Source organism: Lysinibacillus sp. G1-3 (assembly GCF_056322905.1).
Genome location: NZ_JBWHYQ010000002.1, coordinates 1 through 57,671 on the forward strand (window position 1 = coordinate 1; position 57,671 = coordinate 57,671).

Sequence of the window (57,671 nt, forward strand, 5' to 3'; positions counted from 1 at the left end):
ATTCATTTTTATAATTACGATCGTTATCAGAAACGATTAAACGGCTTGAGTCCTTTAGAATTTAGGGCTCAAGCCGCTTAATACATTTTTTATTATTTCCGCTGTCTACTTGACGGGGGGCAGTTCAAACTCCACCAGGTTTAGGTCTTTTAATTTGTCCCTCAAGATTTAGTATAGAAATAATTTTAAAAATAGACTTTTATTTCATATTTTAGTAGGATGTAGTTGGGGTCACGCCATCTATTTGCCTTTATAGATGGTTTATTTTTTTGATATGAGGGCATTTTTTAGAGATGTGTTCTCTACTTTACGCCACAGAATTGTAACAATTCTGAAAAAACAAAACTGTTTAAAGGGAAATGATGGCACTTACTTTGATGAATGACGTTGATTTTAATGGAAGCTACTATAAAGTTTCCACAAAAAATGGTTCATCACAACAGGGAGGGTAGGGTAATACCATTGATATAAGTTGGAGTGGAGGCTGGGAATTCTCAGGAAGCTTTGCTCTGCGCGAAAGCGAAGCGACAACGGCAAATGTTTTAACTGCGCGAAAGCGAAGCGACAACGGCAAATGTTTTAACTGTGCGACAGCAACAAATGTTTTAACTGTGCGGCAGCAACAACAAAGCGCCCAGTAGGAACGAAAATCAACCTCACATTATGGAGATGAGCAAAAAAATATTTTGGAGGATGTTATATTGAGTAACGAAACATTATTAAGTTTAAGTAGTAATTCATTTTTCGTGGCATTTATTTTACTTCTGATTGCTATTATACCGATTGGACTTGCCGTGAAATCAAAAGGAAAGATATTTGGAAAAATCGGGCTTCTACTTACATATATTGCATTTGCTTTACAGTTAGTTTATTTCATTTTAAGGTGGATAGCTGTTGATCATGCACCTGTAAGTAATATGTATGAGTTTATGACGTTCTTTGGCATTATGCTTACTGGTAGTTATTTGATCATTCATTTTTTATATAAGCAAATCGTTGTAGGTTTGTTTACTATCCCTGTGTCATTAATTATTCTCGGTTATGGAAGCGTTTTTACAAAAACAGTGTCACCTCTTGTTCCATCACTACAAAGTAATTGGTTAACGATTCATGTTATGACTGTTGCTTTTTCAAGTGCTGTTTTATCGGTTTCATTTGCAACGGGTATTATTTATTTGTTACGAACATTAGATGTTTCTAAATTTTCGATGAGTACAGTTGCTTTGGAATTTGTTATGTATTGCTTAATTGTCGTGATTGGCTTTATTGGAGTGGCAACTTACTTTAACTTAGCAGGAGATAAAATCGAGGTTCAATTTGAAAATAAGCTAGAGAAGAAAGAAACAGCCGAATATACGATGACGCCATTGATTGTTAATAAAGGTGCAGTAACAGCTAGTGGGGATCAGGTTGGTGTTTTACAGATTACGAATAGGCTAGATGCGAAGAAATTGAATACGATTGTATGGTCATTTATCGTTGGAACGATTTTATATGGGGTGATTGTGCTCATCACGCGAAGACGATTAATTGTGTTATTAAAGCCATTAACAAACCGTGTACAGCCAGTATTAATAGATGAAATTACATATCGAGCAGTTGTCATAGGTTTCCCGTTATTTGCTCTAGGAGGCTTGTTGTTTGCTATGATTTGGGCACAGATTGCTTGGAGTAGGTATTGGGGTTGGGACCCTAAGGAAGTGTGGGCACTAATCACATTTTTATTTTATGCCGCTTTCCTTCATTTCCGCCTTTCAAAAGGCTGGGAAGGGGAAAAGACAGCTTGGTTAGCGATTATTGGATTTGGAATTATTGTGTTTAATCAAGTATTTGTAAATTTAGTTATTGCAGGTTTACATTCATACGCATAAGGATGTTGTGAATGAATTATTTTTTTAAACTGAATGTAGTGAGTATGTTAATGGGTTAATATTCTTTATTTCTCTTGAAATGCAAGTAAATTATTATCGCATAGTGAGACTCACTGGGTGCGAAGGACAATATTTCGATACCTTAGTATTAGTTATGCATGCGGTTGGTTTTGTTGTAGCAACTATTGTGCTATACATGCTTACATATAAATGGATAGCGCATCGTCGATTAGTATATTGGACAACAATTTTTTGGGTGCATTATACAGCGTTCTTTATTTTTATATGTGTAAATGTGTATCCAATCACTTATCGGGTGGATATACCAGGTCAGCTCAAGGGTTCATTCTTTTTGCGATGTTCTTGTTCTATCCGTTTTATATAGGAACTTTGAATATTATATGCTATCATTCAAAATCTGAAGCTGTACAAATTAAATAACCGTAAAAAAGAGACATCCATTAATTTGGATGTCTCTTGTATTTTGCATCTACATGTTAAAGCTATAAATTAAAGCTTTACAACATTAGTAGCCTGAGGTCCGCGGTTACCTTCTTCAACGCCGAACTCTACTTTTTGGCCTTCTTCTAAAGTTTTAAAGCCATCTGATTGAATAGCAGAGAAATGTACAAATACATCATTTCCACCTTCTACCTCGATAAATCCAAAACCTTTTTCTGCGTTAAACCATTTTACTGTACCTTGTGTCATGTGAACAACCTCCCAAAAAAATTAAACAATCATATTGCTTCGATCGCTTGCGAAAATATCACATTTTCAAAAGCTCGTATTACTTTTGAATACGTGATTTTAGCGGATAAGATGAAGTAATGTAATTATTGTTCTGATTATATAACAATTCCGAATATTTATCCAGTATATTCCGATTTTGTCATGTAAAATTTACATTTCCATTATTTTAACCATTCTTTCTCTTTAGCGACAATTACGGCTTCTGCACGAGATTCTACGTTTAGTTTGACAAAAAGCTTGGATAAATAATTTTCAACAGTGCGTTGCGTGACCCCGATGGCTGAAGCAATTGCTTTATTTGTACATCCTTGTGCGACAAGCTGTAAAATTTCTTGCTCCTTTTGACTTAATAAAACATCTTGCTGCGCGTTTGGAAGATTGGTACGTTGCTGTACAAAATCTAAAAAATCAGCTGCTAGTAAGATTTCGCCCCTAAGTGCGGCTTCAATGGTTTGAATCACTTGCTGTTTCGTAGCGAGCTTTGATAATAGTCCATCGACCTTCTTCTCAATAAGTAGTTCGTAATAATCGGAAAGTTCATATCCTGTATAGAGTAAAATAAGTGCTTCTGGTTGCTTTTTCTTAATCATTTCTGAAAGCTGGATGCCATTGATTGGCTTCATATTAATATCAATCAAAAATAATTGAAAAGATTGAGCATCCATTCTCGACAGAACAACGGAGCTATCTTGTTCCGTATCTATATGAGCATTTGCTAAATCCTGTAATAATGTTTTCGTACCATCTAAAACGACAGGATGGTCATCTATAATAAGAATATTAATCATCTGAATCCACGTCCTCTTGTATTTGAATAACTATATGCATTCCTTCATTTAAATTGGAGTTTATCGTGATGTCCCCATTAAAAGCACGGACTCGTTCTCGAATCCCATTAATGCCCATAGAATTTGAAGATTGCATTAAACTTTCAATATTACAGCCAATACCATTATCATCGTATTGGAGAATGAAACCGCTATTTATCGCTTGTAGTCTTAGTGAAACTTCGGTTGCCTCAGCATGCTTAATGGCATTATTTAAGAGCTCTTGCACAAGGCGATAGACGACTAAATGTAAAGTGGCATCTTGAAATTGTACACGTTCTATTTGTGCTTTAAACAAAAAGTCTGCTCGAATTTTCACCTTTTGAATTAATTTTTTTAAGGCGATTTGTAGCCCAAATGTGTCCAGTAAAGGAGGGCTTAAATTCTCACAATACTCGCGTAAATCCTTCGATGCATTCAGCAACTGCTCACGGATATCTAATACCTTTTCTTTATCAATAATAGGAGAGCTTGTAAGTACATCTAACTCTCTCGCTAAATGAAGTTGCTCTTGCAAAATAGTGTCATGTAATTCCTGTGCTAAAATACTTTTCTCCTTCTCAATGATATTCCATAATAATTTGTCGAGCCAAGGAAGCTGTGTATCATTGTGATCCTTCATAAGCTTTATTTCATACACTAAATCTTCAATGAGCTTTAAATTCTCAATAAACATAGAGACATAGAGGGCTAGTAACTCTAGCCAAAGAAGCTCTTCTTTTTGTAATACATGTCTAATGTGTAACACGATTTTTTCTTCACCTGTATCATGTAATAGTAGGTGATTCCCCATATTAACTTCATCACGAGTGCTTTCCGTTATTGTTGTAATTGTAAAGGCTGTAGTACCAAGCCTTTCTGTTATTTCATACTTGAATTGATCCAGTAATTCTTGCTGGTTTTTTGCTTTCCCCATTCGATTAACCGCAGCATATAAATTATGGACATAATCGCCGGTGGATGAAAATATAATCTTTCGATATTTAAAATCAAGCTGCTCTTTTATATAGAAACTAGCAATGATTACAAAGAATACCAGTGTAAAAACACCTATAATTTTAACAATCGATAATTTGTCAATAAATAGGAGGGTAATACCCGTAGATAATAGTAATGCACATAAAAAAGCAAGTGTTGAATAATAACGTAAACGAGATAATTGATATTCAATATCGAATAATCGTTCATTCACTTGAATGAAAATAAAAGAAAAAGGAATAAACAATAAAAATAATGCAGCTACCTCACTATGTAAAATAGGGTTCCGCCCTAATAATTCAGGTATGACGAAAAACAGTAAAAACGGCAAGAAAGGCGTAATAAATGCAATAGTGATTAAACGGATTTTTTCCAGTTTCGTCCGTAAATAACTCGTTAGTAAAATATAAATCGCATAGAGAACAAGTACAGCAAACATTCCTAATTTAATTAAGGTTGTGATCGTCTTAAAGTCAGAATTAACTATTGTTATGAAATCCAAGCAAGGTATAAATAGTAGTGTTAGATAAAGCCATTTTGTATTGAGGTATGGCCATTCTATACATAGGTAACGGTAATAAAATTGTAAGAAGTGAATAAAAAGCACTATGCATAAAATTATACCAATACTTATTACAAATCCGCCAATTAGATTTCCTCTAGCTGAGGCTCCTGTACTTATATAAGCCAAGGAACAGGTTAATAAAAATAAAGTTAGTAGAATAGTTAGTAGATTATCAGTATTTCTTCGCCATAAATAGATAGCAACACCAAATGATAGAACGAAATAAAAAAGTGGAAAAATTATTTGCAAATAAAATTCTTCCGGGATATCTTTATGCTTAATTGAAACAGCATGAACATCCCCATTAGGCTTCATAATTGTCAGTTTTTTTGCACAACGTACAAAAGCATCGAGTTGATTAGAACGAACGGGTTTGTCATCAATTGTCAGAAGTAGATCGCCTTTTTCAATATTATTTTGCTGTGCCCAATTTGGATAATAGAACTCGGTCATGACTGGTTGTTTGCTAGTTGTGTCTAGTAAAATACCAATAAAAGGAGTTTGTGATGCAACTACAAGTACATAAATACCGAGGAGTAAGTAGGTTATGAAAATACTATATGTCCATTTACTCATTGTTTTTTCTCATTTATTTGCATGATAATAATGCCCCATTTCAATCTTAAGTACCATTATATTATCCATAATTTTTGGTAATTTTGGAATACCGAAAAAGTTGTTTCGGAAAACCACCATTGCTTTTTCGGAATAACGAAGTAGTTTTTTCGGTGTAGCCTATGATAGTGTAAAACTATCATGTGTGACGAAAAGGGGGAGCGTTGCATGACAAAGAAAGGATTGTTAATAGTCCTTTTTCTAGTCGTCATAATGTCGTACCCGATGACAACAATCGCTAAAAACGTTGAAAATGATGCGGTGAAAGTAGATATTTGCATTATTGGGAGTGATAATCGTTTTGTCTATAAGATTCCAAAGAGTTTACATAATGATACGCCGTATGTTGAAATGAAGAATAACATAGAATCCTCCTTAGCAAGTCATTGGAAGGTCGAGGATCCTCGTTATGAAATCCTCCAGACAGATGTAGCGTATACTTTTTCAATTAAAGATTTAATTCATGAAAAACAAGACGGGAAAATAAAGATAGCGATTCCATATTCTTATTTAATAGGAATGCTTGGTGAAAATGATCCCATTCAATTAAAAATTTTGGCTAGCAAACTAATCGACTGGCAAACGAACTCAAACGATTTGGCAACTCTCGGCTTTGTAGAACCGCTTACTTATTTTAGTGAACAGGAATATGTTTTTGAGGGAGAGGTTAACGAGCTACTACATCAGCGGGTAGGACATTTTAATGGCTCTGTTATGAAAGGGCAAATGCTACTACATATTGTTATATATTTTAGTTTTATTTTGGCGCAGCTTATTGCCTGTTTCATTTTATCGAGGCGCTTAAAAAAGAGAATTATTAAAGATCCTGAAAATATGCATCAGTTCCGAAAGCTAAATTATTTGTATCAAATCATACCGATAATAATTATTGGTATGCAAATTGTTTTTCTAATCAGTTCAGGCTTATTGACCGCGTTTGGTATTTATTTTGACCCAGGGGTTGACCTTTTGTTTGTTATCGTCCCAGTTTTATTTAATATTATTTTGATGCCAATGTTTTTTGTCACGATGGAGAGTGAAATAGCAAGGGAGCTAGAATACGATTCCTTTGGCTCAGACAGGTAAATATTGTTTTTATTTTTGGGCATTCACATGTAGTTATTAGATGATATAATGGTCAACAGCATACTTGAAGGAGCTGTTGATGAACATGGCGCATCCAGAAATCGCGTACTTAAATTTACTACAACATATATTAGAGAATGGTGTTAAAAAGGAAGATCGTACAGGGACTGGTACATATAGTGTGTTTGGCTATCAAATGCGATTTGATTTAAGCAAAGGTTTTCCTCTATTAACGACGAAGCGTGTACCATTCAAACTTGTAGCAAGTGAGCTACTTTGGTTTATTAAAGGGGATACAAATATTCGCTATCTACTGCAAAACAACAATCATATTTGGGATGAATGGGCTTTTAAAAAATGGGTTGAGTCTGATGAATATTCAGGTCCCGATATGACAGATTTTGGTCGTCGCTGCTTAGTGGACGAATCATTCAACGCTGATTATCAAAAAGAGTTAGCCTCATTTTGTGAGCGCATATTAACAGATGATGAATTTGCAAATAAATACGGCGAGCTTGGAAATGTTTACGGTAAGCAATGGCGTAATTGGACAACATCAACAGGGGAAAGTATTGATCAATTACAAGATGTCATTCATCAAATCAAGCACAATCCAGATTCACGACGCATTATTGTCAATGCTTGGAATCCTGAAGACGTTATCAATGCAGGAGCAAAGGGCAGTAAAGCTGCACTACCTCCATGTCACGTAATGTTCCAATTTTATGTTGCAAATGGAAAATTGAGCTGCCAGCTAATGCAAAGAAGCCTCGATACATTACTCGGCTGTCCATTTAACATTGCCTCATATGCATTACTGACACATTTAATTGCACACGAATGCGGTTTAGAAGTAGGCGAATTTATTCACAGCATTGGGGATGCTCATATATATTCAAATCACGTGGAACAAGTAAAAGAACAACTTTCACGTGAGCCTAAAGACCTACCATCCTTAAAAATCAATCCAAATAAAACGTCAATTTTTGACATCGAGCTCGAAGATCTTTCAATTGAAGGCTACGATCCACACCCAACAATTAAAGCACCAATTGCCGTTTAACCTAAAGCAGCAGCCGTATTGGCTGCTGTTTTTTTATGGAAACAAACATTGAAGCGGGTGATATATAGATCGGAGCGACGGATAGAAGAGTCGAAGCGACGGAAAGAAGAGGCAGAGCGACGGAAAGAAGGCAAAATAATGGATAGAACCATCAAAAGCGTGGATAGAATGGTCAAAATGATGGATAGAACCGGCAAAGCGTGGATAGAATGGTCAAAATGATGGATTGAACCGCCAAAGCGACGGAAAGAACAGGCAGAGCGACGGATGAAACAGCCAAAGTGACGGAAAGAAGTCAAAATAATGGATAGAACCATCAAAAGCGTGGATAGAGTGGTCAAAATGATGGATAGAACCGCCAAAGCGACGGAAAGAAGGCAAAATAATGGATAGAACCATCAAAAGCGTGGATAGAATGGTCAAAATGATGGATAGAACCGGCAAAGCGTGGATAGAATGGTCAAAATGAAGGATAGAACCGTCAAAACGTGGATAGAGTGGCCAAAATGATGGCTAGAACCGGCAAAGCGACGGAAAGAACAGGCAGAGCGACGGATGAAACAGCCAAAGTGACGGAAAGAAGTCAAAATAATGGATAGAACCGTCAAAGCGTGGATAGAGTGGTCAAAATAATGGATAGAACCGTCAAAACGTGGATAGAATGGTCAAAATGATGGATAGAACCGTCAAAACGTGGATAGAGTGGTCAAAATGATGGATAGAACCGCCAATGTCGTGGATAGAGTGGCAAAATGATGGATAGAACCGTCAAAACGTGGATAGAGTGGTCAAAATAATGGATAGAACCGCCAAAACGTGGATAGAATGGTCAAAATGATGGATAGAACCGTCAAAACGTGGATAGAGTGGTCAAAATGATGGATAGAACCGCCAAAGTCGTGGATAGAGTGGCCAAAATAATGGATAGAACCACCAAAATCATGGAAAGTCCTTCCAAATAGACAACAAGAACTACCCAACCGACGAATAAAACACCATAAGAGAGAAACCCTTTAGTACATATAAAAGAACCAAAACTTTCTAAAAAATATAAAGGACATTTAATTTTTTGAAATTTTTTCCGATATAAGTTTTAATATGGAAGTTAAAATAACAATTTAGAGGTGAGTGGTGTGAGGAGATCATTGGTTTTTCAAATAGATGGAAGAGAGCGTGAGCAGCGTTTAAGGACAAAATTGCTGACGAATACTCCTCATGGAACAGTGGAATCTGAGCTACCACACATCTCTACAAAATTAACATTGGAGCAAATACAAATAATGATGGAAGTCGTTGAGGAAATTCGCTTGAAACGTTATAAAGAAAGACTGTAATTGTAAGCGCCTTCTAAGCTATAATAGCTGAGGAGGTGTTTTATTATGAACGTGGTATTTGTAGATTCAGTTTTAGGTACAGAGCTTTTGCATATGGTGTCACATGATGTGGCGGGGACATTAGCTGCGGCACAGGGGGAAAGTGTGACGTTTCCAGTTGGCCATTTTAAGTATGAATTTCATAACTTAGATTTTTATGAGGAAGATGGAGAAATACGACAAGAATTAGTCATTTACGTTAAGAAAGTATAATACTCCGTAATATGAAAAAAATAAATGCAGGTACAATTAAAGCAATTTAATTGCTTTTATTCAATCCTGTAACTATAATAGTTACAACAGGTGGTGATACATATGGTGAACAGTCGGTTTTCGGTAGCGATCCATATTCTTTCGCTTATTGCTACAACATCTGATAAAAGTCAGTTGACGTCTGAGTACATTGCTGGAAGTGTGAATACAAATCCAGTTGTTGTGCGACGTATGATTGGTGTGCTAAAGAAAGCGGGTTTGCTTACCTCGCAATCAGGTATTGCAGGCTATGACCTTTTAGTAGAGCCAAAAGATTTAACGCTTTTAGCTATTTACCATGCGATTGATGGGCCAGAGCAGCTATTTGCGATTCATGATGAGCCAAATCCAGCATGTTCAGTTGGTCAAAAAATCCAACGGACATTGGAAGGTGTTTATACATCTGTTTGGCATGCAATGGAAGAACAACTACAAGCACAAACTTTACAGGATGTGCTAGATCAACTTCGTAAATAAACGAAGTCGATCTTTTGTATCTAACCTGTAACTAAAAAGGTTACAATCAAAACATAGGAGGAATTATAATGATGAAAATCGCAGTAATTGGTGCAACAGGGAAAGCAGGACAAAAGATAGTAGAGGAGGGACTGCAACGTGGACATGATGTAACTGCGATTGTACGTTCAGCTTCCAAAGTAACAGGAAATATTTCGGTAATTGAAAAGGATGTTTTTGCATTATCTCAAGAAGATGTGAAAGGGTTTGACGTAGTCGTAAATGCGTTTGGTGCACCTGCTGGTCAGGAAGAATTGCATGTGAAAGCTGGTCGTCATTTAATAGATATATTCAAGGATATTGATACAAAATTATTTGTTGTCGGTGGAGCAGGTAGTCTGTTTGTAGACCCAGAGAAAAACGTACGCGTAATGGATACACCTGATTTTCCAGAAATGTTTTATGCAACAGCTAAAAATCAAGGTGAAAATCTACACGACTTACAACAATCTACTATTACTTGGACATTTTTAAGTCCATCTGCTTTCTTTGATCCAGAAGGGCCACGTACAGGTAGCTATACTGCTGGAGAAGATCATTTATTAGTGAATGCTTCTGGCGAAAGTTATGTTAGCTATGCAGATTATGCCGTTGCGGTGTTGGATGAAATTGAAAATCCAAAGCATGTAAACAGTCGTTTTACAGTGACTTCTAATAAATAATGATAAACCGAGCGTAAAAAAATGCGCTCGGTTTTTATCTTTGTGCGAAAGCGAAGCGGCTAAAGGTGATGGAATGAATGAAAATAAAGCCTCTGGAAACAATAACGTAAAGCTAAAAATGATTATTTTTCACTTTACAGACAATTGGCTGTTTACAATACGACAGTTATTAGCTACTATCAAGTGTGAGGATTACATAAAAGGAGACGACAATTATGTCCACACAACGTATAGAAAAAGACTTTTTAGGTGAACGCGCCTTACCAAGCAATGCTTATTACGGAATCCAAACGCTTCGTGCAACTGAAAATTTCCCGATTACAGGGTATACAATTCATTCTGCACTTATTAAAGCAATGGGTATTGTTAAAAAAGCAGCTGCTTTGAGTAATATGGAGGTACACCTACTTTCAAAAGAAATCGGAGATGCAATTGTCGAAGCTTCACAAGAAGTTATTGATGGTGAGTGGGATGCTGAGTTTATCGTAGACCCAATCCAAGGTGGCGCTGGCACATCGATTAATATGAATGCCAACGAAGTTATTGCTAACCGTGCTTTAGAGATTTTAGGCAAAGAAAAAGGGGACTATCATACAATTAGCCCTAACAGCCATGTAAATATGTCTCAATCAACAAATGATGCTTTCCCTACAGCTATTCATATTGCTGTGTTGAATTTGATAGATGAACTACTTCTTACAATGGAAAACATGCAAGCAGTGTTCCACCAAAAAGCGGAGCAATTTGCACATGTAATTAAAATGGGTCGTACGCATTTACAAGACGCTGTACCGATTCGATTAGGGCAAGAATTTGAAGCATATTGCCGTGTAATCACCCGTGATATTGCGCGCATTCGCCAAACTCGCCCAAATTTATATGATGTAAATATGGGAGCAACAGCTGTTGGAACAGGCTTAAATGCATTCCCTGACTATATTCAAGCAGTTGATCTTCACCTTGCTGAAATTTCAGGATTACCGCTTAAAGGCGCTACACATTTAGTAGATGCAACACAAAATACGGATGCTTATACAGAAGTATCAGGCGCATTAAAAATCTGTATGATTAATATGTCGAAAATTGCTAATGACCTTCGTTTAATGGCTTCTGGTCCACGTGCTGGATTAGGGGAAATCATTTTACCAGCGCGTCAACCTGGATCGTCTATTATGCCAGGTAAAGTAAATCCTGTTATGCCAGAGGTACTTAACCAAGTAGCATTCCAAGTAATTGGTAATGACCATACGATTTCTTTAGCATCTGAAGCAGGACAATTAGAATTAAACGTAATGGAGCCTGTACTTGTCTTTAACTTAATTCAATCTATTAGTATTATGAATAACGTGTTCCGAGCATTTACACAAAATTGCTTGAAGGATATTGAAGCAAACGAAGACCGCATGAAAGAATATGTGGAGAAAAGTGTTGGCGTATTAACAGCAGTGAACCCTCATATTGGCTATGAAGTAGCTGCACGTCTTGCACGCGAAGCAATTCTATCTGGTCGTTCAATTCGTGAGCTTTGCCTTGAAGAGGGTGTACTAACGAAAGAACAATTAGATTTAATCTTAGATCCATATGAGATGACTCATCCAGGTATTGCCGGATCAAGTATTATGAAATTAAAATAATTTATGTTTGAAAGCACTTTGCCTAGCGCAAAGTGCTTTTTTAGTAGTTCAAAACTCAAATGGTCAAGAGAAATCTTTATGAATGTTGTGCGGGTTAATAGTGATGATTACCGTTTCGTTTACATGCCTGTGTGCGAGTGTTTGTTGGCGCTTCACTTTCGCGCATAATACATTTTTCGCCCGACACCCCCTCTAGAAAACGCCCAATCTTTACGGAATCACCCTAAACGAAGAGTCGAACTTTTATATCACAACTTCGACACAAAAGTTTCGAACAATACGAAAAAATTTCCTGTTTTATAATTCTATTTTCTTACAAAAGTTGGTGTTTTTTTCTATCAATTTTAGGGATTTTAAACTATAATTGTTTATGGGAATAATATTATAGTTAGGGGAAATTTGTATGAGCTTACGACAAAAAAGTATTATTGGCTTTTCTTTTTTAAATGTAATCATGGGTCTTATTTTGATTATTGACTTAGCAAATTTAAAGTCATTAGAGGGGATGTCCACTTTATTAACGATATTAGGATTTACTACGACTATATCGTGTATTTTCTATGTGAAATACAAAATTATTAATCCAATTAAACAATTAGCAGTATCCGCTCAAGCTATAGCTGAAGGAAATTTGAACACTTCTCCTATCGAGATAAAATCCAATGATGAGGTTGCGGCGTTAGGTAAAGCGTTTATTGAGATGAAAGAACAATTACATATGATGACACAAAAAATTGCTAGTAGTTCTACCGATTTATCTGCGAGTATAGAGGAGCTATCAGCAAGTACAAATGAAATTGCAGATGCAGTAAACGAAGTAGATTCACAAATGGAGAATACGACTGAGGGTCTTAAAAAAGCAGCACAGTCTGCAAATGAAAGCGCTATAGCAATGCAAGAAACTGCTGATGGCATTGAACGTATTACCGTGGCTACACAAGATGTATTTGATCATGCGAAAGAAGCAAATGACATTGCAGGCAATGGTGCGGAAATTTTACATGTAGCTAAAAATCAAATGGAATTCATTTCAGATTCTACTGAAAAAACAAGTAACTTAATGCAACAATTATCAAGCAAAATGACAGATATAAAATCTATGACAGACATGATTACGGCCATTACAGATCAAACGAATTTACTTGCATTAAATGCAGCGATAGAAGCGGCGCGTGCAGGAGAGCATGGAAAAGGCTTTGCAGTAGTAGCGGAAGAAGTTCGAAAATTAGCGGAGCAATCCAAGCATTCGGCTATTCAAATTGTCGATCTAGTAGTTGGCATTGAAAGCGATACAAAACAAGTAGCAACCTCTGTAGAAGAAGACTTGAAAAACGTTCAGCAGGGTGTTCACGTCATTGATGAGGCTACAAAGTCATTTGGTACGATCTCTCAGCATGTTAGCAAAATGACGAATCAGCTAGAGGATATTTCCGCAACAGCTGAAGAGCTTTCAAGTAGTGCGAATGAAGTTACAAAATTAGTTTCGACAATCGCAAATGGAATGGATAGTTTAACTAATTCCACAGAAGTTATTTTACACTCCGTTGATGAACAAAGTGCCTCAATGCAAGCAATCAACACAGTAGTGTCACAAGACCTATGTGTACAAGCAGAAGATTTACAAAAGCTTACACAGAGATTTAGTAACTAAAGAAAAAAGGCTATTTTGCAGGGATAGATTATCTGCGAAATAGCCTTTTTATTTAACCAACGATGTTTTCAATTTCTTCCGAATCAACTATTAAATAAGCCAAAAAAATCCGTCTGTATCGTCAAAAATACTATGCTAATCATAAACATCATTTCTGCAATAGTAGCAACAGCAACTTTTTTATTTTCCGCGTATTTCCACTCCATAAATGCCCGTAACATTTCAGAGGTTACTAAAAAGACAATTATGATAAACCATATCTCAAAATACCAATAAATTCCAACTCTATCATTGTTAAATTGATAATTCGAATAAATTATTACTAGACTCAAATAAATGATTCGTATTGATAAATCTAGCTTTTTATGTCTTTCGTTAACGTAATAAAAATAAAACCATTTCTTTCTCTCGACACCTAGCAACTTTCTAATGACAAATCCAAAAATACTAATAATTAAAAGTAGAACAAATAGAAAAAGTATTAATGCTCCTAGTTCGGAATTATTATTATACATTTCGTTCACCTCTTAAGCCTGCTTTTTATTTCTATAAGAATAAGATGATAGCTAATCTTGTTATACAGGCATGTGTGGAACGATAGCATTACTAATGTTGCTTATTAGATCCAGATTTTTTAAACGTTTTTCTTGCTTGGATAATTAATGAAATTCCTATAATACATAGACTGCCTGATAAAAAATGAAGGGTAATATTCCATCCTTCACTTAGTTTTTGAAAATATTTGAAATATAAAGACACACCATATATACACATTAAGACACCCCAAATACATCTAAGCATCTTCTATGATCCCCATCCCGTCCTATTATAAAATAACTGAAAATTGTATCTGTATACAGAGTGTAGCACAGTAAATAATTATTTGGTAGTTAATTGGATAATAGGGAACAAATGGACCTACTTATTATTAGTTAAATGCGAACAGATGAGAGGATAATGTTGAAAATACTAAAGTAGGAAAAATATTTTGAGGATAATTTGATTTTATTGGTATAATTTTGAAAGAAAGGGTGGGGAATTTAAATGGGGATGAAGTTTAATAGTTTTCTTAGAGAAGAATTGTCAGTAATTGATATTCAGATAGCAATGGAACATGGTGAAATCACATCAAAAGAATTAACTATGTATTATTTACACAGAATTGCTAAGTATGATCAAGATGGACAGAGGATTAATTCCATGCTTGAAATTAATCCTGAAGCGATATTTATTGCTGAAGCATTAGATGAAGAAAGACAAGTAAAAGGGGCTAGAGGGCCTCTACATGGAATTCCAGTTGTTTTAAAAGACAATATCGAAACGAAAGATTTTATGCATACTAGTGCAGGCGTAATAGCATTAGAAAACTATGTAGCTGAGCAGGATGCATTTTTAGTAAAAAAACTCCGTGAAGCGGGGGCTGTTATTTTAGGGAAAGCAAATATGACTGAATTAGCGAACGGTATGTCGAGTACAATGTGGGCAGGTTATAGTTCTCGAGGTGGACAAACACTTAATCCTTATGGAGATCCAGAACTTTATGTAGGAGGATCCAGTTCGGGGTCGGCAGTAGCAGTGGCATCGAATTTTGCTGTTTTATCAATTGGAACTGAAACAGACGCTTCGATTTTAAGTCCAGCTATTCAAAATTCAGTAGTCGGCATTAAACCGACTGTAGGGTTAATTAGCCGTAGAGGTCTCATCCCTTTTACATACAGTCAAGACACAGCAGGGCCAATGGCAAGAACGGTTACAGATGCAGCTATCTTATTGGGCGCATTAACAGGAGTAGATAAAGATGACGTAGCTACATATAAAAGTGAAAGAAGGATCCACCAAGACTACTCAATCCTTTTAGATGCTACAGGATTAAAGGGTGCTAGAATCGGTGTTTATACGAATGCCTCTAAAACTTTTTATGAGTCAGAGGAATATGACGAAACCCTTTTTAATAACGTAATTCAAGTTTTAAGAGAGCAAGGAGCCGTTATTATAGAAGACATCGAAATTCCTTCTTTTCATAGAGACTGGAAATGGGGAGTACCGCAATATGAATTAAAGCATAGTTTAAATAATTTCCTTGTAAATCTACCTTCTCACATGCCTGTACATTCTCTAGCTGATTTAATCCAATTTAATAAATGTTCACAAGAAAAAACGTTGAAATATGGGCAGGACAAATTGGAATTGAGAGATAAATTACCGAACACGTTAAGAGATCCTGACTATCTAAATGCAAAACTAGAGGACTTGTATTTTTCTCAAGAACAAGGAATCGATTATACATTAAAAAAATATAACTTAGATGCGATAATGTTTCCATCATATATAGGCTCGACAATTAGCGCGAAAGCCGGATATCCGTCTATTGCTGTCCCAGCAGGCTATATGAAAAATGGCAGACCGTTTGGCGTAACTTTGGCAGGCACTGCATTTAGTGAGGATGTATTAATAAAACTTGCATTTTCATATGAACAAGCAAGTAAATTACGAAAAGCGCCGGAGTTGTATTAAGATTCTCTGGGCACATATGAAACTGTCCATACCACTGATTAAATACGGGAAGGTGAAAGGGAGCTCAGGAACTAAGTTCAAAAAATGTATTATGGAAAAGACTAGAAGAAAAGAACAAGAAACTGGAATATATTGACTTTTGAAATGCGCTCATTTACAATTAATTTTAATAATCAATAAGGAATGTAGAATTTACTAGATTCCTTTTACAACTGAATAGCGTGGAATAATAGGTGTAAATTGCGTGCAATTTACTTAAAAGGGAAGTCGGTGCAAATCCGACACTGTCCCGCAACTGTAAATGTGAGCGACTTTTCATATACCACTGTTTAACGACGGGAAGGCGAAAAGTAGTGATGACCATGAGTCAGGATACCTGCCTATTATGAGTACACACCATAACCCTACGAGGAATAGGAGGTGGCATGTTGACAAAACAGAATGCTCTGTTCGTCACCGTACGTCAAACGCCCAAAATAAAAGACGGTAATCGCTTTCAAGGTAATTCTTTTATGCTTGGGTATAATTTGACTTTTTGTGATGAATGAAAAAGATAGAATGAAGGATTTCCTCTAGTTGTAGGAAATCCTTTTTTTATGTAAAAGAAGACTTCCGTTTTGAAAAATATGTACGAAAAGAGGATGCAATGATGACGAATATTCATGTAAGTACAGCACAGGAATCGCAATATGTAGAAATGAAAATTTGTAAGCAGCCACGCACTGAAGTTGCCAAGAAAGCTACAACAAGAATGGTTGTAGAATCCCTTGTCGATCAATTAATAGCTAGCAATCTTATTAGTAATGAACGATTGTTTGATCAAATTTTATATAACAAAGATATTATTTGGATTCAAAATGAAAGTTTTAATGGCCACCTTTTTGCAAAAGCAATTATTACAGATCAACTTAAAACAAAAACAAATGATTTTATGATGTATATGCCGACAAATCCAATTGTGTACGATGTTAATGGTGAACATTTTCATTTAATTACACGTATCGATTCGACGCGTGCAAAACCAAATTTAGAGCGATTTTCCCAAGCCCCTAAGCCAATACTAAGTGCCGCTCGGGTCAATGATTTATTGTGCTCGATAGTGATGCGCTTTTATGAAGTATATGTAGAGGATTTATCACGAGTAGTTTATAAAAATAAACAACTAATCAATTTTATAGAGCGAGAGTATCATCAATTTCTAAAAGCTGTGAAGGAACTAAATGATAATCATTTCAACTGGCACCCACGTGGAAAAGGTCATGAACTATTGCTTGAACTGATTGATAATTTACAACTTTTGAAAAGTCGACCTGGCAAAGTTTTAATGGATTTCTCACAATCCCAAAGCTACGTTGTGGTGGAATCTTCATATCTTATTAATAAACAGGGACAGAAAACGATACAAGCTTAGTAAATTAAAAATGTGCGGGATGAATTTCAATTCCCCGAGGTGAAGGTATATGCCTGACAAGGTAGTAGAATGGAGTTGTCAGTAGAGGGTAGATACCCGCGCGAAGCAAGAATACCCGCGGAAGGAAAGGGAATACCCGCGGAAGGAAGGGGAATACCCGCGGAGAGAAGGTAAATACCCGCGAAAGGAAGGGGAATACCTGCGGAGAGAAGGTAAATACCTGCGCGAAGCAAGAATACCCGCGGAGAGAAGGTAAATACCTGCGCGAAGCAAGAATACCCGCGGAAGGAAGGCAAATACCCGCGGAGAGAAGGTAAATACCCGCGCGAAGCAAGAATACCCGCGGAAGAAAGGCAAATACCCGCGCGAAGCAAGATTACCCACAAAAGTATAGAAACTCTCCACGAAACATAAGAAAACAGGACATTGATCTAACAAATCATGTCCTGTTTTTATGAATTTAGTCAATACAATGCATTGCTGCTTGTGCTTCGTGCCATGGAACGGAGTAGCCCTTACCTTTTGCGCAAAAAATACTAGAGGATGTATAGTAGGGATCGGCGTTCTTATCGTAGCTGATTTGCGCAATAATTTCTTCTGTATTGTGACATGTATCGTAGCCATCAAATTGTAGGGAAAGTACGCCTTTCCCATTGGTGTAGGCGGCAAAGGTTGTACTGTAGCTCATAAATGTTGAGACGGGGGCCCGGCCGGTTACAATCGCGTCATGTTCAGTTATGATTGGTGCGTCAAATGTACCATCAGCTTGCTGAATGTCCGTCATCATGCGGCCGATGAAATCACTAGGAGCTTTAAGTTTAAAGCGGTAGTAGGGCTCTAGTAATATATTTTCTGCTTGTTCGAGCCCTTGCCGTAATGCACGGAATGTTGCTTCACGGAAATCGCCACCTTCAGTATGTTTATTATGTGCGCGTCCTGTTAAGAGTGTGAAGCGAATATCTGTAACCGGAAAACCGGTTAACAGCCCATGATGATCGCGCTCGAATAAATGTTTTTCAATGAGTCGTTGATGTCCAACTGATAAATCATCGGCGTGGCATGCATTGACAAATGTATTGCCGGTGCCGCGTGTATTTGGCTCCATCAATAAATGGACCTCTGCGTAATGCTTTAATGGCTCGAAATGACCGTAACCTGTCACCGTTGTGGTGATCGTTTCCATATACAAAATCTGTGGTTCGCTAAATGAAATGTCTAGCGAGAAACGTTCATGAAGCACTTCGATAAGAACCTCGAGTTGGATGACACCCATAATATGAACGTGAATTTCTTGAAATTTTTCATGCCATAGCACACGTAATGAAGGTTCTTCTGCTTCAAGTATACGGAAAGTTTTTAACACGTCCTTTATATGCTGAGTGCCTTCATAATGTACTTTTGCCTGTAAAGTCGGTACTAACTCAAAGGGCTGAGAATTATTCGAAGAACCAATAATATCGCCGATGTTTGCTTGACTAATCCCTTTTACTGCGAAAATCTCCCCGGCCTCTATCTTTTGAGAAGTTTCATACCGGTTGCCATTGTATAGTCGAATCTCCGTCACTTTTTCAGTCACGTCTCCAAATGAAAGTTCATCACGGACATGTAACGTTCCTTGCAAAGATTTGATAAAAGTTAAGCGTTGATGTCCATCATGACGAATTTTAAACACCTCACCTTGAAACGGAGCGTTGTTATTAAATTGTGTTTCTGTAAGGAGGGGGAGCTGTGTTAGGAATTCCTTTATTCCACTATCTTTTAAGGCAGACCCAGTAAAACATAGAAAGGCCTTTTCCTGTTTAATCATACTAGATAAATGAGTAAGGCAGCTAGAGCTATCCAATGTTTCATTGAGAAAAGCATCGAGAAGGTGTTCATCACGTTCAGCAAGCCACTCCATTATGTCGTTTGAAACATAGTCGGAACGGAGCGGTTCGTCTACGAATAAAACATCTGCAGAGCAATCCTTTTGAAGCGCAGCCATTACAGCTTCAACATCTGCTCCTTCACGATCAATTTTGTTAATAAAAAAGAAGGTTGGAACATGATATTGGCGTAAAAGTTGCCATACTGTTTCAGTATGACCCTGTATTCCTTCGACAGCACTAACAATAATGATGGCATAATCCATAACCCGAATGGCACGCTCCATCTCTGGAGAGAAATCGACGTGCCCTGGTGTATCGATTAATGTATATGTATCATCCCCAAGCGTCATGCGGCCTTGCTCCGCAAAAATCGTGATGCCTCGCTGACGCTCCAGCTCATGATTATCTAGAAATGTGTCCTGATGATCCACTCGTCCACGAGCTTGAATACTGTTTGTATGAAATAGTAACTGCTCAGAAAATGTTGTTTTACCAGCATCCACGTGAGCAAGTACTCCAATTGTTACATGCATAAAAAGATCCTCGTTTCTATTCATTCATTTAACAACATTGTAACAGAATTGGTATAAAAAATATTTCATATAGTGTTTATGTCGCAATAGTGTTAATATATGTATGATTGTGAATCTACTAGTCAATCAATATATACAACAAAATAAAAACGACGTATTGGTGTAAATGACCTTTGTTATTTGCTTAAAAGGGAAATCGGTGTAAATCCGATGCTGTCCCGCAACTGTAAATGGGGAGTCTATACAAGATGCCACTGTAGCCACGCTATGGGAAGGCGTATAGATGATGAACCTAAGCCAGGATACCTGCCAATATGTATTTATTACTGAATCCACGAGGATGGGGATAGTGAATAGGTTGAAATACCTTTCTTTTGCTATGCTAACCTCTTGGAAACAAGGGGATTTTTTTATGCCCTTTTCTAGAATCGCTATCTGGTAGCATAGGAGTCTAAACGATTTCTTTCTATATATTTAACATCAAAGGAGAAGAGGACATGAAGAAATGGAATAGCTTATGGCTAGTCTTTGCGATCGCATTGGTGGCTATATTGGGTGCATGTAGTGAAAAGGACAAACTAGAATCTGCTACACAAAGTGAGAAGGTAGAGCCTTCACAAGCTGAAAAGTCAGACATAACGATTGAAAATAATGGAACAACGCAAGTATATAAGGAAGCCCCCAAAAAAGCGATTAGCTTAAATCAGCACGTGACAGAAATTATGTTAGCTTTAGAGCTAGAAGATTCAATGGTAGGGACGGCGTACTTAGATGACAAAATTTATGAGCCTCTACAAGCGGCCTATGATGAAGTGCCTGTGTTAGCAAAACAGTATCCTACAAAGGAGCAGGTTATTGATGCAGAAGCAGATTTTTTATTAGGTGGTTGGAAAAGCGCCTTTGGAGAGAAAGGTGTAGGCACACAAGAAGAGCTTGAAACATTAGGCATTCACACTTATTTACATACAGCCTCAATCATGACGAAACCAACTTTAGACGATATTTTCACAGATATTAGAAATATCGCAAAAATTTTCCGTGTTGAAGATCGTGGAGAAGCACTAATTGAAAAAATGACAAAGGATGTAGAGGATGTCCGTGCAAAACTACCGCAAAATGGAAAAGAACTGCCTGTTTTAGTGTTTGATAGTGGTGATAAAGAGATCTTCACAGCAGGACAAAACATTATGAATGAACTTGTTAAGATGGCCGGCGGTAAAAATATTTTTGGTGATGTAGAATCGGGTTGGACTACGGTGTCCAAAGAAGATACAGTAGAACGTAATCCAGCGGTCGTAGTTGTCATAGATTACGGAGAAACAACAGCGGAAGCAAAAATAAACTTCTTAAAAAATGATCCAGCCTTGAAGGAAATGGAAGCAGTCAAAAACGAACGCTTTGTGATTCTACCACTTTCTGCTGCATCTGAAGGGGTACGTGCTGCAGAAGCCATTCAAATTTTGGCGAAAGGCTTCTATCCTGAGAGTTTTTAAGCTATCCAATAAATGGGGGGCTAGCAATTGGCTAGCTCCTTTTTCATAAGGAGAAGTATTTATGAATGCATTCCGTTCGAATATACCGGACAAAACCTTCGAAAACTTAAACAATAATGGGGATTTTACTCGCCTTGCCGTATGCCCAGGCATTATTAATAAACATTATACCCCTGCACAATTCCAAACAATAGCAAAGGTTGTAGGGGAAGAGGGTGCCATAAAATACTCTGCCTCTTACAGCATATTATTATCTATCCCAACAGTAGAAGTTGAAAAGACGATTGAGGAGCTAGAAGACACTGGCCTTTATGTGGCCAAGCAAGGTCCGATTGTAGCGATGAAAGCGTGTGATTTTTGTGATGGTGACAAAATGGAGGCAGCACCAATTACAGAAAAGCTATATCATTCATTAAAAGGAATCACTGTCCCTACAAGGTTACGTGTAAACGTCAATGGCTGTGCCTCAGCTTGTTATAATGCGGTGTATGATGATATTGGGCTTGTTTATCAAAAGGATACCTTTGATGTCTATTTAGGAGCAGTGCCGATGGGAGCGAATGCAAAAGCTGGGACACTCTTTGCGAAAAAGGTAGGAGTAGAGCTTATTGAAGGCTTTTTAAAGCAAATCATTGAGCTCTATCAGAAACATGCTCGTCCGAATGAACCCTTTTATAAATTTTATCGCAGAACAAATTCTGCTGATTATTGGAAAGATTTAATCTGACTCTTATCATAATGTGGGCTCGACTTACGTACCGACTGAGTACTTTACTAGGTGCGTCCGAATAAAAAACAATTTCTCCGAAAAAGGAGGAATAATGCTTAGTGTATCGAAATATTGTACTAAGTAACCAAATTTTCACACAAAGGGGATAGGGAAGTTATGACATTGAAACAAGGGATAAAACCAGAAGATCTATATGAATTAAAATCAGTGGCGGATCCACAAGTATCACCTGATGGAACAGAAGTGGTGTATGTACAGACTCATATTGATGAGAAGAAAAAGGACTATGTGTCTAATTTATTTTACATAAATTTGGATGATAAAAAAACGCAACAATGGACATTTGGGGAAGATAAAACGCATTCTCCTGTTTGGTCTCCGGATGGCAGTAAAATCGCGTTTGTGTCATCGAGAAATGGCAAACCACAAATTTTTGTTCTTTCAAAAACAGGCGGGGAAGCGAAACAAGTTACGAATTGTAAAAACGGTGCGACATCGCCTACTTGGTCTCCTTGTGGAGAGAAAATTGCCTTCTCTGTACAGCTTGGTAAAGATGAAAACATTGATGATAAAGTTGAGAACAATCAAAAGGAAGACAAAGAGCTAAAACCACTTGTAATAGATAAGATGAAACATAAATCGGATGGAGCTGGATTTATGGATATGGAGCAATTTTCTCAAATTGCGATCGTTCATCTTGCATCAGGAGAATTAGAGCTACTGACGGAAGGGAAACATAATTTACAGCTTGGTACATGGTCTCCGGATGGAAAATATCTTTCGTACATTGCGGACTTAACAGAGGATCTAGACTTTTCATTTATATGTGATATTTATTTATTGGATTTAGAAACGAAACATGGTCGCAAGCTAACAGATGGGTCAGGGGTGTTTTACCAAACTTCATGGTCTCCGAACAGCCGCTTCATATCTTATGTTGGAAACGAAAGAGAATTTGAAAATGCAACACAACCAAAGCTATGGATTTATGATTTGGACAATGATAATCAGACATGTGTTACGAGTGAATTTGACGCGCCTGTCGGTGATTTTGCTATCGGTGATTTCCTTCAAGGTGTTGTTCCTCCGCGCCTTCAATGGTTAGAGGATAATAAAAGCTTTTACTTCCAATTGACAGATCACGGAAATACATCTATTTATTTTGGCAATCTATCGGGAGAATTGTATCCAGCTATTCATGATGATCAATATGTATATGGTTTTTCACTTGATGCTAAAAATGATAGAGCGGTAGTCGCAATCAGTACGACTACAAACCCTGGGGATCTATTTTACGTAAATTTAAATACCGGTGAAAAGGAACAGCTTACTACAGTTAATGAAGAATTTTTAAAGACGCGAGCATTATCTGTCCCAGAAGCAATTGAATTTGAAGGGGCAGATGGCTGGAAAGTAAACGGCTGGATGATGAAGCCTATTGGATATGAAGAAGGGGAGAAATATCCACTTATTCTTGAAATCCATGGTGGTCCGCACGCAATGTATGCTAACTCTTATTTTAACGAATTCCAAATCCTTGCTGCAAAAGGCTTTGCGGTTCTATATACGAACCCTCGAGGAAGCCATGGTTATGGTCAAAAATTTGTGGATGCAGTACGTGGTGATTATGGCGGCAATGATTATAATGATCTAATGGCTGCTGTTGATTATGCATTGGAGCAATATGATTTCATTGACCAAAAGCGTCTCGGCGTTACAGGTGGAAGCTATGGGGGCTTCATGACAAACTGGATTGTTGGACAGACAAATCGATTTAAAGCAGCTGTTACGCAACGTTGCATTTCTAACTGGATTAGCTTTTACGGAGTAAGTGATATCGGCTATTACTTCAATGACTGGCAGATTCAAGCGGGACTAGACGATATAGAGAAGCTATGGCAACATTCACCACTTAAGTATGTAGACAACGTGGAGACGCCATTGTTAATTTTACACGGCGAAAAAGACTATCGCTGTCCGATTGAACAAGCAGAGCAATTGTTTATCGCCTTAAAACATCGTAAAAAAGAAACGAAATTTGTGCGTTTCCCTGAAGCCAATCACGAACTTTCAAGGAGCGGAAAACCAACGTTACGAATTAATCGACTAGAATATATTAGAGATTGGTTTGTAGACTATCTATAAGAAAAATATTGATGGCTTAAGAAGTGGAAATACTTCTTAAGCCACCTTTTTATAGGGAGGGAAAAATCTTTTTTATCTTGAGGAAGGAAATAGATGATTGAAATACTTTTTAGCTATTGATTAATTATTCCGTAATACACCAAATCCTCATATTTTCCGTCTTTAATGATGTGATCCTTTAAAATTCCTTCTTGTTTCATGCCGATCTTGTCCATTACTTTTCCAGAAGCGGGGTTCGTTGAAAAATATCGAGCAAATACTTTATGCAATTTCTTTTCTTCAAAAATATGAAATGATATTAAGTGCTAAAACATTTGATGTTGAATTAATAAAATAAGTTGTACAAATTAATCCAAAAGTAACTGAAGTCATTGTCATAATGAATGATTTCATTTTTAAAAATTCCAGTCTAAATCACTCCTTTTTAAGTTTCCTTCCTTTATTTTCTGTCTTGTACTATCTGATATATGCCCCAGGAAAGCACCCAGTTGGAACAAAAATTAACCCTATTATTTGACGATATATCAATAATTTGTATTATAACATTCTAAGAATTCTAACAATATGGCAGGAGGGTTAATATAAATATTTCTGCCAAACAAAAAGACAGAATCATTTGGGAGTGATTCTGTCTAATTTCATTTAGTTAAGTTTTTGAATGAAAACAACTTTTAAGTAATTGAATTCTGGATATTCACGTGTGGCACGGAAATCCTTTGGTAAGCTAAATTCTTCAACAATTTTATAGGCTGTTTTAGTTTCTTTAAATGCTTGGTTAATAAAGCTCTTGAATTTTTTCATCCCAAAGCTTGCATTGTTCGTTGAGGCAACGATGATACCGTTTTTCTCCGTAATAGCGATTGTATCTACTAGTAATTTAGGGTAGTCTTTCGCAGTTGAGAACGTTCTTTCCTTCGTACGTGCAAAGCTTGGTGGATCTAAAACTACAAGGTCAAATTTTAAATTGTGGCGCTGAGCATATTTAAAATAGTTAAAGACATCCATTACTTTAATGTCCTGTGATTCGTAGTCAATGCTATTAACGCTAAATTGTTCAATTGTTTTGGCTAAACTACGCTTTGCAACATCCACACTTGTTGTTTTTACTGCTCCTCCAAGTGCCGCTGCGACAGAAAATGCCCCCGTATAAGAGAACGTATTAAGCATATTTTTACCTTCCGCATAACGTTCACGAATGGCAAGTCTCACTTCACGTTGATCGAGGAAAATACCTGTCATGGCGCCATCGTTTAAATTAACAGCGTATTTCATATTATTTTCCGATACGATAATTGGGAATTCGCCAGGCGTTCCCATGACAAAATCGTCCTGTTCCATATACTGACCTTTCGTATCGAAACGTTTTTTCTCATATATAGCCTTGTAGTCTACTGTCTCTGCAAGGGCTTCATACACTTCTTCTTTAAATGAATAAATGCCGGCGCTATACCAGCTCACCATATAGTAAGAATCGAAAAAGTCAATCGTAAGACCGCCAATGCCATCACCCTCGCCATTAAAGATTCGGAAGGCTGTTGTTTGAGGATTGTTGAAAAATGCTTCACGATTTTGTAAGGCCTTATTAATTTTTTTTATAAAAAAGGCTTTGTCTATTTTTTCGTTTGCATCGGTCGTTAGCACCCAACCAATACCTTTATTTTGTATGCCATAGTATCCTGTACCAATAAAACGGTTATGATTATCCATAAGTCTTAGTAGTGCACCTTCTTCTTTTGGAAGATGACGTGCATCAACTGCATCTTTCGAAATAAGAGGGTAGCCTTTTTTTAATTGATCAGAAAATGGATTGTTAATTTGTAAAGCAATAGATTGTGTCATGTTGTCATCCTTTAAAAAACGTTTTGCTCTATTATCGCACTATTTTATGTCGATAGACAAACTTATTTCACGAAATTAGCAATTTTTTCAGCTGTTTCAATCGTCGCTTCTTCAAAAAAGTTCATTTTACTAAAGTAACTATGGATTAAACCAGTCATATTGACATGTTCAACAGTCACTCCGGCGTCTGTAAGCTTATGCGCGTATGCAAGACCTTCATCGTAGAGGACATCTGCCTCAGCAGCAATAATGATTGTTTTCGGTAAAACACTGAAATCCTCAATCTGAAGTGGAGAAACAAGTGGATTCATATAGTTTTGTTCATCTGTGTAATGACCTGCAAACCATTGCATTCCTCGTTTGTCTAAGCCAAAGTGTTCACCGTATGCATTGTAGGAAGCCGTTGTAAAATCAACATTGACTACAGGATAAATAAGTGCCTGCGCTTTAATCACTGGTCCATTAAATGTAGCAGCTAAATAGGCAGCTACTGTTGCTAAGTTTCCGCCTGCGCTATCACCAGCGACTGTCAGATTTGTTGCATCTCCACCAAAATTTTGGATGTTTTCGCTTACCCACACTAAAGCGTCATAGGCATCGTAAAGTGGTGTAGGGAATGGGTATTCTGGAGCTAAGCGATAATCAACCGATATAACAATGGCTTGTGCTTTTTCTGCTAGTAGCTGACAGCCTGCATCGGTAGAGTCTATATTTCCAAATACCCAACCGCCTCCATGATAATAAACAATGACAGGAAGCTTTTCGTCTAAAACAGGTTTATAAATGCGCACATTAATTTGCGCACCATCTCGAACGGTTATTTTTCTATTGTCAATTGCCGCAAGTTGTGGTCTGTGTGGTGACGTCCATTTTGGCACAACTCGAATGGCTCTCGCTTCTTGTGGTGATAGTTCATAATACTGTTTAGAAGAATCACTTGCTTTTATATAATGGATCGCTTCATCTCTTAACTTCGTCATCTTCATCAATCCTTTTAATTACTTTGATAACTCTATTATAAACTATTCATATAAAATTACTAGGATTTAATATCGAAAATGAAAATAAATTTAATTTCTATGCAGAAATAATCTGATTGTAAAGTTAAATTATGTTTATAATATAATGAACGATAGTATTTGGAGGGACAATATGATTTCTTTAATTGTGGCACATGATAATAATTATGTGATTGGTTATGAAAATGGCATGCCATGGCATTTGCCTGGGGATTTAAAATATTTTAAGGATAAAACGATGGGGAAGCCTATGATTATGGGGCGTAAAACATTTGAATCCATCGGTAGACCACTTCCTGGTCGACGCAATATTGTCATTACACGTGACGCAAGTTATCATGCGGACGGGATTGAGGTAGTGACAAGCTTAGAGGGTGCCCTCGCTCTTGCTGGGGATGTTCCAGAAATTATGATAATTGGCGGCGAGCAAATTTTCCGCTTATCCATGGATATCGCAGATCGCTTGTACATTACAAAAATTAATCATTCATTTAATGGGGATACATACTTCCCGAAATATGAGGATTTTACAGAAGTATCCTCAGAGGAGCCAGAAACTGCACCAGAGGGATACACATTCCAATATCAGATTTTTGAGCGTAAAAGCTAAAGCCAGTAAGTAGTAAGGAAGCACGGTTATAAATGACCGTGCTTTTTTGCGTTATTAAATAAAGGTGTTTGGGAATATTTGTAGAATAAAGGGTTGTTAGGACGTTCCGGGCGAGCGCATTAAGTTCGGTAAGTACACCGAAAGAGAATTGAGCGACGGAAAGAACCGACGAAGTGACGGATAGAAACCTCGAAGCGACGGAAAGAGTCACCGAAACGACGGAAGAAGAATCGATCGACGGATAGAACCGACGAAGCGACGGATAGAACCTCGAAGCGACGGATAGAGTCGGCGCAGCGACGGAAAGAGTCACCGAAACGACGGAAGAAGAATCAATCGACGGATAGAACCGACGAAGCGACGGATAGAGTCGTCGCAGTGACGGAAAGTGTCATCGAAACGACGGAAGAAGAATCAATCGACGGATAGAACCTCGAAGCGACGGATAGAGTCACCGAAACGACGGATAGAACCGACGAAGCGACGGAAAGAGCCCGCCAAACGACGGAAGTAAAATCGAAGGAAATAAAAAGGTTTAACAAATAATAAAAATCGCTTCTTTTTTACGGAAGCGATTTTTTATATTTATAAGTAAAAATAAACACAAGCATACATTGCGCCACAGCCAGCTAATACAAATAGATGCCAAATCGTATGATTGTAGGGAAGTGAACGCCATGCGTAAAAAATAGCTCCAATCGTATAGAATAGCCCTCCTGCTAATAGTAAAGCAAAGCCATGAAAGCCTAAGAAAAGGTAGACAGGTTTAACGGCAAAAATAATTAGCCAGCCCATACCGATGTAAAAAATTAAAGAAAGCTTTTCGAATCGATTAATAAAAAAGCATTTAAAAATAACGCCTAGTATCGCTAGGGACCAAATAATACATAATAACGTAATACCCAGTGTGCCACCAATTGCGATTAAAAGGAAAGGTGTATACGTTCCAGCAATTAATATATAAATAGAGGAATGGTCAAGAATAGCGAAAAAGTGTTTGTATTTTTCTGGCATGCTATGTAGCAAAGTTGACATTAAAAATAAAATGATCACAGAAGCGCCAAAAATAGTGAACGTAGTTATTTGGAGCGCACTTCCGGTTTGAACTGCTGCTAAAATTAGAACAACTAGGGCTGGAATACTTGCGATAAATCCAATGCCATGAGTAATGGCATTCCACAATTCTTCCTTCCATGTTTTGTAGTCAAAAGAATCAATCATATCGAACACTCCTTTCGTGCATACATTTACTATACCCCAATAATTTTCATCCTGGTATTTACATTTGTCATGTTTTCAACATCAAAAGTGTCATATAAATGTCGGAATGTATGAGGGACATTGTTAGACAAGGACTGAACAAAGCGCTATAGTATCCAAGGTAGCGGATTCAAAATGGACTAAAACGAGCGAAACCTAATGACAAATGTCATGTTTACATAATGATTCATTAGTCTATATAATAATTTTAATGAAGTAAAAGGATGTGTCGAAGTGAGACGAATTCATATAGTAACGGACTCAACTTGTGATTTAACAAATGAAGAAGTAGCGCAGCATGATATACATATTGTGCCTTTAACGATTCAAATTGACGATAAAACATATACAGATGGTGTTGATTTAGAACCACAATCTTTTTTAAGCTTAATGAAAAATGCTAAAAATTTACCTAAAAGCTCACAGCCTGCACCGGGGAAATTTAAAGAATTGTACGATGAGCTTGGTAAAGACGGAGATCAAATTATTTCTCTTCATATGACTGGTGGTATGAGTGGAACAGTGGAATCAGCTCGTCAGGCAGCGCAAATGACGGAATCCGATGTAACTGTGATCGATTCACGTTTTATTGCTATAGGTTTAGCTATTCAAATACGTGAGGCTATTAAAATGCGCGACGCTGGCGCTACGGTTGAGGAAATTGTTGAGCGTCTTGAGAAAGTGCGCGAAAATACGTATTTGTATGTTATTGTTGATACACTTGAAAATCTTATTAAAGGCGGACGAATTGGAAAAGGGACAGGTTTTATCGGTTCTTTATTGAACATAAAAGTAATTGCAAACTTAGAAGGTGGCGCATACAATCCGGTATCCAAAGTACGGAGCCATAAACAGGTTGTGAACTACTTATTTAAACAATTCCAAGCAGACACAGCTGGAAAAACAGTAAAATCAGTTGGGATTTCTCACGCAGAAGGTTTAACAACGATGGGTGGACCATTAAAAGAATTAGTTGAAGGAACAGGTTTTAATGAAGTAGAAATTGCCTTTACTTCACCAATCATTTCAACGCATACTGGCCCAGGTGCTATTGGTTTTATTTATTTTGCAGAATAATATATAAGAGCTACTACATAAATAATTGTAGTGGCTTTTTATATTCATGTAGCTGTAGAAAAATGCATCGCTCTTTATACGAATAAAAGATGTAAACACACATTTTTTACTCAAAACCTAGGTATAGTGACTTTTCATTGCACTATGAACTATTCTATAATAGAAGAAGAAAATGATGGAAGGTGGTCAAATGAACATTTGGCGAATTATGGTTTTGTCATGTTTGACCGTCTTAGTACTAAGTGGTTGTGCAATATCAATAGATGAACCGGATCCGCAAGCGGACCCAGAAGGGGAGCAGGCAAGGACGGAGCAAGATATGAAACAGGATGAGCAACAAACAGAAAATGAGGAAAAGACCTCAAAGAATGTATTGACGCAAATTTATGAACATTTTTTTGAGCCATCACCAGAGGATTTAGGGAAGATTGATGATAATAACGCAAAGCAACTACATTACTTAGCACTCGGAGATTCTTTAACTGCCGGTGTTGGTGATGAGTATAGTAAAGACGGTTATGTTGGAAGATTAACAGATTCATTAATAGCTTGGCCCTCGATTTCTGATGTGGAAGTCGATAATCGAGGAAAAAGAGGAAGACGTAGTGATCAGTTATTAAAATTAGTGGAAAAAGGGCATTATGATGAAGAGTTGCAAAAAGCACAGCTCATTTCAATTACAATGGGTGGAAACGATGTCATGAAGATCGTTAGAAACGATCTGTTTAATTTGAAAAGAAATGCTTTTGATAAAGAATTGCGGGCATATAAGAAACGTTATAGTAAAATTATTGAAGGCATTCGAGAGAAAAATCCAACAGTCCCTTTATTACTTATCGGTTTTTATAATCCATTCTCTATCGTGACAAATGAAGCGAATGAATTTGATTCGATTATTACGGAGTGGAATAAAGTCATTGAAGACATAGCTAAGAAAGATAATAATGCGTGCTATGTATCAGTGGAAGACTTGTTTGATTCAAATAAAGAGCTCGTTTATCATACGGATTTCTTCCATCCAAATGCTAAAGGCTATGACAAAATGAATGAGCGAATAATAAAGGCAATGGAGAAATGTAACATGGAACAAATTGTTAACAAGGAAATAGGGTACGAGGAGTGACAAAATGAATAAGTGGAAATTTGCATTTTTTGCTTTAGCGGGCACACTGCTTTTTGCAATCCTCCTCGTCGTTTTTTTAGCAACTAGACCAGTAGATGGAGTAAATTTAGCGGAAAGTACAAAAGCTGAAAGTGAAGTAAAAGGAAATGTACTCGTTGTGCAAACAACAAGGAAGGAATTAGAATCTATATCGAAAAAGTATTTAAAGGATGCGGGGTCACCATTACCGTTGGACTTTACGATTGGTGACGATATTCAATTGAAAAGTACATTAAAGGTATTCTATACAGAAATCGATATTTCTATGAACTTCGATCCGATAGTGGATGAGAAAGGGAATATTATTTTAAAACAGACAGGAATGAATGTTGGGCTGTTAAATATTCCACCTGAGACAACGATGAAAATTATGCGAGATACGGTGGATTTCCCTTCATGGATTTCAGTCAATCCAGATAAGGCTGAAATCTATATTGATTTATCGCGCGTAAACATTGCTTCAGGATCTCGTATCAAAGCAAAAGAATTAGACTTGCCAAAGGATAAAATTATACTAGAAATTATTGTTCCTGGTGCATAAGGAGTGAGATAAATGGCAATGCAATTCGCAACATTTGCAGGTGGTTGTTTTTGGTGTATGGTCAAGCCTTTTGACGAAACACCTGGCATTGAATCAGTAATTTCCGGTTATACGGGTGGACATGTTGTCAATCCAACATATGAACAAGTGTGCTCTGAAACGTCAGGGCATTTAGAAGCGGTGCAAATACAGTTTGATGATGAGCTTTATTCTTATGAACAATTACTCGCGACATTTTGGACATTAATTGATCCAACAGACGCTGGAGGCCAATTTTATGATCGTGGAGAGTCCTACACAACCGCGATTTTTTATCACAATGAAGAGCAACGTGATTTGGCTGAAAGTTCTAAAGCTGATTTACAGGCATCCGGTAAATTTGATAAACCTATCGCCGTAAAAATTTTGCCGGCAAGTTCGTTTTACCATGCAGAAACTTATCACCAATATTATTATAAGAAAAATCCAATGCACTATGAGCGCTATGCTGTAGGATCTGGTCGCAAAGCATTTCAGGAGAAACACTGGGGGGCTGAAAAATGAATAAAGAACAACGTTTACAACAGTTAACAGACATGCAATATTACGTAACACAGGAAAATGGTACGGAGCCACCGTTCCGAAATGAATTTGATAAGCACTTTGACGAGGGTATTTATGTAGATATCGTATCAGGGAAGCCGTTATTTAGCTCGCTTGATAAATTCGATTCAGGTTGTGGCTGGCCTGCATTTGCAAAGCCGGTTGAAAAAGAAGAAGTAATGGAGCATTTCGATACATCTCATGGAATGCGTCGCGTAGAGGTTCGCAGCAAAGAAGCCGATTCCCATCTAGGACATGTCTTTCCAGATGGACCAAGTGAACTTGGAGGCCTACGCTATTGCATTAACTCCGCAGCACTCCGCTTTGTACCAAAAGAGGATTTAGAAAAAGAAGGCTATGCAAAATACCTTTCATTATTTAAATAACAACAACTCCTAGCAGGAATCGTGCTAGGAGTTTTTTTATGGTTTTAAAATGATTTTGGTTTCGAGAGTGACGGAACTAGCCATCAAATCGACGGAAGAAAAAAGATGCGACGGATAGAAGCATCGGACTGACGGAAAGAGCTAACGTAGCGACGGATAGAAAAGTCCAAGTGACGGAAAGTGACTTCGAACAGACGGATAGACTTGTCAGAACGACGGAAAGAGCCACCGAACCGACGAATGACCAATCAAAGCACTAAATCGAATATCATTAAGTTAGGTTCTGGAATGTTTGGGTAAGCTACTACATTGAGTTTCACCCAAACATGTGATTGAAAACCTTTTAGGACGTTCAAACTTTAAATTCACTTACAAGATTTCGTAGACTATCTGCTTGTTGTGCAAGCTCGGTGGCAGCTGCATTAATTTCCTGCATGGATGCAGATCCTTGAGTTGCCGCAGCGGCAGAAGTGACGGTGTTGGCAGCTGATTGTTCAGCGTAGGCATTTACCTGTACAAAATCATTCGCTACATTATGACTATAATCAAGTGTTAGTGCAATCTTTTCTACCATAGTCGTGATAATTGTCGATGTTTCTTTAGTATGGGTTAAAATATTAGCTAAAGATTGATTTGTTTCACTCGTTACTTCAACGCCGCGAATAACGGAAGATACACCCTCGTGGTTTTGAGAGATGATGGATGTTACTTCATTTTGAATGGACGTTACAATGGATGTTACTTCTTTTGCGGCAATTTGAGATTGCGCTGCTAGCTTTCGAACTTCATCAGCGACAACAGCAAAGCCTCGACCGTGCTCACCAGCGCGGGCTGCCTCAATCGCAGCATTTAAGGCAAGTAAATTGGTTTGTTCTGAAATAGCAGTAATCGTGCCGATAATAGATGTGATATCGGCGGATTTTCGACCAAGCGCTTCAACTGTGGTAGTCGTGCTAGCCATCGTTTCTTCTATAGCTTGCATGACAAACGAAGATTGTTGAACGGAGCGACTGCCATCATTAGCCGCCTCCTGCATAGCTAATGATGCACGCTGAACAGCAATAGCTTGCTCATTTAACTGGTGCACAGAATGCTCAAGATCACTCATTTTTTGTTGCGCGCTCGTCATACTTGAAATCGTATTCTCGCTATCAGATGCGATATCAGCCGTAGCATCTGCAATATTCTGTATAGTACGGGCGTTTTCATCGGCTAAAGACATTAGCTCTTGGCTACTACTTGAAACGTGGTCCGCTAGATTACTGACACGTTTCATCAAATTAGATATTGATTCAATTAGTGTATTAGTTGAAGTGGCAATAGTTGAAAACTCATCATGATTACGAACTTTAACTCGTCGTGTCAAGTCTCCGCCAGCCCGTGCAATATCGAGAATGGAGTCGTTAATAGCTTGTGTATTGTTTCTTAATGATTTAAATAACATATAACCAAAAATAATAATGGCAATAAGTCCAAGTATTGAAACGAAGAAGAAAGAAGTGATAGATAGAGTAACTTGCTTGTTAAGCTTATCTAGTTTCGCTTTATTTGCAGCATCCATAACTTCATTAATGGACTCGATATTTTTATCAATATACGCCTTCATCGATTCTCCAGCACCGTCCATCATAAGTTTACGAGCTTGTTCAAGTCCAAGTTCATCACGCATTGTCATAACCTTACTAGAATACTCAAGGTAATTTTTATAATATTGATTGATCGCCTGTATATGACCTAACTCTAGCTCTCTTTCTGTAAACTGCTTTTCTAGGGTCTTCATTTTTTTATCGATGGTATCAATTTTCATTTTATAAGAAGTAGCGAAGTTTCCGTTCCCGGTAATTAAATAGGCTTGTTCTAAATTGGTGAGCCTCGCAATTTCATAAGCAAGTTGGTTAACCGTTAATTGTTCTTGAACGTTTTTCTCAGTAAAATCTTTCATTTGTCTTTGCAGATTTTCAATATTGATATACGATAATAAACCCATTGTGCCATTTATAATAATGAGGAGAGCAAATATAATAAGTACTTTGCCTCGAATTAAATGGTAATAACGTTGTCGTTTTTCTTTGATAGGAGGGATATTATGCCTATCATCTTCTGAATCATCTTTTTTCTTTTTTGAAAAGCTATTCTTAAAAAAAGATGGGCGTTTCTTTACGAATTTACTTTGTTTATGAGAGTCTTTAATCGTCATCACCTTCCAACTTTTGAATAGTTGATTTAAATTTTACCTTATTTTTATAGGTATTTCTATCCCTTTTTTCTAATAATTTTCATTTTTCAGATAAATTATGCGTATTATTTTTCTGTGAGGAAAGTCCGGTTATCTTAAAAGATTGTGCTACTAGTTATAGTGGAGAAACGATATTATTGTGACTAAGAAGGTATTTTTTGATAAACTAGCGGAAAGCGGAAAGCAGATGAGTAAAAAGGGGATTTAAGTATGAAAAAGAGCTTTTATTTGTATGTATTGACATTCAGAGGTGGAGATTGGTCAGATGCGAAGGTGCGATTTGCAGAGGAAGTGTTCAATGAGCATAATTTTCCGAAGCAGAGCATGGACTTTGATGAGCTTTCTTCATATATTGAATCTTACGCTACAGATAACTTAAAAATAGAAGTATTTGATGAGTTATGGTCATTATACGTAGATCTCGCGTGATATAAGTGGAAATAATAAAATTTATTTCAAGTTGCTAGACGTCTAGCGTTGCGAAAATACGAGAAACACAGTATTATTTATAGTGATAACTGACAGAAAAGAGGGATTGCAGTATGAGTATTCATATTAATGCAAAAAAAGGCGAAATCGCTGACACAATTTTACTTCCAGGAGATCCATTACGTGCAAAGTACATTGCTGAGACGTTTTTAGAAGATGTTACTTGCTATAACGAAGTTCGTAACATGTTTGGTTATACAGGTACGTATAAAGGTAAACGTATTTCTGTTCAGGGTACTGGTATGGGTGTGCCATCAATCTCGATTTACGCTACAGAATTAATGCAAGAATATGATGTTCAAAAATTAATCCGCGTAGGTACTTGTGGTGCAATTCAAAAAGATGTAAAAGTTCGTGACGTTATTTTAGCGCAAGCAGCAACATCTGATACACGTATGAACCAAATCATTTGGGGCGGCGCTATCGACTTCGCACCGATCTCTGACTTTGATTTATTATTAAAAGCATACAATGCAGGTAAAGATGCTGGTTTAAACTTACAAGTAGGTAATATCTTCACAGCAGATTTATTCTATTCTGATGAGCACCAAAACGAAAAATTAGCTAAATACGGCGTACTTGCTGTAGAAATGGAATCAGCAGCACTTTACACATTAGCTGCAAAATACGGCCGTAAAGCACTTTCTATCTTAACAGTAAGTGACCACATTCTAACTGGTGAAGTAACATCAGCAGAAGAACGCCAAACTACATTCAACGACATGATCGTTGTAGCACTTGAAGCGGCTATTCAAGAGTAAGCATATCAAGGGTTTGAAGTTTGGAATAAATTTCAAAGGGACTAACATTTAAAGTCTTATATTAATTGCCTATTAGGTGACTGAATAACTCAGAGCCTAATGGGCTTTTAATTTACTACAAATCATCGAAAAAGACACTTGCTTGAGTTTTCGGAAGCAAAAAAAGAGTTTGTATGAAATTTTATGCACAAGCACTAGATTGGGGGTGAAGCTTAATGGTGATAATAGCCTGCTATATCTAATCAGTTGCAATATAACCACCCTTTTCTAGTAATTTCAATGTTGTGTAATTTAAATTTGGAAGTTTTTCTAAAGGGATATATTTTAATTCTTTACTTTCCTCATTTTGCTTTATAATGCCTTTTCAGCAGTTGCTTTAAATTGCCGTCGCGTTATAAATTTCATCCCCATGTGGAAATTTGTAATACAACTCTTTCCTTGAAGCTAATCTAACCAATTTCAATTCTTGGACAATTAATCCTGTTTCCTCATACAACTCCTTTTGAGCAGTTTCTTCAAAAGTATTTCCTATTTCCATTCTTACCTTGTACTTTTTCTTATTTTTAAAATTTCAATAATGAAATGTTTTCATTTTTGACGATTGCATAACACAATTCATAATTATTTCTAGACTTAACTGTTAAATAGACACTTACATAAACCTCCATCCTGTGAGCATGTAAATCCGGTGTGGCGGAAAGAAATTGTTCAGCAGAAGATTGAAAACATTTTTCAAACAGAAAAAACAACCAAAGATTGGCTGTTTTCTCGGCGTTTAAACAAAAAGATTCCATATGTATTTAATTCCATCCCATATTGCTAAGGCTATGATTACAGCTAGAATTCCTTTAAAAATATCTTTCATTTAAGCACCTCCATTGAAATTGGTTATTTATGTATTTACGGAAGAGAGTTATAAAAGTTTCATTTTTTTAGATACAAGCGAAATTGAAATCATTAAGATGCTATGTAAACGTAATGCATTAATTGATAGAACAGCCAAGCGGTTAGCATTGGCCCAATTTATTAAGAATATAGTAATGTGTTGGAAGAAAAGGGGATGGAGATTATTGGATTATTAAATATTATTACGACCGCTTTCGGGATTAGCATGATAACATTGTTTATTTTTCTCTGGTCAACTGATGAGGACAAATGGAGTTTAAAAGGTATATCTTCTTATGCAGTTCCTGTAGCATTTGTCTATTTTGTTGTTTTTGTGCTTGTGTAGAAGATTGAAATTTTTAGTTTACAATATAGTGAATTTCCTAACACTAGTGTAGTTAACTAAAAAACGTTGTAAATTGATATTGTGATTTAATAGCAAAAGCGTACGAAAATGGTTAAATGTTGGTTAACTAAACAATTAAAACCAAGTGATCTAGAACTTTGATGCTCAATTCTTATCTTTTAATTTCATTTTTAAAATATTAGAAAATAACTAGTATACACATCCATACATAGATTTAATTGCTACATATCCTAGCAATATAGAGAGCGCTCTCTAATACTAAAAAATGAAAAGAGGAATTATTTTGAATGAACAATCAGAAAATCTAAATCAAATAGCACCTTGTCCAGTAGAATCAACTGAACTAGTACCATTAGGTAGTGAGGCTACTCCACTAATCGCTACACCAGTTACAGCTCCAACTGTTAAAATTCCAGTTGTACTTGCAGAACCGACACTTCAAATAGTTGTGGAATCAGATATTACGCTGAATCCTGCTGCAACTGAAATCAAAAGAGTGAAAAAAAATGTATTCCTAAATCAAGTTAAATTAGTGCCTGTTAGATTTGCACGTATTGATAACACTGACTTTTTTAGAGTAACAAGAGCTAAATTATTTGTAGCAGGACATATTCGTAAAAATATTGAATATGCTTCAGCAGCATGTAATGGAGCGCTACAAGATAGAATTGCTGATGTTCCATTTTCTGGTTTTACAGAACTGTTTTTCCCACAAACAACTGGAGGCCCTACTCCAATCTTAGGAATTTCTGAGTTTGCCGAAGCAAACTTCCTGAATGAAAGAACTCAATTGGATGCTCGGTTGGATAAGGCTTTCTTCCAAAATCTTGTGAAATATAATGAACAACCATTTGGCGAGTTAGTCGCTGCAAACTTCTTTGAACTTGATTTTTCACCAGTTATGGCATCACCAGAAGGTACTTTTAGCACATTGCGTGAAAAAATTGTTCTGGATCTTACAGTAAAAGTACTGCAAGTTCAACAAGTCCGCCTTGGAGCTGGTAGTACTGTAGTTACTCCTGTTCTGTTCGGACTTACTCCTCCTACTAGTCCTTGATAATCTCTAGTTTTTAGAGGTACAGAACAAAGCAGTTCACGACAACAATATGTAATCGAAAATAACCTTATAATATTAAATGAGCACTACAAATAATTTAATATTTGAGTTGGCAGTTGAATATTCAGTTGAATCTGAATTTCAACTGCCTTTTTGCAATTAACAAACAAGATTGAAGGCTAGTGAGTGCAAAAGCACATTTTTCAACAGTTCCCGAAAAAGATATCGAACAAATTAAATCGATAGAACGCACAATAAAAAATTTATCATCATTATTAGAACAATCGAATTTAAAAGCCTTATATAGATGTTATGAAGACTGTAAAGCTTGATTTGTAGTTGGTGATAGTTGTTGAGATTAGGCATGAATGACAATACTTTTTGCATTTGTGTTTCGAATAGCCCTGTTAAATTAAAAATAGGATGTCCATTCACAATCCATGTCCATATCCATATCTATTACGATACTGTAGGAAATATCGAGTCTAGAACTAACCCAAGCCTTAAAAATATTTTCTATTTTCTTTTTAAGTTCCTCAGTGCCCATATTCTCATCAATACCTAATTCTTCTATAGTAAACGTTTCTTGTATTCGATCTTTATATTTAGTATCCACTGCAAAAGTAACAGTTTTCTTCATAAGAGTACCTCCAATTCATTAAGTAGTAGCCTAGCAGAAAGTGAGTGGTGGAGGAAAAGAAATGTGCAATCTTACTGAACGGAAAAAGTCTACTGTAGAGGAGTTAACCCAATAGTAGAGGCATCATTTACATCGTTGCTTCGGCATTATTTGAGGAGTTATAGGGAGATTGAGGAATCCACACAAAGGGACTTGCAGATTTGAAATTCAATCTTAAACGCAAGTCCTAATCTTCTTAAAGACAAGTTTTCATTTGTTTAAGAAAGTGTTTAATTCATAGAATTTCGTACTTTTTCAGGAATCATCACTACCTCAGTTTGTAAATCAACACGTTTAAAGGTTTTATCAATACATTCATCCCAGTATTCAAGATGTTTTTTATCAATCCAATGTTCTGAATCATCCACATCAATTCCACCTGTCCCTTGAACAACATACCAATACAAATATTCTTCTCCATTTAACACTTCTCGAAAAATCGTTTCAACGTACATTTTCTCGCCTTCAAGAGTAACTAGAACATCTTCCATATTTTCATTCAAGAAAGCTAACCACTCATTTACTTTTTCCGTTTTACCTTGTTTCACTCGATATCGCGTGCACTCAATATTCATTATACATTGTACCTTTCTGTTTTTATCCATATTAACCCAACTGCATTTTAACATATTATATATTATTTTCGTATTCTTCTGAATTTTATTTAGTTAACTGGAAAAGTACGGACTTAACTGCGGCTTTGTGATAAGTGAAGATATGAAAGACAAGATTAATAGGGGGTATCTTGAATCTTTATTTCTAATTTACGATAGCCTTAAGAAATCTAATAAAATAGTGCAGGATATGGAAGAAACCTTTTTACAAAGATGATTTGCGATGATACTATATATTAGGCGGTAATTTCAAGTAGAGAGAATCCTTTCCTATTCGATATTTCGTCAATTTAAGAACGACAGAAGGTATAGTAAATATCGTGACAAATCTAATGTATATATTTTGTTTAATAGTTTGGGGACTTAATTTTATTGCAGTGAAAATTCAAGGAACGCCAGTGAGCTTAGAATTATCCTTGACTTATCGACTAGTTATTACTGCATTTTTATTTATTGCACTAGTGTTGTTTCTTAAGCCAAAAGGGAAGCCAACACGTAAAGATATACCTTTTATCATGGTGTTTGGTATATGTAATTTTGCATTAAGTTATTTATGCTTATACTATGCAACAATATTGAGCTCAGCAGCAATTGTAACATTAATCTTTTCTTTAAAAGTGATATTGACTCCGCTAGCTCTTCGGATTTTCTTAAAAGAGCAACTACATCCTCGTGTTTTGTTTGGAGGAGTGTTAGGAGTGGTGGGTGTTTGTGTCCTCATTTATCCTTCTTTAAGTAGTTTCTCTAGCTTAGATGTTTTAAAGGGTATTTTGATTGCTCTTTTAGGTACAGTACTTACAGCTATTGGTGATGTAAGTTCTGCGAGGAATGCCAGAGGAAAGATTGACCCTATTTATTCGAACGCTATTGGTTTTACTGTAGGAAGTATTTTAATGTCAGTCATTGTATTGTTCCAGGGGCAAAAGATCATAATCCCTACATCAATAACATACATATCAGCTTTATTATATTTAACATTGATCGCATCTTTCCTAGCATGGCTATTTTATTTAAAGCTTGTTGAAAGAATAGGTGCTGCAAAAAGCGGGTACATGGTAGCTTTATTTCCGGTAATTGGAGGTATAGCCTCTGTTCTAATTGGTGAATCTCCTCTTTCGATTTATTTAATCTTAGGATGTCTGTCTAGCTGTATAGGTGCAGCTATAGCTTTGGGATTTAGAATTCCCCGAAGAATTAAGCAAATGTAATTCTAGTTTTTGCGACAGCATAAAGGATTTAAGGAAGTATGATTATAGTAGTCCACTCAGAAATGGGTGGATTTTTATATTCGTTATTCTTTTCTACTAAGCGACTCCTTTGGGACTATCTGAATCGAGCTATTTTAAATGTGAAAGGTAAATGAAAGGAGGATTCCATTTTGAAAAAGACATTTAGTTTATTCATCATGCTTCTTATATTATGCAGTTTGTTGGTTATGTGTAAAAGTGAAGTTAAAGCTACTTTTGTAGGGGTAATTGAGTAGGTGGTAAACGATCGGAAAGCCGTAGTTTATGTAACTAAATCAGAAAATAATGCGGTTTACGGAATTGTTTATGTAAATCTTGCAAAGAATCCCGACGAAACATTTAAAGTTGGTGATAAAGTAAAAGTTGGTTATAACGGAAAAGTACAAGGTACGGCACCAATGGCTGTTACTACACTTACAGTTGAATTAGTTGAGTAATATAATAGTGTAAAATGTGACATTGCATTGAAAAATTTGAACATTACTCTGCTTTTCTCGTAAGTCTATTGAGAGAGAAAATTATGAGGCCTGATTTTATTACCTCATGTTACGTCAACATGTAAACTAAAATAATTATATTTGGAGGAGCAAAAATGTCTGAAGATTTAACAGTAAAAATGAATGCGGGAAAACTGAACATTCGCGTAGCAGCATGGATTGTTTACAACGACAACCTATTAGTAAGTCAATTTCCTGACGGGACAATTTCTTTGCCAGGAGGAAGAGTACAGTTACGAGAAACTAGTATTGAGGCAATTGAGCGTGAGATATTGGAAGAAACGGGAGTGCAACTAGGTACCCCAAAATTATTTGCGGTAATCGAAAATTTCTTCCACGATAAGGATTATTTTCATGAGATTTTATTTATTTACCGTGGTCAAATTCCAATTCAGCCTACCTACAATGGACAGGATTCCAGTAGTCAAAAAATTAGTTGGATCCCTTTGACACAAGTGAATGAGTTGAAACCGGATATTCTCGTTAATTTATCCCAAATTGTAGAGATAGATAAACTCCATCATTTCACAAATATTGAAGCAAGATGACCCTGCAATTACTCTTTTAAAGTAGAAGTACCTCACTACCTTAACACAAAATAAAAGGTCTAGTATGTATGGATTTCTACACACAGGCCCTAATGCTGAAAGGCTAATAATTTTGATTTTGATAGATGATAATAGATTTTTATTTTTTAAAAATAGTTGTATTTTCTATACGAATAGAATCAACTTCACCGCAATTTACACAAAATGTATATATTTTATTTGCCCCCTTAAATGAACCTTTACTTGGTTTTACTGGGATATAGTCTGTAGCTTCTGTAAATTGGGTATTTCCACATCTCTTACATTGTTTATTAGTCATATATTTCGCTCCTCTATCGTACTTTTTCTACAGTGAAATTGTAACATAGAAAGAGCGCATTTTGGGAAGGTGTGGAAAAATATGTAGGTGTTTGATTTTTACCAAAAACGATTACTTATGTTAGTTGATTTAAGATGCGTGCTATGGATTTCTCAGAATTAGATGGAAGATCGTAAATAGGAGGGTATGATGATTGTTCTTTTATAAGTAGGTTGAAGAGGGCGCGTTTTGCGGGAGCACATAGGCATTTGCGTAGACTGTTAATCCTTAATAGCATAACCTATATCGATATCGAAAGGAGGGAAAAATATGCAATATGATTACAGGCATGATGGTTATGGGGGACAACATGGTGGCAGACATCCATATTACCCGGTTTCGCCAACTCATTTTTATCCGGGCCAACACTACCCATCCCATCATTACTACCCTATGCATTACTACCCAACTCATCATCGTCATCCGCACCACCATCACCACCATCACCATCATCAGCAATACCCACAACAGCCCTATCCGAACCCACGCTATTACTAAACAAGCAACGACAAGATCTTTATAGGGGTGTTCGTTCCTTTTTATTGTTTAGGTTTGTAATGAACGGATCATTGGAGGAAAGTGATCCGCTTAATGAAGGTATAGGGATAACTTTTTTAGCTAGTGCTGACAATACTTATATATAAAATGTGAAGAAAAATTGTTGGTATTGAAATTTTTTATGATTGCTGGGGAAGTATGGACAAATTGGATCATTTCGCAAGGTTTACTTGAGTTAAAAAGGTCACTCTGTGAAAGTGACCTTGAATGAAGAGGTGTAAGGCTTAGACCATACACGCTTAATTATTTTAATAGCTCAAAATAATTATTAAATGATTAATACATGAATGTAGCGCCGACAATAATTAAAAGAATGAACAGAACAACAATTAGAACAAATGTTGAACCGTTATTGCCACCTCCACAGCTATAACCTCCGTAGCAACAATTGTTGTTATAATTGCCACTGAACCATCCCATGAAGCATTCCTCCTTTCTACATCTATAATATGTATCGATATAGAAAGTGAGGGAGGTATTTATCCAACAAAAAGTACCTTTTAAATTATAATTTTTTGAAATTAATTATTCCGTAATTTACTTTGAATAAAAGGGCCACTTTAAAGAAGTGACCCTTAGTAACAAGGCGGTGTAAGCTAAAAAATTAGCTTATTATATTATTATGATTTAATAACTCTTTTGTATAGTGGATTGCCTTAGGAATTAATTTATAAATAGTAATGTAAAAAAATCCACCATGTAAACAGAGATTCTATAAGACCAAGATAGGCTTAATGGCCATCTTGGTCTATTTTTGTGTGACGAAAGTGGAAGTATTACATAACAAATTAAGCCAACTTCAATGGTGTTTCTAATTAAAAGTATAAAAAGCTTCACTAAGCGCAATATAAAAAAGTATTATAGATGTTTTGTTAAATCAAATAAAGCGTTTAGTGAGGTGAAAGATTTAAAAATGGATATCATCCTAGCGTTGTTACCAGCTCTATTTTGGGGAAGTATTGTATTATTTAACGTCAAGCTCGGTGGTGGACCATATAGTCAAGTACTTGGAACAACATTTGGTGCACTTATATTCTCTATAGGTATTTACTTTTTTGTAAAGCCTGAGTTATCCCCTATAGTGTTTGGAGTCGGAATTGTATCAGGTCTTTTTTGGGCATTAGGTCAAGTAAACCAATTGAAAAGTATTGATTTAATTGGGGTTTCTAAAACGATGCCCATTTCAACAGGGATGCAATTGGTATCAACGACTTTATTTGGCGTAATCGTGTTTCATGAATGGTCGACAACAATGTCGGTTATATTAGGTATTCTGGCACTTATTAGTATCATCATTGGTATTGTTCTCACATCACTTCCTAATCCAGAAGAGAAAAAAGAAGAGCACGGAAGCAATTTGAAAAAAGGGATTTTAATTTTACTTGTTTCAACTTTTGGTTATTTAGTATATGTGGTGATAGTACGTTTATTTAATGTAAGTGGATGGTCTGCTTTATTGCCACAAGCAATCGGGATGGTAATAGGTGGGGTTTTATTAACATTTAAGCATAAACCATTTAATAAATATGCGATTCGTAATATTATTCCTGGTTTAATATGGGCTGCCGGAAATATGTTTTTATTTATATCACAGCCACGTGTAGGAGTTGCAACAAGTTTTTCTCTTTCTCAAATGGGGATTGTCATCGCAACTTTAGGTGGGATTTTTATATTGGGTGAGAAAAAAACAAAACGTCAACTTATAGCAATTATTATCGGGATTGTATTTATTGTCGCTGCTGGTATTATGTTGGGAATTGCGAAAAGATAAAAGGAGGATCTTGTATGTATCCAGATTTAGAAGGAAAAGTTATTGTCATTACTGGCGCTTCGACGGGTCTAGGAAAAGCAATGGGCATTCGCTTTGGAGAGGAAAAAGCGAAAGTAGTTATTAATTATCGTTCCAATGAAGCGGAAGTAAATGCTGTTGTGGAAGAAGTTAAAAAAGCAGGTGGCGAGGCCATTGCTGTACAAGGAGATGTGACTGTTGAAGCGGACGTCATTAATCTCGTTCAGACTGCTGTAAAAGAATTTGGAACACTCGATGTGATGATTAATAATGCAGGTATAGAAAACCCAGTCGCTTCTCATGAAATGCCATTAAGCGATTGGAATAGAGTCATTAATACAAATTTAACGGGTGCGTTTTTAGGAAGTCGAGAAGCAATTAAATATTACGTTGAAAATGATATTAAAGGAACCGTTATCAATATGTCCAGTGTTCATGAGAAAATTCCTTGGCCGTTGTTTGTGCATTATGCTGCTAGTAAAGGGGGCATAAAGTTAATGACAGAAACATTAGCGTTAGAATATGCGCCAAAGGGAATTCGTGTCAATAACATTGGACCAGGGGCAATCAATACACCTATAAATGCTGAGAAATTTGCTGATCCAGCCAAACGTGCTGATGTAGAAAGTATGGTTCCGATGGGTTATATCGGAAAGCCAGAAGAAATCGCTGCAGTCGCAGTATGGCTTGCTTCATCGCAGGCTAGTTATGTAACGGGTATTACTCTATTTGCGGATGGTGGAATGACTTTATATCCTGAATTCCAGGCTGGTCGTGGATAACTAAAGGTGTGTAAAAAAGGTATCAAGGTTTCTTGATGCCTTTTTTGCCTTACATATGTTACAACAAAGAAGGGTGTATCAAAAGGTAATTTTATACAAAAGGGAAATGGTGTATGATTGTCTCAAGAAGGGATTATATTCAAGTGGGAGTGATAAAGTTTGAATAATTCTTGGAATAGATTTATCTATAGGATGGGTTCTCCAATTTATGACAAGTTTTTTAATTCTGGTGTTTTTTTGAATGCTCGAAAACAAATATTTCAATCCATAGCATTTAATAATCAACAAAAAATTCTATTTGTAGGTGTAGGAACAGGCGCTGATTTAGAGTTAATTAATCATAATGATTTAAAAATAACGGCTATTGATTATTCACCGGACATGCTCGGTAAAGCAAGGGCAAAGTTTGAACATTCTACAATTACATTTTTAGAAATGGATGCTCAAAATATGGAATTTAAAAATGAATCGTTTGACTATGTCGTAGCTAGTTTAATCCTTTCGGTAGTACCTGAAGCAACTAAATGTTTTCAAGAGATGACGAGGGTTTTAAAGCAAGACGGGAGAATAATAGTTTTTGACAAATTTGTTCCTAAAAACGAAAAACTGGCCTTGCCCAAAATTTTACTAAGACCCATTATTAGCCTACTAGGAACTGATATTGGTCGGAGCTTTGAAGAAATTTCGCCTGAAAATATAGTAGTAGAGGAAGATACGCCCATCATGCTCAATGGGATGTATAGGAAAATAATAATAAGAAAAATATATTGATATTTTTCATAAGTAGAATTAGGTAAATCACTTAATAGTCTTGTTATTTATATACTACAGCCTATGTACGAATAACCTAAACCCTATAAATGATTTATCATATTCTAGTATTATTATCTATCGATTGAAAAGAGGGTAAGACAATGATGAATTCTTCCTGCAATTGTGATTGTAAAAATGTATTCCGATCACATAAAGTATCTTCTTGTCCGATTTGTCAATGTAGCTCTGTTAGGCTTCCTGTTCCGAGTAATTTTACGACAGGAGCAATATGGAGGAATCCATCTACAGAGACGATTGTTGTCACTCTTTTAAATAAAACAGGCGCACCCCAAACAGTAACAGTATCGGTATTAGATTGGCAAAATTGTGCCCAAGAAGAGATGCCAAAAGAAGCATTCTTATGTGGAGAATTGCAACCTTCACTATTTAATGGAACACCAGTGCCTCTTATTCTTACAATTCCAGCAAAAAAACTACTTGTCGTTCATGCAACTCCGCAAAATGCTTGGCAACTAAGTGATCCATGTTATGAAGTGCTTGTTAAAACTCCAACTGATCCAGTTTTTCCAACTGATCCGATTTTTCCAACTGATCCAGTTTTTCCTAATGATCCTATTATCATGAATACATGGGGGATTAATATTGATGGGGTGCCTCAAGAAGGAAATACAATGTTCCATCGCCAGTTTCAACGAACTATTTTTATTTAATTTCTTTCAGCGGATGTCACAGAATCGGAAAGAGTGCACATAGGATGGTATCCTACAATCATCGCGTCGATGCGAAAATGGCTATGCACATGACGCATTGTTTATCTTCATAACTGGTCATTTAGTTTTTTAAAGTGTAGAAAAGCAAGGTCAAAACCTCAAAATTAAAAAGGGTTGTTTTCTTGAAAATTATTGCTATCAAACTAACTAGGTTTAGTTATAGGAATTAATTAGTTTTTAAGTTAAAATATAGGTGATGTTTGGTGTGAGATTTTCAACTATAGAAGGAGCCGAATTATGAGGTTAACGAAAATAGCATATACAGGATTATTTGTCACTGTTTTATTAACAGGATGTACGAACGAAGAAACTAAAATTGAAGAAGTAAAACCGGCGGAATCTAAAATTGAAAAAGTAAAGTCGGGAGTAACTAAAGTTAACAACGCGAAGCTGTGGAAGGATGTTTCAACTCCCGAAGGCTTTAATGAATATGGAATCGAACCTACGCTTGAAGCTTGGATTGCCTATCACGCTGAAGATATTGTTAAAACAACCGATGTGAACCAATATTATCCGAAGGCCGATCAAATCACTACTGAAATGAAATATTTTCGGGTTCAAGGCGATGACCTTCAAAAGGACTTTGAAAACCTGAATGTGCTTCAAATTTGGATGGGACATCTTGAGTATGTTTTATCGACGAACACGCCAGAAAGATCAAGGTTTAATGACGACTTAAAACAGACTTTCAAGTATTTCACTGAATTACTTCATGATCTTGACATTGTAATAAATCATGGTGGGAAGGGTGAAACATTCGGGTTAACACACCAATTAGACGGGAACAAGGTTAAAGAATTGGAATCGTATCTCTATGAAAATGGCAATCCCTATCAAAATAACGAGTATTGAGCTACTTTTAATGGTCTATTTTTATTTTTGGATGACTGACAAGGTATGAAGCGCTGTAGTTGAATAGCAATTTAGCAAAGCTCAAAAGACAAAGAGCAAGTTGATCTACAAAATATGTAGAAGCAACTTGTTTTTGTTTTTCTATACGAAAACAGTATTAAAGAGAAACTATATATATTTGAGACTTTCATCCCTAAAAGGACAAGTTTATTTAGTTTTTTTCTAACATGTTATTGAATGTAGGATTTCCCACCTCATCTAGAATGAACTCAGGGCCAATTACCTTTTTGTATGGGGGAATTAATCCTGAATGATTGTAAAAGGGTATAGCACTGCAAGTTAAGGATGAAGATGCTCAATTGATTGGAATGAGAGACCGTTTCGTGATCCATTTATATAAATCATATTTTTACATTTGTAAATAAAAAAGTATTGTTCTACCTAAAATGCTGTACCAATTCTCACCATTTTTGTATAGAATCTAAGATAACTTATTTGGAAATGGGGTGAAGAAGATGTTTCCTATTTTAGATACTGAACGATTAGTGTTAAGAGAACTTACTGAACATGACGCCCAAGAAGTATTAAACTGTTTTTCAAATCCTGATGTATTACGTCACTATGGGCAAAATCCTTTAACAAATATAGAGCAGGTTAAACAAATAATTAAAAATTTTTCAAAAAATTATGATGAAAAACGAGGAATTAAATGGGGAATTTCATTAAAAGGACAAAAAGGTATTATTGGTACTATCGGTTTTCAAGAGTGGTCGACTGAGCATAAAAGAGCTGAAATTAGCTATGCACTTTTTCCTGAGAGCTGGGGAAAAGGGTATGCACAAGAAGCTGTTAATAGAGTCCTAGCATTTGGCTTTGAAGAGATGGATTTAATGCGTATTGGAGCTATTGTTTTTACTGAAAATGAAGCTTCAAATAAACTATTGACCAAATTGGGCTTTGAAAAAGAAGGGATATTAAAAAATTATATGCACCAAAATGGTGTTCCGTATGACACTAATATTTTTTCTCTAATTAAATAAATGTAAGTAGAAAAAAGGGTCACTGGAGGAAAGTGACCCTTAGTCATTCATATAGAAGGTATAGGGATAAATTAGTATTACTCTAGGGAAATTTGAGCAATAGAGACATTGGCGGCGTTGTTTATTAGTAACAAATGAAAGTAGCGCCAACGATAATTAAAAGGATGAATAATACTACAATTAGGGCAAAAGTGGACCCTGAGCCGTAACCATTACCTGAACAACTCATTTTTACTCCCTCCTTTCTACAATATATAATACGCAAAGTTGTAAAAAGGAGAGATGGTAATCATCTAACTAAAAAAATAAATAAAGGTAAATTAATTTTTCCAATACTTTTACATTAAATTTTACGAGTATAATAGTTAGGAAGAGGGCATTTACTACTTGGCGGAGTGAATGACCTTCGTAAGTAACCATTCAAGATACATATTTTACATATTGAAGTTATATACATCCGATAGCAGCTAGTTATTATAGGAGGAAATACAAATGGAAAAAGTGAAATCACCAAAAGTTGGCGTTGGGGCAGTTATTGTAGATAAGGCTAACAAAATTTTACTCGTTTTACGTAAAAAAGCACCAGAAGCAGGCTGTTGGAGCTTACCGGGTGGTAAGGTTGACTATATGGAAACAATAGAAAATGCGATCATACGTGAAATAAAGGAAGAGCTTGGAGTGGACATCGAAATTACACAATTGGTATGTGTGACCAACCATATTATACATTCAGAAGATGTCCATTATGTAGCGCCTACTTTTGCTGCTCATATTACGAATGGTGAAGTAGAAAATAGAGAACCGCATGCTTTAGAGAAGGTGCAGTGGTTTTCAATAAATGAAATTCCTGAAAACATTACAATGACTACAGAATATGCACTGAGTCAGTTAAAGCTTTAGTAATTTAGGGGAAATATGGATACAATCTTACTGCGTGGTACACTGCATGATAGTGAAAGCTTGCTGCGCCAGCCTAGAATCATTTAATATGACTAATTTACTGATGAAGAAAAGAGTTGTTGGTTTGGGAAAAGTAGCGGGCCCGCAGGAACGTAATGAAGAGGTGATTGAAGCAAAGTCCACGGACTTATGATACTAAACAATTGATGTATATTTTTTTGTAGACAAACTTAAAGCACAAACAAAGTCGCATTTTTCTACTGTCTGAAATCACCGGGATCGGTGTCTGGTGATTTTTTATGATGTTGTAAAAAAGTATTTCAAATTATGAGGTAATAAGTATATTTTTGTAAATTAAAACATTGATGTGTTGTAAAAATTGGATGTAAGGCAAAAAATTAGATTTAAAAGTAATGTTAACTCTGCTAGGATAATATATCGTAGGAGGTGTGATTTGGTCTAAGGAGCTTGTATCATAACGGAAAAATACATAACGCCTTTGACAATTAATGTTAATGAAAAAGAGAAAAATTGTTCTCATCGTTTGCTTATTTATTATCTTTCTAACAGGCTCACGAGTTTTATGGTTGGAATTATTCGATAATTCAGATCAACCACATGCTGTAAAAGGGCAAATGGATTTAAGAAATTGGAATTTTAATGACGAACATGCTATTACACTCGATGGAGAGTGGGAGTTTTATCCTTATAATTGGTTGATTAGTGAAGAAAAGCACTTAGAATCTAAAAAGGTTCAATCTACATACATAGAGGTTCCTGAGGGATGGAGTTCTTCTTTACAAGAAGAAGAGATGAGCCCTTACGGTTACGGTACTTATCGCTTAAAATTACTCGTCAATCCAGAGGACAAAATAACTTACAGTATTCGAGTTCCGAGTGTTCGGAGTTCTTCTGAAATTTATGTAAATGGACGACAGTTAGCAAAATCAGGTGAAATTGGGGAGAAAGCAGAAAATACAGTGGCCAAAAATGTTCCATATACTGTTTCTTTTGAAGCAAACGGTCATAAAGAAATCGAAATTATTGTTCAGGCTTCTAACTTTAAGGATCCTCGTGGCGGTGGCATTGTTCGCTCCATTAAATTAGGAAAAGAAGATATATTAGCTAAGGAAACACAATGGTCGATAGCTATGCAGCAACTAGTTGCAGTTGTTTTTTTTATACACGCGATCTATTCTATCATTTTATTTTTTATAGGGAACAAGGAAGAAAAAAGATTACTTTATTTTTCTCTATTATCGATGAGCATTATGAATTATTACTTATTAGCAAGCGATGACAAATTATTATCTTATTTGTTTTCGATTAATTATGAATGGGGCTTTAAATTAGTTCATCTTGCTATGGTAGGGATAGGCTTTTCACTCATTCAATGCATAAAACATTGGATGCCTCAACATGTGAGTAAATATACACGTTGGTTTAGTATTATCTGTGGTATAGCTGCATTTATGGCAATCGTGTTGCCTACTCGCTATATAGTAACTTATCAAGATATTTATATATTTATTTTAGGTATTGCGTTAGTAATAACGATCCTAACGGTAATGACAAAATCTATTAAAGAGGTCAGAAGTAATATATTTTTACTTCTTGCCATTTTAGCATTTGGCAATAATTACATTTGGGATGGTCTACTTCTCATCTTTGGAATAAAAGTGATTATGTATCCATTTGATCTTATTATCACAATGGCTTGTTTAGCTACATTATGGTTTAAAGGATATGCAAAAGTTTATTCAGATACGAAAGAACTTGCTAATAAGCTACAAAAGGCTAATAAGTTAAAGGATGAATTTCTTGCTAATACGTCTCATGAGTTACGAAATCCACTTCATGGAATCCTTAATATTTCTAAGGCTGTTTTGGAAAGAGAAGAACGTGTACTCAGTGACAAAAGTGTCAAGGATTTAGAAACAGTGCTTTCTGTAGGAAGTCGTATGTCAATTATGTTAAATGATTTACTAGATGTAATGAGTTTAAAAGAAAATAACCCTAAACTAAAGTTTAGAACTGTTTCGATTCATGCAATTGTATCGGGTGTATTAGATATGCTCTATGTTATGGGTGACGGAAAACGGATTCAGTTAATGAATCAAATCCCTGAAAATTTCTCAAAAGTAATGGCTGATGAAAATAGAGTGATTCAAATCATTTTTAATTTACTTCATAATGCAGTGAAATACACGAACGAAGGTGAAGTGAAGATTTCTGGTCATGTAAGAAATGGGATGGCTGAAATTGTGATTTCGGATACTGGTATTGGAATAGATGAGGAAACCATTGAACGTATTTTTGAACCTTATGAGCAGGGTACTCTTAGTAAGGCAATGATAGAAGGCGGATTTGGGCTAGGACTGAGTATTAGTAAACGTTTGGTTGAACTACATGGGGGAACATTACGGGTAAAATCAGTTGTAGGGAAAGGTTCAGAATTTACGTTTACTCTCCCAATATCTGACGGAACGGATGAGCAAACAAATGTAGCCCTGCTATCAGATGAGAACGAAGTATCAGCGGTAGTGACTCCTACAAATCCATTTGATGATCGAATTGGAAATCAATCTATTATGGAAGCGAATAGACCTAGAGTATTGGTCGTCGATGATGATCCAGTTAACTTAAGAGTTATCGAAACAATACTTTCTATAGAAAAATACGACTTAGTATCGGTTACAAGCGGTAATAAAGCTCTCGAAATATTAATGTCACAAGAGTGGGATTTAGTCATATCAGATGTAATGATGCCAAATATGTCTGGCTACGAATTAGTTCGTACAATTCGTCAGCATTTTTCAATAACTGAACTACCAGTTTTACTTCTCACAGCAAGGAGTCAGCCGCAAGATATTAAAAATGGTTTCTTATCTGGAGCGAATGATTACGTTACAAAACCAGTGGACGCTTTAGAGTTAAGATCAAGAGTGAATGCATTAACCGATGTTAAACAATCTGCACAACAACGACTTCGAATGGAGGCAGCTTGGCTTCAGGCACAAATACAGCCCCATTTTCTCTTCAACACATTAAATGCAATTATTACGTTAAGTGAAATTGATATCGAGCGAACTAGTAAGCTACTTGAAGCACTAAGTGATTTTTTAAGAGAATCCTTTAAGTTTCAAAATATTGATGAACTTGTTCCACTGGAAGACGAAGTAAATCTTGTTCAATCTTATATATACATTTATAAGGAACGTTTCGGGGAGCGGATTAACGTAACGTGGGATCTAAACGTTTCCACAGACGTCATGATACCATCACTAACCATCCAACCATTAATTGAAAATGCTTTGAAACATGGGATATTGCCCCGTGAAAATGGCGGGAATATTCATATTAGCATTGAAGATTTCGACACGTATATTGAGATCTCTGTGTCAGATGATGGCACTGGAATGGATGAAGCTACGATGGAACGTTTACTTGAAAGAAAATCGGAAAGTTCAAATGGCATTGGATTGCTTAATACAGATCTTCGCTTAAAACAACATTACGGTAAAGGACTTCAAATTAAAAGTAAGCCAAATCAAGGTACAACCATATCGTTCGTAGTTTTTAACAAGAAAGAAAAGTCAAAGCAATTTGAGCGTGAACTGTTGGTAAAATAAGAACATTCAATAGGTCCCACACCCCCATTTCATAATGGGGGTGAAGTTTTGTAAAAAAGTAAGAAAAAGATAATACAAATAAGGATAGATACAGGAAGCCTTATTTAAGTCAGGAGCATAACATATGCACAACCTACATCCACATAGATAGGATGAATTGTCTTGTCAGGTACTTGAATCCAATAGGAAGTTTCCAGTGACGTATCTTTTATAACAGATTTTATAAAAACAAAAACAGATAACCTTAATTAGTCATCTGTCTTCAGCAATCATTTTGTAAATGGATCTTCCACTTCATATAGATAACTTGTCTCAAAATTTTCTTTTGTTTCTGCATAAACGGTTTTCTCCTTTGCTTCTGCTTGTTCACTAGCTGGAGCTTCGTCGTGTGAGGAACAAGCAGTTAGAAAGAACGCAGCCAGTGCCCCGAAGTACAAGAATTTTTTCATTGCTACAACCTCCGTTATTGTTTGTTACGTTTTAGATTGTGCAATAACACTTAGAATATAACGTAAATGGCGATGATAAAAATTTCTTTGTAACAAAAAAATAAAAGGGGATATTGCGTGTACTTCTTCTCTACAACCGTCGATGATATCATCTATGATTTTTTGATCTTCATCACCAGCGTGATTTTATAACGTTTGATATCCAGCAATCATGCCATAGTCTGTAATTTTAATTAAAGCTGACCAAACACTAAATACTTCAGCACAATTTCTAGTTATTCGCATTTTTTAAAAGAAAAATAAAACGTTTTTAGAAATAAAAAAGGGTCACCGAGTTGAAAGTGACCCTAAGTAATAAATGAGGGAGGCTGTGACGGTCAACCAACGCCACAACCAAATAAGTGCGTGCGATACACTCAATAATTATTGTGTGTAGAGTAAGATTTCCTATACATTCAAAAGGCTAAGTATCGTCACACAATACAGTGCGAATGGGTTTAGGCTCTTTTAAGAGAGGAAGCTTGTTGCATTTTGGGAACAAAAAACCGGCAAAGGTTGCCGGTTGTGGTTGTGACTTATTTAAACTTATTTTGTATTGTTTTCGTTTGCAAATCGACCAGAAGCAAGATTTTTGTTAGCTTCTGCCTGTTGGATTTGTTGTCTAATTTGATTAACGTCAGTCTCATTTCCGAATTCTACGTCCATCGAGTTCTTTGAACCAGAAGCAAATTTTTTGTTAGCTTCTGCCTGTTGGATTTGTTGTCTAATTTGATTAACATCAGTTTCATTTCCAAATTCCACGTTCATTGCATTTGGAGTTGCATTAGGAATTTTCGAATTAAAGTTTTGATTGTTGTTTGCCATTGAAAATCACCTCCTGAAAATAGTTTATACAGAAGGTGCTATAGTATCCGGAAAATTTTCACCCAAATTTTATTTAATTTGTACTAATAAATGGTTTTAAGTTAACATAGGTCAAATGTTAACATTTCTAAAGAGCATGCTAACTTTCAAAGCAGGCTCTAAAATCGTATAAAATATTAAAGTTCTAAGCGCATAATACTGCTCGCTTCTTTATATCCATGTCTTTCATACAAGGCAAAAGCCCCACTATTTTCTGCTAAAACACTTAACTCTAAATGATCTAATTTACGTTCTTCTGCCCATTTTTTTGCCTCTTGTAGCAATACTGAACCGATGCCTTTACTTTGATATTGTCCGCCAACAATTACATCCATAATATACGCATAATTATGCTGGACGATACAAGAATAAGGAGGCGTAGTTAATTCTTGAATTAGTAAAAAGCCGGCAATACTATGATCTATTTCAGCAACAAAAATATCTGATTTTTCTTCTGAAATTGTGTTTGTAAGAAACTTTACATCCTGTTTTGTTGGAGCTATGTACTTTGGTTGTAGTTTTGACATCTCTAAAAACAGTTCTTCATATAATATTTCTATTTGCGGAATATCTTCTAATGTTGCAACTTTAATATTCATGTTCTACCTCCATTCGAATTTTATACCATTTCACTTTACCATATTTTTATATTTTTGAAAATAATCAGTAAATTGAATAAAAAACTCAAATAGCTAACACCGTATAAACCGCAGGGGATTTCCAATACTAAAGCTGTTTTAAAATATTTAGTATGAGAAGGAGGCTATCAACAGTGAGATTTTTTGCATGGGGACTTTTAGGTGCCGCAGCTATTTTTGGCGTAATGAAACGCCAAGCGATGTCAGACAATGCACATCAAATGACAACGTCTTCTCAGGAAGGCACGACACCAGTGCAATTAGTTGCAAACAGTAATCCACTTACCGCAAATACACCAAAACAATAATTAATGTACTTCAAGCTTATAGACAATGAAAAGGTCTATAAGCTTCTACATAAAAAATGAAAGCTTAATTTATTCTTTACAAAAGTATCCAGAAAAATGTATAGTTATGTTAAATATATGGTGAAATGGGGTTTTGATTATTTATGATGAAACTTATTAATGGCTAATAAAATTTAAAAAAATTTTATAGTGCAATAACGCAGATTAAGGTGTATACCTTAATTCTTTTTAGTTCGCCCATTTGCACAATAGCGATTAGAAGTCATCATACCTATTCAAATCATATATTTTTAATATCTCCTATAAGCCTCTAGTATAGTTTATTTGTACAGAAGTTAAAGCCCATCGAAGTGACAGCTACAATGACACTGAGGAGTATTAATCTATATTGAATTTAAATTTGACTATGAGAAGGATTTCTTCTTATAGTTTTTTTTATGTCTTTTTGGGGGTGTGCAAAATGGTAATGTCTCAATTACTTACTTTGAGCTAATAAAATAGAGAAATGAGGCGTAAATATGACAAAGTATCATTTAATAAATGATTATAAGGACAATCAAAAATATAGAGAAAGTTTCAATGAATTAGCAAAGTTAATTTTTGGATTAGATTTTAGCCAATGGTATGAAAAAGGATGCTGGAACGATCAATATGGTTGTTATTCATATATTGATGATGAAAAAGTAATTGCAAATGCATCAATAAGTAAAATGACTGTTGCTGTAAACGGTAAGGATTATAAAGCCATACAAGTTGGTACAGTAATGACGCATCCAGATTATCGTCATAAAGGTTTAGCAAAAAAATTAATGAATGTCATTATTGATAAATATGAAAAACAATACGATTTCATCTATTTATTTGCGAATGAAACAGTTTTAGATTTCTATCCGAAATTTGGGTTTTCAAGAGTACAAGAAAGTAGATATTTCTTAAATCCTGATGATTTACAGAAAAAATCAAACATAACAATCCGGAATTTAGACGTTGAAAATATCAACGATGTATCTTTATTGAAATTGTATGCAAAGGAAAGAATGCCATTATCGTCTGTTTTAGATGTGAAAGAAAATGAAAGTTTACTTATGTTCTATTTTCTTATTGCATTTCCTAATTCAATTTATTTTATCGAAGACGAAGACGTTATAGTATTATTCGAAAAAGAGGGTGAGGAATTACATCTTTTTGATGTTGTAAGTCGCAGTAAGATTGATGTAATAGAAGTTTTAAGCTACATTACTACATCAGATATAAAAAGAATTATTTTTCACTTTATCCCTGATTGTCAGAATCTAGAGTCTGAAGTAATTGAAACTGAGGACGATGTATTGTTTATTCGGCCGATGATAAAATTCGGGACAGAACGACCGTTATTTCCATTAACATCGCATTCGTAAAGCCAGTTAAATGTTTGAATACAGTTAAATTAAAGAGCTTTTTCTATTATAAAAATATGTGAAAAGGGTGATTCCACTTGATACAAATAAAAAGGATATATAAAGAAAATTTCCCACAAGGCAAA

At 36.0% G+C, this 57,671-nt stretch carries 59 protein-coding genes, 1 pseudogene and 2 riboswitches (1 of these 62 running past the window's edge); of the genes and pseudogenes, 40 read left to right on the forward strand and 20 right to left on the reverse strand.

Going from position 1 to position 57,671, the window contains the following annotated elements:
* Window positions 1-81, forward strand: a complete 81-nt coding sequence (locus ACVYAD_RS02015) for a hypothetical protein (protein ID WP_476424579.1) — start codon at window positions 1-3, stop codon at window positions 79-81.
* 620 nt (window positions 82-701) lie between these two features.
* A complete protein-coding gene (ccsB, locus tag ACVYAD_RS02020) occupies window positions 702-1,871 on the forward strand; it encodes a c-type cytochrome biogenesis protein CcsB (RefSeq protein WP_476424258.1) in 1,170 nt (389 codons plus the stop codon).
* Window positions 1,872-2,381: 510 nt separating this feature from the next.
* On the opposite strand, the gene ACVYAD_RS02025 is transcribed toward ccsB, so the two are convergent.
* The 3 genes from ACVYAD_RS02025 to ACVYAD_RS02035 form a co-directional block, all read right to left on the reverse strand.
* Window positions 2,382-2,582 carry a cold-shock protein gene (locus ACVYAD_RS02025; protein WP_053592785.1) on the reverse strand — a complete coding sequence of 67 codons (201 nt, stop codon included), beginning with the start codon at window positions 2,580-2,582 and terminating at the stop codon, window positions 2,382-2,384.
* A gap of 203 nt (window positions 2,583-2,785) precedes the next feature.
* A complete protein-coding gene (locus ACVYAD_RS02030; RefSeq protein WP_386828277.1) occupies window positions 2,786-3,412 on the reverse strand; it encodes a response regulator transcription factor in 627 nt (208 codons plus the stop codon).
* Entirely contained in the window at window positions 3,405-5,570 is a 2,166-nt protein-coding gene (locus tag ACVYAD_RS02035; protein WP_476424261.1) for a sensor histidine kinase, read from the reverse strand. Before ACVYAD_RS02035 ends, ACVYAD_RS02030 begins: the two co-directional genes overlap by 8 nt.
* Before the next feature lie 207 nt (window positions 5,571-5,777).
* On the opposite strand from ACVYAD_RS02035, the gene ACVYAD_RS02040 reads away from it, so the two are divergent.
* A complete protein-coding gene (locus tag ACVYAD_RS02040) occupies window positions 5,778-6,695 on the forward strand; it encodes a hypothetical protein (RefSeq protein ID WP_349659957.1) in 918 nt (305 codons plus the stop codon).
* A gap of 85 nt (window positions 6,696-6,780) precedes the next feature.
* Entirely contained in the window at window positions 6,781-7,758 is a 978-nt protein-coding gene (locus tag ACVYAD_RS02045) for a thymidylate synthase (RefSeq protein ID WP_349659981.1), read from the forward strand.
* Here ACVYAD_RS02045 and ACVYAD_RS02050 read toward each other — a convergent pair.
* Window positions 7,755-8,099 carry a hypothetical protein gene (locus tag ACVYAD_RS02050; protein WP_476424263.1) on the reverse strand — a complete coding sequence of 115 codons (345 nt, stop codon included), beginning with the start codon at window positions 8,097-8,099 and terminating at the stop codon, window positions 7,755-7,757. The two genes, ACVYAD_RS02045 and ACVYAD_RS02050, sit on opposite strands and share 4 nt — an antisense overlap.
* A gap of 792 nt (window positions 8,100-8,891) precedes the next feature.
* On the opposite strand from ACVYAD_RS02050, the gene ACVYAD_RS02055 reads away from it, so the two are divergent.
* The 6 genes from ACVYAD_RS02055 to ACVYAD_RS02080 all read left to right on the forward strand — a co-directional run bounded on the left by ACVYAD_RS02055 (window position 8,892) and on the right by ACVYAD_RS02080 (window position 13,846).
* Entirely contained in the window at window positions 8,892-9,092 is a 201-nt protein-coding gene (locus tag ACVYAD_RS02055) for a hypothetical protein (protein ID WP_476424265.1), read from the forward strand.
* Between the two features lie 45 nt (window positions 9,093-9,137).
* The gene (locus tag ACVYAD_RS02060) at window positions 9,138-9,344 is read left to right on the forward strand and encodes a thymidylate synthase (RefSeq protein ID WP_197143701.1); all 207 of its coding nucleotides are present in this window, start codon (window positions 9,138-9,140) and stop codon (window positions 9,342-9,344) included.
* Between the two features lie 102 nt (window positions 9,345-9,446).
* Complete coding sequence (locus ACVYAD_RS02065) at window positions 9,447-9,860, forward strand: Rrf2 family transcriptional regulator (RefSeq protein WP_349659954.1); 414 nt, start codon at window positions 9,447-9,449, stop codon at window positions 9,858-9,860.
* Between the two features lie 71 nt (window positions 9,861-9,931).
* Window positions 9,932-10,561: an NAD(P)-dependent oxidoreductase gene (locus ACVYAD_RS02070; protein ID WP_476424581.1), complete on the forward strand. Its 630-nt coding sequence runs from the start codon at window positions 9,932-9,934 to the stop codon at window positions 10,559-10,561.
* Window positions 10,562-10,776: 215 nt separating this feature from the next.
* A complete protein-coding gene (gene aspA, locus ACVYAD_RS02075) occupies window positions 10,777-12,195 on the forward strand; it encodes an aspartate ammonia-lyase (protein WP_079561085.1) in 1,419 nt (472 codons plus the stop codon).
* A 403-nt stretch (window positions 12,196-12,598) separates the two neighbouring features.
* The gene (locus tag ACVYAD_RS02080) at window positions 12,599-13,846 is read left to right on the forward strand and encodes a methyl-accepting chemotaxis protein (protein ID WP_476424267.1); all 1,248 of its coding nucleotides are present in this window, start codon (window positions 12,599-12,601) and stop codon (window positions 13,844-13,846) included.
* Window positions 13,847-13,929: 83 nt separating this feature from the next.
* On the opposite strand, the gene ACVYAD_RS02085 is transcribed toward ACVYAD_RS02080, so the two are convergent.
* Window positions 13,930-14,361 carry a DUF4181 domain-containing protein gene (locus ACVYAD_RS02085; RefSeq protein ID WP_476424583.1) on the reverse strand — a complete coding sequence of 144 codons (432 nt, stop codon included), beginning with the start codon at window positions 14,359-14,361 and terminating at the stop codon, window positions 13,930-13,932.
* 529 nt (window positions 14,362-14,890) lie between these two features.
* Here ACVYAD_RS02085 and ACVYAD_RS02090 point away from each other — a divergent pair.
* Complete coding sequence (locus ACVYAD_RS02090; protein WP_476424268.1) at window positions 14,891-16,360, forward strand: amidase family protein; 1,470 nt, start codon at window positions 14,891-14,893, stop codon at window positions 16,358-16,360.
* A 214-nt stretch (window positions 16,361-16,574) separates the two neighbouring features.
* Window positions 16,575-16,758, forward strand: a riboswitch (cobalamin riboswitch).
* A 248-nt stretch (window positions 16,759-17,006) separates the two neighbouring features.
* Complete coding sequence (locus ACVYAD_RS02095) at window positions 17,007-17,771, forward strand: hypothetical protein (protein WP_476424270.1); 765 nt, start codon at window positions 17,007-17,009, stop codon at window positions 17,769-17,771.
* Between the two features lie 460 nt (window positions 17,772-18,231).
* Here the strand turns inward: ACVYAD_RS02095 and ACVYAD_RS02100 are convergent, their stop codons facing one another.
* Window positions 18,232-20,172: a GTP-binding protein gene (locus ACVYAD_RS02100; protein ID WP_476424272.1), complete on the reverse strand. Its 1,941-nt coding sequence runs from the start codon at window positions 20,170-20,172 to the stop codon at window positions 18,232-18,234.
* A 141-nt stretch (window positions 20,173-20,313) separates the two neighbouring features.
* Window positions 20,314-20,500, forward strand: a riboswitch (cobalamin riboswitch).
* Between the two features lie 169 nt (window positions 20,501-20,669).
* Here ACVYAD_RS02100 and ACVYAD_RS02105 point away from each other — a divergent pair.
* The 3 genes from ACVYAD_RS02105 to ACVYAD_RS02115 all read left to right on the forward strand — a co-directional run bounded on the left by ACVYAD_RS02105 (window position 20,670) and on the right by ACVYAD_RS02115 (window position 24,540).
* On the forward strand, window positions 20,670-21,665 hold the full coding sequence (locus tag ACVYAD_RS02105; RefSeq protein ID WP_476424274.1) for an ABC transporter substrate-binding protein: 996 nt from the start codon (window positions 20,670-20,672) through the stop codon (window positions 21,663-21,665).
* 61 nt (window positions 21,666-21,726) lie between these two features.
* Entirely contained in the window at window positions 21,727-22,392 is a 666-nt protein-coding gene (locus tag ACVYAD_RS02110) for a precorrin-3B methylase (RefSeq protein ID WP_476424276.1), read from the forward strand.
* Between the two features lie 159 nt (window positions 22,393-22,551).
* On the forward strand, window positions 22,552-24,540 hold the full coding sequence (locus tag ACVYAD_RS02115) for a S9 family peptidase (protein WP_476424278.1): 1,989 nt from the start codon (window positions 22,552-22,554) through the stop codon (window positions 24,538-24,540).
* A 113-nt stretch (window positions 24,541-24,653) separates the two neighbouring features.
* On the opposite strand, the gene ACVYAD_RS02120 is transcribed toward ACVYAD_RS02115, so the two are convergent.
* From ACVYAD_RS02120 to ACVYAD_RS02130, 3 genes are all read right to left on the reverse strand, one after another.
* On the reverse strand, window positions 24,654-24,809 hold the full coding sequence (locus ACVYAD_RS02120) for a GNAT family N-acetyltransferase (protein WP_476424280.1): 156 nt from the start codon (window positions 24,807-24,809) through the stop codon (window positions 24,654-24,656).
* A 373-nt stretch (window positions 24,810-25,182) separates the two neighbouring features.
* Window positions 25,183-26,379, reverse strand: coding sequence for a class I SAM-dependent rRNA methyltransferase (locus tag ACVYAD_RS02125; RefSeq protein WP_476424282.1), 1,197 nt, complete (start codon window positions 26,377-26,379; stop codon window positions 25,183-25,185).
* A gap of 62 nt (window positions 26,380-26,441) precedes the next feature.
* A complete protein-coding gene (locus tag ACVYAD_RS02130) occupies window positions 26,442-27,359 on the reverse strand; it encodes an alpha/beta hydrolase (RefSeq protein ID WP_476424284.1) in 918 nt (305 codons plus the stop codon).
* A 172-nt stretch (window positions 27,360-27,531) separates the two neighbouring features.
* Between ACVYAD_RS02130 and ACVYAD_RS02135 the strand changes: the two genes are divergently transcribed.
* Window positions 27,532-28,008, forward strand: coding sequence for a dihydrofolate reductase (locus ACVYAD_RS02135; protein WP_349659929.1), 477 nt, complete (start codon window positions 27,532-27,534; stop codon window positions 28,006-28,008).
* A gap of 585 nt (window positions 28,009-28,593) precedes the next feature.
* Here ACVYAD_RS02135 and trhA read toward each other — a convergent pair.
* Window positions 28,594-29,229, reverse strand: coding sequence for a PAQR family membrane homeostasis protein TrhA (gene trhA, locus ACVYAD_RS02140; protein ID WP_386828301.1), 636 nt, complete (start codon window positions 29,227-29,229; stop codon window positions 28,594-28,596).
* A 273-nt stretch (window positions 29,230-29,502) separates the two neighbouring features.
* On the opposite strand from trhA, the gene ACVYAD_RS02145 reads away from it, so the two are divergent.
* The 5 genes from ACVYAD_RS02145 (at window position 29,503) to msrB (ending at window position 33,016) form a co-directional block, all read left to right on the forward strand.
* Window positions 29,503-30,345 carry a DegV family protein gene (locus ACVYAD_RS02145; RefSeq protein ID WP_476424286.1) on the forward strand — a complete coding sequence of 281 codons (843 nt, stop codon included), beginning with the start codon at window positions 29,503-29,505 and terminating at the stop codon, window positions 30,343-30,345.
* Between the two features lie 190 nt (window positions 30,346-30,535).
* Window positions 30,536-31,468, forward strand: coding sequence for a GDSL-type esterase/lipase family protein (locus ACVYAD_RS02150; RefSeq protein WP_349659926.1), 933 nt, complete (start codon window positions 30,536-30,538; stop codon window positions 31,466-31,468).
* Window positions 31,469-31,472: 4 nt separating this feature from the next.
* On the forward strand, window positions 31,473-32,048 hold the full coding sequence (locus ACVYAD_RS02155) for a YpmS family protein (RefSeq protein WP_476424289.1): 576 nt from the start codon (window positions 31,473-31,475) through the stop codon (window positions 32,046-32,048).
* Between the two features lie 12 nt (window positions 32,049-32,060).
* A complete protein-coding gene (gene msrA / locus ACVYAD_RS02160) occupies window positions 32,061-32,591 on the forward strand; it encodes a peptide-methionine (S)-S-oxide reductase MsrA (protein WP_476424290.1) in 531 nt (176 codons plus the stop codon).
* Window positions 32,588-33,016: a peptide-methionine (R)-S-oxide reductase MsrB gene (gene msrB / locus ACVYAD_RS02165; RefSeq protein WP_476424292.1), complete on the forward strand. Its 429-nt coding sequence runs from the start codon at window positions 32,588-32,590 to the stop codon at window positions 33,014-33,016. Before msrA ends, msrB begins: the two co-directional genes overlap by 4 nt.
* Window positions 33,017-33,368: 352 nt before the next feature.
* Here msrB and ACVYAD_RS02170 read toward each other — a convergent pair whose 3' ends face one another.
* Complete coding sequence (locus ACVYAD_RS02170) at window positions 33,369-35,213, reverse strand: methyl-accepting chemotaxis protein (RefSeq protein ID WP_476424293.1); 1,845 nt, start codon at window positions 35,211-35,213, stop codon at window positions 33,369-33,371.
* Window positions 35,214-35,462: 249 nt separating this feature from the next.
* Between ACVYAD_RS02170 and ACVYAD_RS02175 the strand changes: the two genes are divergently transcribed.
* Window positions 35,463-35,681 carry a YozE family protein gene (locus tag ACVYAD_RS02175; protein ID WP_323650052.1) on the forward strand — a complete coding sequence of 73 codons (219 nt, stop codon included), beginning with the start codon at window positions 35,463-35,465 and terminating at the stop codon, window positions 35,679-35,681.
* Window positions 35,682-35,794: 113 nt separating this feature from the next.
* Window positions 35,795-36,502 (forward strand): purine-nucleoside phosphorylase, encoded by a 708-nt coding sequence (gene deoD / locus ACVYAD_RS02180; RefSeq protein ID WP_349659725.1) that lies wholly within the window; start codon window positions 35,795-35,797, stop codon window positions 36,500-36,502.
* Window positions 36,503-36,878: 376 nt separating this feature from the next.
* Here deoD and ACVYAD_RS02185 read toward each other — a convergent pair whose 3' ends face one another.
* Entirely contained in the window at window positions 36,879-37,040 is a 162-nt protein-coding gene (locus ACVYAD_RS02185; RefSeq protein WP_476424294.1) for an NUDIX domain-containing protein, read from the reverse strand.
* A gap of 522 nt (window positions 37,041-37,562) precedes the next feature.
* Between ACVYAD_RS02185 and ACVYAD_RS02190 the strand changes: the two genes are divergently transcribed.
* Together ACVYAD_RS02190 and ACVYAD_RS02195 are read left to right on the forward strand one after the other, a co-directional pair.
* The gene (locus ACVYAD_RS02190; RefSeq protein ID WP_476424296.1) at window positions 37,563-37,733 is read left to right on the forward strand and encodes a hypothetical protein; all 171 of its coding nucleotides are present in this window, start codon (window positions 37,563-37,565) and stop codon (window positions 37,731-37,733) included.
* A 286-nt stretch (window positions 37,734-38,019) separates the two neighbouring features.
* A complete protein-coding gene (locus ACVYAD_RS02195; protein ID WP_476424298.1) occupies window positions 38,020-38,811 on the forward strand; it encodes a CsxC family protein in 792 nt (263 codons plus the stop codon).
* 412 nt (window positions 38,812-39,223) lie between these two features.
* On the opposite strand, the gene ACVYAD_RS02200 is transcribed toward ACVYAD_RS02195, so the two are convergent.
* Together ACVYAD_RS02200 and ACVYAD_RS02205 are read right to left on the reverse strand one after the other, a co-directional pair.
* On the reverse strand, window positions 39,224-39,451 hold the full coding sequence (locus ACVYAD_RS02200; protein ID WP_476424300.1) for a hypothetical protein: 228 nt from the start codon (window positions 39,449-39,451) through the stop codon (window positions 39,224-39,226).
* A 269-nt stretch (window positions 39,452-39,720) separates the two neighbouring features.
* Window positions 39,721-40,065, reverse strand: coding sequence for a DUF6176 family protein (locus tag ACVYAD_RS02205; protein ID WP_476424301.1), 345 nt, complete (start codon window positions 40,063-40,065; stop codon window positions 39,721-39,723).
* A 359-nt stretch (window positions 40,066-40,424) separates the two neighbouring features.
* Between ACVYAD_RS02205 and ACVYAD_RS02210 the strand changes: the two genes are divergently transcribed.
* From ACVYAD_RS02210 to ACVYAD_RS02220, 3 genes are all read left to right on the forward strand, one after another.
* Window positions 40,425-41,312, forward strand: coding sequence for a DMT family transporter (locus tag ACVYAD_RS02210; RefSeq protein ID WP_349657799.1), 888 nt, complete (start codon window positions 40,425-40,427; stop codon window positions 41,310-41,312).
* A gap of 275 nt (window positions 41,313-41,587) precedes the next feature.
* Entirely contained in the window at window positions 41,588-41,788 is a 201-nt protein-coding gene (locus tag ACVYAD_RS02215; protein WP_476424303.1) for a hypothetical protein, read from the forward strand.
* A 155-nt stretch (window positions 41,789-41,943) separates the two neighbouring features.
* Window positions 41,944-42,396 (forward strand): NUDIX hydrolase, encoded by a 453-nt coding sequence (locus ACVYAD_RS02220; RefSeq protein WP_349657801.1) that lies wholly within the window; start codon window positions 41,944-41,946, stop codon window positions 42,394-42,396.
* Between the two features lie 139 nt (window positions 42,397-42,535).
* Here ACVYAD_RS02220 and ACVYAD_RS02225 read toward each other — a convergent pair whose 3' ends face one another.
* Complete coding sequence (locus ACVYAD_RS02225) at window positions 42,536-42,715, reverse strand: hypothetical protein (RefSeq protein ID WP_476424305.1); 180 nt, start codon at window positions 42,713-42,715, stop codon at window positions 42,536-42,538.
* A 316-nt stretch (window positions 42,716-43,031) separates the two neighbouring features.
* On the opposite strand from ACVYAD_RS02225, the gene ACVYAD_RS02230 reads away from it, so the two are divergent.
* Window positions 43,032-43,277 (forward strand): hypothetical protein, encoded by a 246-nt coding sequence (locus ACVYAD_RS02230; protein ID WP_349657802.1) that lies wholly within the window; start codon window positions 43,032-43,034, stop codon window positions 43,275-43,277.
* A 311-nt stretch (window positions 43,278-43,588) separates the two neighbouring features.
* On the opposite strand, the gene ACVYAD_RS02235 is transcribed toward ACVYAD_RS02230, so the two are convergent.
* Window positions 43,589-43,732, reverse strand: a complete 144-nt coding sequence (locus tag ACVYAD_RS02235; protein WP_349657803.1) for a YjcZ family sporulation protein — start codon at window positions 43,730-43,732, stop codon at window positions 43,589-43,591.
* 493 nt (window positions 43,733-44,225) lie between these two features.
* Here ACVYAD_RS02235 and ACVYAD_RS02240 point away from each other — a divergent pair, with 493 nt between their 5' ends.
* From ACVYAD_RS02240 to ACVYAD_RS02265, 6 genes are all read left to right on the forward strand, one after another.
* On the forward strand, window positions 44,226-45,083 hold the full coding sequence (locus ACVYAD_RS02240) for a RhaT/GlcU family sugar-proton symporter (protein WP_476424308.1): 858 nt from the start codon (window positions 44,226-44,228) through the stop codon (window positions 45,081-45,083).
* Window positions 45,084-45,097: 14 nt separating this feature from the next.
* Entirely contained in the window at window positions 45,098-45,883 is a 786-nt protein-coding gene (gene gdh / locus ACVYAD_RS02245; protein ID WP_349657805.1) for a glucose 1-dehydrogenase, read from the forward strand.
* Window positions 45,884-46,042: 159 nt separating this feature from the next.
* Entirely contained in the window at window positions 46,043-46,654 is a 612-nt protein-coding gene (locus ACVYAD_RS02250; RefSeq protein WP_476424310.1) for a class I SAM-dependent methyltransferase, read from the forward strand.
* 143 nt (window positions 46,655-46,797) lie between these two features.
* Window positions 46,798-47,367, forward strand: a complete 570-nt coding sequence (locus ACVYAD_RS02255) for a hypothetical protein (RefSeq protein ID WP_476424312.1) — start codon at window positions 46,798-46,800, stop codon at window positions 47,365-47,367.
* Window positions 47,368-47,664: 297 nt separating this feature from the next.
* Window positions 47,665-48,279, forward strand: coding sequence for a hypothetical protein (locus ACVYAD_RS02260; protein ID WP_476424314.1), 615 nt, complete (start codon window positions 47,665-47,667; stop codon window positions 48,277-48,279).
* A 515-nt stretch (window positions 48,280-48,794) separates the two neighbouring features.
* Window positions 48,795-49,319, forward strand: a complete 525-nt coding sequence (locus ACVYAD_RS02265) for a GNAT family N-acetyltransferase (protein ID WP_349657809.1) — start codon at window positions 48,795-48,797, stop codon at window positions 49,317-49,319.
* A 124-nt stretch (window positions 49,320-49,443) separates the two neighbouring features.
* Here the strand turns inward: ACVYAD_RS02265 and ACVYAD_RS02270 are convergent.
* Window positions 49,444-49,539: pseudogene (locus ACVYAD_RS02270) on the reverse strand (YjcZ family sporulation protein); the annotation flags it as partial.
* Between the two features lie 272 nt (window positions 49,540-49,811).
* Here ACVYAD_RS02270 and ACVYAD_RS02275 point away from each other — a divergent pair.
* Window positions 49,812-50,219, forward strand: a complete 408-nt coding sequence (locus ACVYAD_RS02275; protein WP_349657810.1) for an NUDIX domain-containing protein — start codon at window positions 49,812-49,814, stop codon at window positions 50,217-50,219.
* A gap of 587 nt (window positions 50,220-50,806) precedes the next feature.
* Window positions 50,807-53,851 (forward strand): hybrid sensor histidine kinase/response regulator, encoded by a 3,045-nt coding sequence (locus ACVYAD_RS02280; protein ID WP_476424316.1) that lies wholly within the window; start codon window positions 50,807-50,809, stop codon window positions 53,849-53,851.
* 269 nt (window positions 53,852-54,120) lie between these two features.
* Here ACVYAD_RS02280 and ACVYAD_RS02285 read toward each other — a convergent pair whose 3' ends face one another.
* The 3 genes from ACVYAD_RS02285 to ACVYAD_RS02295 all read right to left on the reverse strand — a co-directional run bounded on the left by ACVYAD_RS02285 (window position 54,121) and on the right by ACVYAD_RS02295 (window position 55,802).
* Window positions 54,121-54,300 carry a hypothetical protein gene (locus ACVYAD_RS02285; RefSeq protein ID WP_349657813.1) on the reverse strand — a complete coding sequence of 60 codons (180 nt, stop codon included), beginning with the start codon at window positions 54,298-54,300 and terminating at the stop codon, window positions 54,121-54,123.
* 585 nt (window positions 54,301-54,885) lie between these two features.
* Window positions 54,886-55,164 (reverse strand): gamma-type small acid-soluble spore protein, encoded by a 279-nt coding sequence (locus tag ACVYAD_RS02290; RefSeq protein WP_476424318.1) that lies wholly within the window; start codon window positions 55,162-55,164, stop codon window positions 54,886-54,888.
* Window positions 55,165-55,340: 176 nt separating this feature from the next.
* Entirely contained in the window at window positions 55,341-55,802 is a 462-nt protein-coding gene (locus ACVYAD_RS02295) for an N-acetyltransferase family protein (RefSeq protein WP_476424319.1), read from the reverse strand.
* A gap of 173 nt (window positions 55,803-55,975) precedes the next feature.
* On the opposite strand from ACVYAD_RS02295, the gene ACVYAD_RS02300 reads away from it, so the two are divergent.
* The 3 genes from ACVYAD_RS02300 to ACVYAD_RS02310 all read left to right on the forward strand — a co-directional run.
* Window positions 55,976-56,149: a hypothetical protein gene (locus tag ACVYAD_RS02300; RefSeq protein WP_386828331.1), complete on the forward strand. Its 174-nt coding sequence runs from the start codon at window positions 55,976-55,978 to the stop codon at window positions 56,147-56,149.
* 518 nt (window positions 56,150-56,667) lie between these two features.
* A complete protein-coding gene (locus ACVYAD_RS02305) occupies window positions 56,668-57,546 on the forward strand; it encodes a GNAT family N-acetyltransferase (RefSeq protein WP_476424321.1) in 879 nt (292 codons plus the stop codon).
* 77 nt (window positions 57,547-57,623) lie between these two features.
* A protein-coding gene (locus tag ACVYAD_RS02310; protein ID WP_476424322.1) for a GNAT family N-acetyltransferase crosses the window boundary here: on the forward strand, window positions 57,624-57,671 show its 5' end (the start). Its footprint extends 495 nt past the window's final position; 48 of the gene's 543 nt are visible here — the first part of the coding sequence; its start codon is at window positions 57,624-57,626; its stop codon lies off the right edge, out of view.

Bases quoted from the DNA above. Each gene is read 5' to 3' on its own strand.
- ACVYAD_RS02025 (WP_053592785.1), bottom strand. From the start codon at position 2,582: ATGACACAAGGTACAGTAAAATGGTTTAACGCAGAAAAAGGTTTTGGA.
- ACVYAD_RS02030 (WP_386828277.1), bottom strand. From the start codon at position 3,412: ATGATTAATATTCTTATTATAGATGACCATCCTGTCGTTTTAGATGGT.
- ACVYAD_RS02035 (WP_476424261.1), bottom strand. From the start codon at position 5,570: ATGAGTAAATGGACATATAGTATTTTCATAACCTACTTACTCCTCGGT.
- ACVYAD_RS02040 (WP_349659957.1), top strand. From the start codon at position 5,778: ATGACAAAGAAAGGATTGTTAATAGTCCTTTTTCTAGTCGTCATAATG.
- ACVYAD_RS02045 (WP_349659981.1), top strand. From the start codon at position 6,781: ATGGCGCATCCAGAAATCGCGTACTTAAATTTACTACAACATATATTA.
- ACVYAD_RS02060 (WP_197143701.1), top strand. From the start codon at position 9,138: ATGAACGTGGTATTTGTAGATTCAGTTTTAGGTACAGAGCTTTTGCAT.
- ACVYAD_RS02065 (WP_349659954.1), top strand. From the start codon at position 9,447: ATGGTGAACAGTCGGTTTTCGGTAGCGATCCATATTCTTTCGCTTATT.
- ACVYAD_RS02070 (WP_476424581.1), top strand. From the start codon at position 9,932: ATGAAAATCGCAGTAATTGGTGCAACAGGGAAAGCAGGACAAAAGATA.
- aspA (WP_079561085.1), top strand. From the start codon at position 10,777: ATGTCCACACAACGTATAGAAAAAGACTTTTTAGGTGAACGCGCCTTA.
- ACVYAD_RS02080 (WP_476424267.1), top strand. From the start codon at position 12,599: ATGAGCTTACGACAAAAAAGTATTATTGGCTTTTCTTTTTTAAATGTA.
- ACVYAD_RS02085 (WP_476424583.1), bottom strand. From the start codon at position 14,361: ATGTATAATAATAATTCCGAACTAGGAGCATTAATACTTTTTCTATTT.
- ACVYAD_RS02090 (WP_476424268.1), top strand. From the start codon at position 14,891: ATGGGGATGAAGTTTAATAGTTTTCTTAGAGAAGAATTGTCAGTAATT.
- ACVYAD_RS02095 (WP_476424270.1), top strand. From the start codon at position 17,007: ATGATGACGAATATTCATGTAAGTACAGCACAGGAATCGCAATATGTA.
- ACVYAD_RS02100 (WP_476424272.1), bottom strand. From the start codon at position 20,172: ATGCATGTAACAATTGGAGTACTTGCTCACGTGGATGCTGGTAAAACA.
- ACVYAD_RS02105 (WP_476424274.1), top strand. From the start codon at position 20,670: ATGAAGAAATGGAATAGCTTATGGCTAGTCTTTGCGATCGCATTGGTG.
- ACVYAD_RS02110 (WP_476424276.1), top strand. From the start codon at position 21,727: ATGAATGCATTCCGTTCGAATATACCGGACAAAACCTTCGAAAACTTA.
- ACVYAD_RS02115 (WP_476424278.1), top strand. From the start codon at position 22,552: ATGACATTGAAACAAGGGATAAAACCAGAAGATCTATATGAATTAAAA.
- ACVYAD_RS02125 (WP_476424282.1), bottom strand. From the start codon at position 26,379: ATGACACAATCTATTGCTTTACAAATTAACAATCCATTTTCTGATCAA.
- ACVYAD_RS02130 (WP_476424284.1), bottom strand. From the start codon at position 27,359: ATGACGAAGTTAAGAGATGAAGCGATCCATTATATAAAAGCAAGTGAT.
- ACVYAD_RS02135 (WP_349659929.1), top strand. From the start codon at position 27,532: ATGATTTCTTTAATTGTGGCACATGATAATAATTATGTGATTGGTTAT.
- trhA (WP_386828301.1), bottom strand. From the start codon at position 29,229: ATGATTGATTCTTTTGACTACAAAACATGGAAGGAAGAATTGTGGAAT.
- ACVYAD_RS02150 (WP_349659926.1), top strand. From the start codon at position 30,536: ATGAACATTTGGCGAATTATGGTTTTGTCATGTTTGACCGTCTTAGTA.
- ACVYAD_RS02155 (WP_476424289.1), top strand. From the start codon at position 31,473: ATGAATAAGTGGAAATTTGCATTTTTTGCTTTAGCGGGCACACTGCTT.
- msrA (WP_476424290.1), top strand. From the start codon at position 32,061: ATGGCAATGCAATTCGCAACATTTGCAGGTGGTTGTTTTTGGTGTATG.
- msrB (WP_476424292.1), top strand. From the start codon at position 32,588: ATGAATAAAGAACAACGTTTACAACAGTTAACAGACATGCAATATTAC.
- ACVYAD_RS02170 (WP_476424293.1), bottom strand. From the start codon at position 35,213: ATGACGATTAAAGACTCTCATAAACAAAGTAAATTCGTAAAGAAACGC.
- ACVYAD_RS02175 (WP_323650052.1), top strand. From the start codon at position 35,463: ATGAAAAAGAGCTTTTATTTGTATGTATTGACATTCAGAGGTGGAGAT.
- deoD (WP_349659725.1), top strand. From the start codon at position 35,795: ATGAGTATTCATATTAATGCAAAAAAAGGCGAAATCGCTGACACAATT.
- ACVYAD_RS02185 (WP_476424294.1), bottom strand. From the start codon at position 37,040: ATGGAAATAGGAAATACTTTTGAAGAAACTGCTCAAAAGGAGTTGTAT.
- ACVYAD_RS02190 (WP_476424296.1), top strand. From the start codon at position 37,563: ATGGAGATTATTGGATTATTAAATATTATTACGACCGCTTTCGGGATT.
- ACVYAD_RS02195 (WP_476424298.1), top strand. From the start codon at position 38,020: ATGAAAAGAGGAATTATTTTGAATGAACAATCAGAAAATCTAAATCAA.
- ACVYAD_RS02200 (WP_476424300.1), bottom strand. From the start codon at position 39,451: ATGAAGAAAACTGTTACTTTTGCAGTGGATACTAAATATAAAGATCGA.
- ACVYAD_RS02205 (WP_476424301.1), bottom strand. From the start codon at position 40,065: ATGAATATTGAGTGCACGCGATATCGAGTGAAACAAGGTAAAACGGAA.
- ACVYAD_RS02220 (WP_349657801.1), top strand. From the start codon at position 41,944: ATGTCTGAAGATTTAACAGTAAAAATGAATGCGGGAAAACTGAACATT.
- ACVYAD_RS02225 (WP_476424305.1), bottom strand. From the start codon at position 42,715: ATGACTAATAAACAATGTAAGAGATGTGGAAATACCCAATTTACAGAA.
- ACVYAD_RS02230 (WP_349657802.1), top strand. From the start codon at position 43,032: ATGATTACAGGCATGATGGTTATGGGGGACAACATGGTGGCAGACATC.
- ACVYAD_RS02235 (WP_349657803.1), bottom strand. From the start codon at position 43,732: ATGGGATGGTTCAGTGGCAATTATAACAACAATTGTTGCTACGGAGGT.
- ACVYAD_RS02240 (WP_476424308.1), top strand. From the start codon at position 44,226: ATGGATATCATCCTAGCGTTGTTACCAGCTCTATTTTGGGGAAGTATT.
- gdh (WP_349657805.1), top strand. From the start codon at position 45,098: ATGTATCCAGATTTAGAAGGAAAAGTTATTGTCATTACTGGCGCTTCG.
- ACVYAD_RS02255 (WP_476424312.1), top strand. From the start codon at position 46,798: ATGATGAATTCTTCCTGCAATTGTGATTGTAAAAATGTATTCCGATCA.
- ACVYAD_RS02260 (WP_476424314.1), top strand. From the start codon at position 47,665: ATGAGGTTAACGAAAATAGCATATACAGGATTATTTGTCACTGTTTTA.
- ACVYAD_RS02265 (WP_349657809.1), top strand. From the start codon at position 48,795: ATGTTTCCTATTTTAGATACTGAACGATTAGTGTTAAGAGAACTTACT.
- ACVYAD_RS02275 (WP_349657810.1), top strand. From the start codon at position 49,812: ATGGAAAAAGTGAAATCACCAAAAGTTGGCGTTGGGGCAGTTATTGTA.
- ACVYAD_RS02285 (WP_349657813.1), bottom strand. From the start codon at position 54,300: ATGAAAAAATTCTTGTACTTCGGGGCACTGGCTGCGTTCTTTCTAACT.
- ACVYAD_RS02290 (WP_476424318.1), bottom strand. From the start codon at position 55,164: ATGGCAAACAACAATCAAAACTTTAATTCGAAAATTCCTAATGCAACT.
- ACVYAD_RS02295 (WP_476424319.1), bottom strand. From the start codon at position 55,802: ATGAATATTAAAGTTGCAACATTAGAAGATATTCCGCAAATAGAAATA.
- ACVYAD_RS02305 (WP_476424321.1), top strand. From the start codon at position 56,668: ATGACAAAGTATCATTTAATAAATGATTATAAGGACAATCAAAAATAT.